Here is a 57671-nt window from a genome sequence, read left to right as displayed (position 1 = left end):
CAAAACGGACGGCACTAAGTAAAGAACGCTCGCTGTAAGGATAATGATCATGATGGCGCGAGGGATCGTTTTCTGTGCATTCACCGTTTCTTCGGACATGGTTGTGACGGTGTCAAAGCCTAAAAAGGAGAAGCAAATAATGGAGGCGCCCGCCAGGATTGTAGAGAACGGCACGTCCGTTTGAAGGAATAATCCCATCGGATGAACGTCCCCTGTTAAATTACGGATAAGGAAGAAACAGAACACGCCAATAAACAAAATTTGAATCCAAACGAATAATTTACTAATATTTGCTGAGAATTTAATGCCGATGATATTGACGATACCAAGGATGATATTCAGTCCGATAATCCAGACATAAGCCGGGATGGACGGGAATTGTGCATGCAGATAAATGCCGAAAGTGAGACAAGCGATGATAGGGGAGAAGAAATAGTCCAGCAGCAACGCCCAACCAACGAGGAAGCCCAGGTAAGGATGGATGCTCTTTTTCGTATACGTGTAGGCGGATCCTGATGTGGGGAACGACTTGGACATGACGCCATAGCTGTAAGCTGTGAAGAAAATCGCGATAAAAGCAAGCAGGTACGCCTGTGTGAGCATGCCATGAGCATTCTCATAAGCTATCCCATAGATGGAGAAATAAATCATAGGTGTCATCCAGGCAAGCCCCATGTAGACGACTTGATACAAGCTTAAGGATTTCCGTAGTTTGACTTCGTTGGCCATGATGGAACACTCCCTTATCGTTGGTGCTGTGGTCGCTGTCAGGGGCTGGTATGCAAAAAAGCCAAGGAGGATATCTAATAAACAGATATCTCCCGGGCTTTTGTCCCTCCGTGAACACAGGGTGAGCTGTGCGTTTTCTCTTGGACCAGACCGAAGCTTAAGCTATCGCGGAACCCTAGAAAACTTTATATGTCATAAATCATTACTTATAAATCGAAAAATAACCGTTGTGCCTCTTCAATGTTAATTATATGTCTTTTGTGTAAGTTAATATAACACATTGTATGGCGTATGAGAAGTATTTTGCATGAAAAAGGTAAAATCAATAGAAGTCATTGACACATTCCATGGTTGATGTTATGTTTAATAACACAAACGAATACGATTGTTTACTAGGGTTCCGCCGGCACACCACCGGGCTGGTCCGAGAGTAAACCGTTCCTAACGCAAGGAGCGACACGGAAGGATAAAAACCTGGGAGATATCACCAAGACGATTTACGTCTTGTGATGTCTCCCTTTTTGTTTAAGCAAAACTCAGGAGGAGATGGATACGATGGCAAACGTGTGGAACAAGACAATAGGCCCGGGAGGCAAGTGGTCAGGTGTGATTGGCAAAGGGAAATTGATTCGGTTTACGGCTCTGGAGGCGGGAGCGAATGTATCCATCCAATTGTTCCATGCACGGGATTTGACGGAGCGCTACAATATGCCGGATACGCTTAAGGCGCAGTATACCGCCCACCTGACGCGAGGGAATGTGCTGATGAGTGACAATGGAAGAGTGCTCGCAAGCATCGTGGAAGACAGCATAGGCTGGCATGATCCGCTAAGCGGATACACGAGCCGAACGGCGACGGATGCCAAATATGGCGCCACCAACTATCAAGAGCTGCGAAATGAGTGGCTGCGGAGCGGACAGGAGAACTTTGCTGTGGAACTTGTTCGCAACGGGTTAGGCATGAGGGATATGATGCCAGTCCTCAACTTATTCTCGAAAGTGTTCTGCGATGAACAGGGTGATATGCATTTCAGCCTGACACATTGCCCGGCGGGTGCTACAGTCACGCTGCGGACAGAGCTAGATACACTGCTCATTCTTTCCAACACACCTAACCCACTGGATCCAAGAACCACTTATCCATCGGTGCCTGTTCACATCGAGGTCCTGCAGGCTGATCCTGTAGGCATGGACGATTTTTGCGTCAATTATCGTTCGGAGAATCGCCGGGCTTTTGAAAATACATGGGAATATCACGCGCTGCTTACTTAATAAAACGGAGGAGGAACGGATATGGCGGTATTTAATCGTGTGGAAAGCCCTCGCAAAGCCGAGGAGGCGATATATAGCGAAATTATTCAAGCGGGGGACGGCTGGATGCATGTGCTGAAGCCGGGTCAAGTGCTGCGCATTGTCGATCTGGAGGGGAATCAGGCGGCGGATACATTGTTCTACGATGCTGAAAATCCAGAGGATCACTACAGCGCTGTGGCGACAATTGCCGGACAAGGCAACATTTATTTAAGCACAGGCTCGGTGCTGCGTGCCGAATCCGGCAAGGAGCTGCTCCGAATCGTAGCGGATACATGCGGACGTCATGATACTGTAGGCGGCTCCTGCTCCGCTCAAAGCAATACGGTGCGTTACTCGCACGATAAGCTGTCGATGCACAACTGCCGGGACACCTTTATGCTGCAGCTTGCGCAGCACGATGGGGCATATACGAAGCGGGATTTGGCGCCGAATATTAACTTTTTCATGAATGTGCCGGTTACAGCCGAGGGAGGATTGAAGTTCGATGATGGCGTTTCTGGGCCCGGCTGCTACGTGGAAGTTCAATCGCTGGGAAGCTCCATGGTGCTGATCAGCAATTGTCCGCAGCTTAACAATCCTTGCAATGCCTACAATCCAACGCCGATTCAGGTGCTAATTTGGGATAAATAGAAATTCAAAAGGGGTGTGGAGACGATGTTTACGAAAGTACTTATCGCTAATCGCGGTGCCATCGCTGTACGCATTGAGCGCACATTGCGCAAGCTCGGAGTGGCATCGGTTGCTGTTTATACGGGAGCAGACCAAGATAGCCTGCATGTGGATGGAGCGGATGAGGCTGTTCTGATCGGCGAGGGGCCGGCAAAGGAAAGCTATTTGAATACAGAGTTGATTCTGAAAACAGCGCTGGAAACCGGTGCCGAAGCGATTCATCCCGGGTATGGTTTTCTGAGTGAAAATGCGGATTTTGCCCGTGCATGCCGCGATCAGGGGATTGTGTTCATCGGACCTACACCGGAACAAATGGAGATGTTCGGGCTTAAACATTCGGCGCGCGAAATCGCGGAAAAAGCCGGTGTCCCGATGCTGCCGGGAACGCCGCTCATCACAGAGCTTGAAACTGCGCTTTCGGAAGCTGCGCGGATTGGTTATCCGGTTATTCTCAAAAGCACAGCAGGAGGTGGCGGCATCGGCATGCGCGTCTGTGCGGATGAGGCGGCACTGAAGTCCGCTTATGACGGCGTGCGCCATTTGGCCGAGACGAATTTCAAAAACGGCGGCATGTTCCTTGAAAAATATATCGCCAGAGCGCGCCATGTCGAGGTGCAAATTTTCGGCAATAACTTCGGAGAAGTCGTTACGCTTGGCGAGCGCGATTGTTCGATTCAACGCCGCAACCAGAAGGTCATTGAGGAGAGTCCGGCTCCGAATCTTTCGGATGATGTGCGTGAGGCGATGTTTGCTTCGGCTAAGCGTCTGGCGGCTGAAGTCGGCTACCGCAGCGCAGGTACGGTGGAATACTTGTACGACCCGGAAACGTGCGAGTTTTATTTCCTGGAAGTGAACACGCGACTTCAGGTTGAACACGGTGTGACGGAAGAAGTGCTGGGGGTCGATCTTGTCGAATGGATGGTGCGCGAAGCGGCCAATGAGCTGACCGACATCCAGTCGCTCATTCGTAAACCGGTCGGTCACAGCATGCAAGCGCGCATATACGCAGAGGACTGCTTGCAGCAGTTCCGTCCGAGTGCGGGGCAGTTGGATCAGGCCGTATTTTCGGTCGGGGCGCGGAATGAAACATGGGTGAGGGACGGCTTAACGGTCACCACCTTATATGATCCGATGTTGGCTAAAATCATTGTCCACGGTACGGATCGTACGGACGCTATCCGGAAGTTAATCGAGGCGCTATCTGAGACGCGTATGTATGGGATTACTACGAACCTGCAGTATTTGCAGGCGCTTTTGCAAGAACAAGATTGCGTAGACGGCAACGTCTTCACGCAGTTGTTAAATACCTTCGAGCCCGTCGAACGGGCGTTGGAAGTCATGGATGGCGGCATCCAAACTACGGTGCAGGACTTCCCTGGGCGCATCAGCCACTGGGATGTAGGCGTGCCGCCGTGTGGACCGATGGATCCGTTCTCGTTCCGGATCGGCAACAAGCTGCTCGGCAATGCGGATGACGCCCCCGGACTTGAGATGACGCTGCGCGGAGGTTCTTACAAGTTCCGCAGCGATTTGTGGTTCTGCGTCACCGGTGCGGATATGCAGGCGGAACTGGATGGGGAAGCCGTCGCGCTCTATAAGCCGGTATTCGCAGCTCGCGGGCAAGTGTTGAGCTTCGGCGAAGCCAAAGAAGGGATGCGGGCTTATCTATTGGTCAGCGGGGGCTTCGATATGCCGAAAATTCTCGGCAGCTCCTCGACCTTCACGCTTGGCGGCTTCGGCGGTCATGGCGGTCGCGCGCTGCGTACAGGCGATGTGCTTGGCGTGAACGCAGGCGGCAGTCCTGTTCAAGAAACGGTTGAACTTGCTGCACAGCACCGTCCGCAAATGACACGGGAATGGACGATTGGCGTCATTCCTGGGCCGCATTGTACGGGAGAATTCCTGCGGGCGGAATATTTGGAGCAGTTGACGGAAACAAGTTGGGAAGTGCATTTTAACTCTTCAAGAACGGGTGTTCGTTTAAAAGGGCCGGCTCCGCTTTGGACGCGGGAAGACGGAGGTGAAGCGGGACTGCATCCATCCAACATTCACGACAATGCCTATGCCATCGGCACGTTGGATTTAACGGGTGATATGCCAATTTTGCTTGGTCCGGACGGGCCGAGTCTCGGTGGGTTCGTTTGTCCGGTAACGACGGCTTCGGCGGAGTTTTGGAAGCTTGGGCAATTGCATCCGGGAGATTCGATCCGGTTCCACCTGCTGACGCTTCAAGAAGCAGAGGCATTGCGTGAGGGGCAGGAGGGGAATTTGCGAGCGATTGGCGAGGGGGATTTTGAACGGCTTACCCGTGTGTCATTGCCTGTTATTAATAAGGAGATTACGCCGGAGTATCCGCGGCTTTTCCATGAAACAGCGAATCGCAGATTCCCAATTACGATCCGCTGCTGTGGCGACCAAAACCTGCTTGTAGAGTACGGCGAGCTTGAGTTGGATTTGCTGCTGCGCTTCCAAGTGCAGGCTTTGATGCAAGCAATCGTGGAGAGCGGCTCGATTCCGGTGCTGGATCTGACGCCGGGAATTCGCTCCTTGCAAATTCATATTGACCCGACCCGAATCACCGTGAGTGAGGCATGTGCAAAAGTTGTAGAAATCGACGCTGCTCTGCCTCCGCTTGAAGAATTCCGTGTGCCGTCGCGCATTGTGCGCTTGCCGCTTTCATGGGACGATCCGGCGACACAGCTGGCCATTCAGCGCTACCAACAAGGCGTTCGGCCTGATGCTCCATGGTGTCCTAGCAACCTGGAATTCATCCAGCGCATTAATGGATTAGATTCGATTGATGATGTGAAAAAGATTGTTTTTGATGCCAATTATTTGGTACTTGGCTTAGGAGATGTCTACTTGGGTGCGCCTGTAGCCACACCGGTTGACCCGCGTCACCGCCTGGTAACGACGAAATATAATCCGGCACGCACGTGGACGCCTGAAAATGCCGTAGGCATTGGCGGAGCTTACATGTGTGTGTATGGAATGGAAGGCCCCGGCGGCTATCAATTCGTCGGACGTACGATTCAGATGTGGAATCGGCTGCGTTCAACGGAAAGCTTTAAGGCTGGTAAGCCGTGGCTGCTGAGATTTTTTGACCAAATTCAGTTTTATGAAGTGAGTGCCGAGGAGCTGCTTCAGCTCCGTGAAGATTTCCCGAGAGGTCGTTATGAAGCGGATATTCAGGAGACGACTTTTGATTTAGGTGAATATCTGCAATTCCTGAGTTCTATTGAAGAAAGTGCAGCAACGTTCCGGGAGCAGCAGCAAATCGCGTTCAACGAAGAGCGGGAGAGCTGGAAGGCGAAAGGTTTGGCGGAGTACGTCTCTGAGCAGGAAACCGCAAGTGAGCAACCCGAGGATGAACTGCCGGCAGGTACAGTCGCTGTGCGCGGAATTATGCCTGGGTCTGTGTGGAAAGTGCTTGTTTCACCAGGGGAGCAAGTGAAGAAAGGTGATCAATTAGCCATTCTGGAGAGTATGAAAATGGAATTCCCGCAGCACGCTCCTTGCGACGGTTATGTCTCGATGATTCAAGTGAAGCCAGGCGATCAAGTGCATGCCGGTCAGCTTATTCTTGGAATTGCCCAATCTGCTTAAGGAGAGGTGTTTGTAGATGACAAAGATTAGGGAGAATGGCGTTGATACGGAACTTCCTCTAGAACTTACGATTTCTTGGCTGAAGGATAAATATGCTAAAGAAGAATTGACACCGAAAGAGGTCATGGCGGCTATTGTGCAGCGCGCAGTGGACGACGCGGGCATGAAGTTTTGGATTACGCCGCCTTCTATGGCGCTCATTCAGCCGTTTTTGGACGGATTGGCTGAGTTGAATCCGGCGGATGCGCCGCTGTGGGGGGTTCCCTTTGCGATCAAGGATAACATTGATCTAGCGGGGGTGCCGACGACGGCAGGGTGCAAGGAGTATGCTTATACGCCCTCGGAGCACGCGGGCGTCGTGGAAAGATTAATTGCCGCAGGGGCCATTCCGGTCGGCAAAACGAATTTGGATCAGTTCGCGACAGGACTCGTAGGCGCGCGAAGTCCTTACGGCGACGCGCACAACGCGCTGCGTCCCGAACTGATCAGCGGCGGCTCCAGCTCAGGCTCCGCCGTTGCTGTGGCCCGTGGCCAAGCAGCTTTCTCGCTTGGCACGGACACCGCAGGCTCAGGCCGGGTGCCGGCTGCGCTGAACAGGCTGGTTGGCTACAAGCCGAGTCTCGGCGCTTGGCCAACCAAAGGGGTCGTGCCTGCTTGTGCGAGTTTAGACTGTGTAACCGTCTTTGCGCACGGTTTGGATGATGCACTCGCCGTAGACGGCGTAGCGCGTGGTCTTCACACGGAAGACCCGTGGTCGCGTTGCGTGAGTCGAGGTGCGTCTCAACTTCCGCAGACGCTGCTGCTTCCGGACGGTCCGCTTGGGTTCTACGGACCTTATGCTGCGGAGTATGAAGCGGCATGGGGAAGAACTGTGAAACAGTTGCAAGAGTTGAATCTCCCTATCGCCTATGTAGATGTTTCAATGTTTGCCCAAGCGGCGGCGATTTTATATGAAGGGCCGTGGGTGGCTGAGCGCTGGGCAGCTCTAGGCAGCTTTATTGAGGCGAATCCGGGGGTGGCTTATCCCGTTACGGAGAAGATCCTTCGCTCCGGCTCAGCTGCGGAGTATGACGCAGCTTCGGTGTTCCAAGCGATGCATAAGCTGCAGCGCTTCAAGCTCGAAGCACGCAAGCTGCTGCAGGGCGGGGTGCTTGTTATGCCGACCTGCGGGGGCACATGGACCCGCGAGCAGGTGCTCGCTGACCCGATTCAGACGAATCGGGAGATGGGCCGCTACACCAATCATTGCAACTTGCTGGATTGGTGTGCGGTTGCTGTGCCGGCGGGCGATGCGGCTCCGCTGACGCCTTTTGGCATTACCCTCTTCGGGATTGCCGAAGAGGAGGATTTGATCTGTGGCGCAGCCGAGCTGATCTTGGCTGGGGCGAGCGCGGCAAGCGAGGCTGCTAGCGCGAGCGAAGGCGCATCGGTGTGCGCCGATGCGGGAGCGAGTGCAGCGGTAGCGCAGGCGATGACGCTCGTCGCGGTCTGCGGCTTACACATGCGTGGCTACCCGCTGGAGAAGCAGATGCTAGGCTGTGGAGCCCGGTTCATCCGTGAGGATGAAACCGCCGCGAAGTACAGCCTCGTGAAGCTGCCGACCACGCCGGCGAAGCCGGGGCTCGTGAAGCGGGAACAGGGCGGCGCAGCGATCGCCCTGGAGGTTTGGGAAATGCCGCTGGAGGCATTCGGCGGCTTTGTGGCGGCGATCCCGGCTCCGCTGGGGATCGGTAAGGTTGAGCTCCGGGACGGTACGGAGGTCCCGGGCTTTGTTTGTGAGGCTTACGCGGCCGCGGGCGCGGAAGATGTGACGGCGCTTGGCGGGTGGCGCCAAGTGGTGCCGCTGCAAGGCTGATAACGATGTTTTACATCGTTGCAGCAACACGTCATTCCGTCATCTCAGTCCGATAGCACCTCGATTATCGCTGAAATGAGCAGAATAACGGCTGCTGGGTCCGTTACAGAACGGTGGCTACTTGGAATGTTGGTGGCTGAACGGCTATTGGTGGGTTTATGGACCTTTAACTAGTTAGCTACTGTAGGCGGAGTCCGTCCGTGTTACGGTGGGCGGATGGATTAACTTGCGATGAAAAACAAAGTTACAGCGACTAAAAGCCCCTTCATGCGAAGGGGTTTTTGTCGTAGTGGCAGCGCCTTGTCTACCTTAGCTGTGATCATTTCCTGAGTTTGGAGAGTCTACTCATTAGAACACATATTAATTAAGTTGACACTTAATTAAGTGTATGCTAAATTATTGATATGATCGATAAAGCCATTCAAGCGATAACGGAACCAAGGCGCCGAGATATTTTACATCTCGTCCGTGATGAGGAGCTGACCTCCAGCGCCATTGCTTCGCATTTTGACATTTCAGCACCGGCAATTTCACAGCATCTCAAGGTTCTTGAAGAGGCTGGACTCGTCGTTGTTCGACGGGCAGGCACCAAACGATTCTATGGCATTAGGAGGGAAGGATTCGCCGAGTTGATGCAATACATTGAGAGCTTCTGGGATGATAGTTTATTGCGCCTGAAAGAAGCTGCGGAAGAGGAGGAAAGAAGAAGACATGGAAACAACGAGCAGTAGTGAGATGATTAAAAAGGAAATTTTTATCGCATGCCGTCCGGAGACCTTGTTCTCGTTTTTTACGGATCCGGATAAACTAGTACGCTGGATGGGACGCAACGTTTTGCTTGATCCGAGCATTGGAGGCAAATTTCGAATCGATTTGAACGGCAGTGACATTGCATTGGGTGAGTACAAAGAGATTACTCCTAACGAAAAAGTCGTCATGACATGGGGATGGGAACGCTCCAAGGTAGTCCCTCCAGGTTCAAGCACTGTTGAATTTAAGTTAATACCTAAAGATAATGGCACTCTTTTAGAGTTCACGCACTACGATCTGCCTGCAACGGAAATTGCGGATCATGTGAAAGGTTGGTCGCATTTTCTGCCACGTATTCAGATGGTGGCTGAGGCCGGTGAAGCGGGGAGAGTTCCGTCATCTGAACAAGTTTAAAGTTAGGTGTAAGCGCGCATGACTATGCGCGCTTTTCATATTTAATGAGAGGAGATAGCCTAGCTCAGGAGACCCTCCCTCTTTTTCAATCTCAAATGACTTATTATTCTAGTAGTTATTTCTGCGCACCACCTGTGCTTATCCCGTACTGCCCTCGCTTTGCAATTCGCTAAGCAATTCACCAGCTTTTCGCTAAGCATCCCTCGTGCCATTCCTCCCGCGTCTTCGTCCAACATTCCTTCCGTCACTCCACCTACGCTCCGTCCAGCAATCCTTACGTCGCTTGTCCGGCTTCGTCCATCATTCCTCCCGCACATCCTCCCTCATTTAGCCCGCCCTTGGCCTCTCATCCCATCCCTCACGCTCCCTGTCCATACCGCCTTTCACCACGCGCCACACCCATCCGTTTTTTCCTCCGTGCTCAGCGCCAAGCATCGCCTGTCCTCCCTCTTTTTCGCGCGCTATTCACACCTTATACCCACTTATCCACAAAATTACCCACAGTATTAACATGTCCACAAATCATACTGTGCATAAGGCTTCGTGCATTCTGTGCACATATCCACAGGTTAAGTTATCCACATGGGAGTATGTACTCAGATCCTATATATATGATACTATTTGGTATGCGTAAGGGGCTGTCAGGTTACATTAATAACCAAATGTGAAGGGATAGGTGGGGCGTCAATGAAGAAGATTTTCAGCATCTATCGGACGGATCTAATCAACTTATGGAGGGTGCCTACAGGCCTGCTCCTCATGGTGGCGCTTGCCATATTGCCGTCTGTGTATGCTTGGATTAACCTAGAGGCGATGTGGGACCCTTATTCCAATACATCGGGGATCAAAATCGCAGTAACAAGCAACGATCAAGGAGCGAAAATTGAGGATAAAACCATTAACATCGGAAACGAGGTTGTGGATAATCTGAAAGAAAATCATACGCTGGGCTGGACCTTTGTGGATGAAGCGACGGCGCTGAACGGGGTGGAACGCGGGGATTATTACGCGAGCTTAATTATTCCTGAGGACTTCTCGCGGAAAATTACGAGTATTGTGGATGGCGAGATGCAGAAGCCTGAAATCGTCTATACCGTGAATGAGAAAATCAATGCGGTGGCGCCCAAAATTACAAGCAAAGGCGCCTCCAGTGTCTCTCAGCAGATCAGTGAGAACTTTATCAAAACGGTGAGCAACTCGATTCTGACCCGGATGAAGGAGATCGGCATCGATTTTGAGAAGGAGCTGCCGACGATTCGCAATATGGAAGCGAAAATTTTGGAGTTGGAAAATCGGCTGCCTGACATCGAGACGATGGGTGGAAAGGCGCTGGAGTTGGAGCAGAAGCTGCCTGAACTGAAAGAGAAAGGGCAGAAGATCGTCCAGCTCGAAGAGAAAATTCCGGATATTAATCGCGCGGCGGATACCGTTTTGAAGATCGAAGAGCGCTGGCCGAAGATTCAGGCCGTTGCGCAGGAAGTGTTGCTTATTCAGCAAAAGCTGCCCGAGATTCAGAAAGCCGCGAGCCGGGTGGCGGAGCTGGACCAGAATTTCGGCAAAGTGGAAGAGGTGCTGAATACCGCCATTGATAAATCCCGCAAAGCTGATGAGATCGTTAGCGCTGCGCTGGATACGCTGCCGAAAATCGACGCGATTGCGACGCAGGGAGCGGCTTTTGCTGATGCGCTCACGAATTTTTTGCAAAAAAATGAGGCGGCATTCCAGACTTTAATCCCGGTGGTAAAGCAAAATTTAACCCTGCTGCAACAAACGGCTGACGCTGTCACACAGCTTACGGGTGTGCTGCAGGATGTCAATATCGACCCGCAAAAATCGCTGGCGGCTATAGGCTTTTTGTCCGAACGGCTCACTACCGGTGCGGCTGTGCTGGATAACACGATAGATGTGTTCACGCGTTTGAACGCGAGTTTGCCGAATAACCCGTTTGCGGATACCATCTCACGTTTAACGGCTCTTCGAGCGAATATGGCTAATCAAATTCAAGCCCTGAATAAGCTGCAAACGGCCATCGGGCGCGGTGAAAAACCGGCAAAGGACATCGTGAATAACTTGAACACGTTGTCCAAAGAGGCAAGCAGCGCGCTGGGCAGCATTCTGGCAAGATATGATTCGGAGATCGTGCCGAATATGACGAAAGCTTTTGGGCAAATACTGAGCGTCGCCCAGAATGCGGGAAGCGCGCTTCAAACTTTGAAGGCGCAGCTGCCCAATATCAAAGGGATTTTGACGGATGCGCAAAATGGCATCCACTTTGCCCAGACGCAGCTGGATACCCTGCAGAAGGAGCTTCCGGACATCCGGGCGAAGGTGCACGAAGCGTCATCGACGCTTCAAAGCAAGCTGGATGCGTTCACGACAGGCATCAATGAGGCGGCTCCGTTCATTCGCAACGACCTGCCGCGAGTCGAGCAGAAGCTGCATACGGCGGCGGATTTTATACGCAACGACTTGCCTGCGGCGGAGGAAGAAATCCGCAAAGTGGCGGATTTGTACCAGACGAAGCTGCCTGAAGTGGAGGATGCCGTTCATCTGGCGGCTAATCTTGTGCGCAGCGATCTGCCGGCCTTCGAAGAGGCTGTCCACAAGGCAGCGGACCAGATCCGCAAAGTGCAAGGAAGCGGCAGCGTCGATGAGGTTCTCCGCTTGCTCCAGAATGACATTCAGAAGCAAAGTGATTTTCTCTCTAATCCGGTGCTGATCAAAGAGGATAAAAGATTTCCCATTCCGAACTATGGATCGGCGATGTCGCCTTTTTACACAACGCTTTCGTTGTGGGTAGGCGCTATGCTGCTTGTGTCTCTGATGAGAGTAGATGTGGATAACTTGGACGGTGTGTACAAGACGCATCATATTTATTTTGGACGGATGATGATCTTCTTGACCGTTGGATTGTTTCAAGCGTTAATCGTCACCCTTGGGGATATTTTTATATTGGGTACATATGTTGTGGATAAGATTTGGTTTGTCATTTTTGCGTTGTTAATAAGCGTTGTGTTTATTACCATCACATACACTTTGGTCTCTGTTTTTGGCAACATCGGCAAAGGCATCGCCATTATTTTTCTCGTGCTGCAATTTTCGAGCTCGGGAGGGACGTTTCCGGTGAGCACGGCTTCGCCTTTTTTCCAAAAGCTGAATCCGTTCGTGCCGTTTACTTATGCCGTTGGGGTGATGCGTGAGGCCGTCGGGGGGATGCTTTTGTGGGTGGTGCTGAAAGATGTCCTCTGTCTGTGTGTGTTTATCGTGGTTTGCTATGTAGTGGCATTAGCGCTGAAAAAACCGCTGAGCGGCTATACGAAGCGCGTAGCTGAAAAGGCGAAGATGACGAAGTTAATTTCTTGAAAATATTTCCTCATTGTGTGAAACAATGAACGTTTTTGATCCGTCTTTGATGATAGAGGACGGTGCTGATATGAAAATAAGAATGCTGATCATCATCTTGGTTGTTTGGGCCGCTTTCGTGCCTGCCCATGCTTTTGCGCTATCTTGCGCGATGCCACCTTCCATTGAAAAGAGTTATGAACTTTACGATGCAGTTATTGTAGCGAACGTGGACCAGGTCATCACAAAAAGGAATAGCAAAGAACTGAAGTTAACGGTATTGACAAGCTTTAAGGGGATGGAGGATCGAAACATTTCGGTGGCGGAGGATTTCACCTGGGGGACGAGTGAGCGTGGGAAATCGTATTTGTTCTTTTTAAAAAAGAAAGAAGGGGATTGGGAGAATCCGCTGTGCTCGCCAACGAAGCCGGCAGAAAATGCTGTGCAGGAACTTAGCTTTCTCCAATCGAAAGAGATTCCCCTCAAAGTCGCTGTGGCAAAGGAGACTGTACCGACGCATTGGGTGCTCCCTGTAACTTTAATGTGCTTGTTAAGTGCCATGATATATGGTGGAATACGCGGTTTATGAAGTGGAGAAACGGAAAGAATGGATAGCAAGAGACACGAGAACCTGAGGCGATGCCTTGGGTTTTTGTTATGCCAAAATGGAACGAGTATTGCGAAGGATGTCTTTCATAGGAACGGAATCAACGGGGAGGCTCCCGACAATTTTAATTTTATGCTTTTTTACATCTAAACTTTTTGGATGGGCTAGAGGATTACAGTCACATAGAACTTAGCCTTTAGTCTAGGTTTTATCAAGACTTTTGGCTAAAGAAAGACAGTACCTTAGAGCGTTTAGATAAAAAAGCTTCTCCTTTATCATTGAGATAACGTTAAGGAGAGCGAGGAATTGGAGTGAGATTAACATCGTGGTGGTCCTATTGTTTGGCCTGCAGCGTTTTGTTGCTGATCCCGTTGGTGGGTCTGATCTATGTTCAGCTGAATCAAGCTGGTGAAATGGCTTACAACCTGGTGACCGATTTGGATCGGCAAATCCCCTTCGTGAAAGGTTTTGTCGTACCTTATCTATCGTGGTATGGATTTCTGCTTGTCGGGTTTCTGTACTTGGCTTACAAAGATCGTCGTAATTATTATAGAACGCTAATTGAATTTGTGATTGGATTGCTGATTTGTTATGGCATATATGCCATTTATCAAACGACTGTACCTCGGCCGGAGTTAACGGGCACTGACCCTTTGCTGCAGCTAGTGGCGTGGGTGTACCGATCGGATCAACCTTTTAACTGCTTTCCAAGCACTCATGTGCTGACCTCTTATCTCATGATGAGAGCCTACCTGCGTACGACTCGAGTCGAGACACGCTACAAAATTATCGTAACCGCTATGTCGCTGCTCATCATCGTCTCCACACAGTTCGTGAAACAGCATGTCCTGCTCGATATTGTAGGAGCTGTCCTCGTGGCGGAGGGTGTTGTTTATGCCATGGATCGTGTGCGAAAAGGCTGGTTGACGGAGTCGCGCATCAAATTCAAAGTACGGACACAGCAAAGCAATCTCGAAGGAGGATTAAGGCAATGAAACGCAGAGAGAAACTATTGATTTTGACAGGCAGTTTAGGGGATGGACATAATAAAGCGGCTCAGGCGATCCTAGAGGCTACGAGATTGCATAGGCCTGATGTAGATGTGAAAGTAGTCGACTTTTTGGAGTGGACGCATCCTTACTTGCATGGGGTGGGCAAATACTGCTATATGCAGTGGGTGAAAAGCCTGCCGTCCGTCTATGGCTATCTGTACCGCAAGACGCGTGATGATAATACTTTTTCCCATATGTTTAAAAAGATGAAATCATTCAGCACGGACCGGATGCTGGCGCTGCTGGATGAGGAGGGGCCGACAGAGGTCGTATGCACGTTCCCTGGGGCCGCGGCGGCGATGTCGTACTTAAAATGCAACGGATTCACGACGGTGCCAACCGTTACGGTCATGACCGATTATACGGATCATAGCTATTGGATTCATCCGGGAACAGATCGTTACCTGGTCGGCGCTGACCACGTGAAGCAGGCGCTGCTTCGATACGGTGTTCCGGAAGAACATGTTGTCGTTACGGGGATTCCGATTCGGAAGCCATTTACACAGGCATATGATCGGGCGGAGCTGCGAGATCAGCATGGGTTGGATCGCGAGATGCCGACCGTGCTGGTCATGGGCGGCGGGCATGGCTTGATCGGCAAGCAGTTCAAGTCCGTGCTGCAGTCGGATGAGCTGGCGGAGCCGGTGCAGTTCGTTTTTGTCTGCGGGCGCAATGAGAAGCTCAAACAGCTCCTCGAAGAGGAGCTGGGCGGCGAGAAAACGCGGCATCGCGTGAAGGTGACAGGGTTCGTGGACCATGTCCATGAGTTGATGGCTTTATCGGACCTGATCATCACGAAGCCGGGCGGTCTTACCATCTCGGAAGCGATGGCGCTGGAGCTTCCTATGATGTTGTATAAGCCGATCCCCGGCCAAGAGCAGGAGAACGCCGCGTACTTGGTTAGCTTAGGGGCTGCGATCGAAGTGAAAAATGCACTGGAGCTGAAAAACCAGCTGCTGGAAGTGATCGCGAATCAATCGCTCTTATCGAAGCTGAAAGAGAACGTGAAGCAGAGTCAACAGCATCAGGATGCTCAGCATATGCTTCGCGCTATTTTTGAGACCCGCCATCATTTCATCCCTGTGGCTGACGACATGCGTTTGGCCTATGCCAATGGATAAAGTGGCGGGTTCCTCCCTCTTTTTACCCTTCAAAACCAGCAGTTTTTCGCTAAAAAGTGCATGATTTCATAACTTGTCAAGTTTGGTGTCAATAAGTACTTATTGTGTTTTAAAATCAGCTATTTGGTGATTTGTTTAGATGCTTTGCTTGACAATACATCTATTGTAAAGGTGTTTTAGTAGTAGTAGATCGCAGCTTTTATTTATCCTCATGCATGGTGACGATGATGTCCTGTGCGTAGTTGCCGAAGCTTTTGCCGAATAAGGTGATGCCTCCGCAGTTGGGTGAGCTCTCCAAGGATGCGATGCGGAACTGAATATCCTTGCCGAAGGCGACGGATAGATCTTGTATCGCGGTATCGGATATTTTGGTGCCGTCCAGGTAGGAGCCAGTGGGGCTGACCGTAATGACTTTGAGCAGGCCGTGCTGCGTATTGCTGCTGCTCCACCAATCCGGTGTCAAGACGCCGCGTTGGGAGCCGAAATCACCGGGGCTCGTCCAGATGCCGAGGGGAACATCGTTGATGTAGAACGAGATATCGGAAGGCCAGTTCTCGTTGAATCCCGGAGCTTCGGAACAAATTTCAAAGGAAATTTCCAATGTGCGCAGCTTCTGATTGCTGTGAAGGAAGTTGGGGATACGGTACTCCACATAGCCGCTGGCAAACCATAGAATCCCCGCATGGACATGACCTGGATCGGCAAAATAACGCGGATCATCCAACACGCCGATCAGCTGGGTCGGTGACGCAAGCCCGCAGGTTGGCTTGACCTCGAAGGAGGTGTATTGGCCGACTGGTATGGCAAGTGTATTCGTCGGAAGGTCGACCGGCTTCTTCGGTTTGAACTGCAGGACGGCTTGATCGATCTTCAAGTGGCATATTTTCTGCGTGCCGCGAACACCGGTTGTGTTCTCGGAGGTGATGATGCCGGCTAGCTCGAGCTTCTGAATGTGTTTGGTTACAATCGCGGAAGAAATATCAAGTTTCTGAGAGAGTTGTTTGATGTTGAGAGGCTCCTGCCCGAGCAGCTCGATCATTTTCACGCGCGTTTCGGAGGAGAAGCATTCGAGAAAAGCCATATTTTTGGTGGAAACTTCAATTTGCATAAAAGGAACCTCAATCTTTAATGTTTTTGTTTATTGTATAACTTGTAGGTTAATTTAACAATATGACATGAAATTATTTCGGGATGTTCGTTATGAACAGCGTGGCGAGGAAAGAGGGGAGCGGGAAGCGAAGAGCGGGTTGCTGAGCTACGCAATGCAGCTTTGTTGCACAATGTACAGTAAAGCGAAGCAACTGGCGTTGGGAGAAGCGAGAAGTAGTGAGTGCAAGATGAAGCTTCTCCTCAACTGTCGAGCTGCGCAATGCGGCCCTATATTGCACAATGTGCAGTATAGAGTGAGCATTTTGTGGAAAGAGCTGGGTTTCATTGTACGAAGTGCAATGAAGAAGCTGGAAATGTGCGGAAAAGTGGCATTTTGGGGGGGGATGGTTGCACTAAGTGCAACGAAGCTAGTCGTGGCAGCGAATATAGCGTGAAATGATTGCACTAAGTGCAACGAAGCTCGTCGTGGCAGCGAATGTAGCGTGAAATGATTGCACTAAGTGCAACGAAGCTAGCCGCGGCAGCGAATATAGCGTGAAATGAATGCACTAAGTGCAACATAGACAGCCGCGGCAGCGAATGCAGCATCAATGTACGCTATATTAAGCGAAGCAGCTGGCGTTGAAAGAAGCGAGAAGTAGTGAGTGCAAGATGAAGCTTCTCCTCAACTGTTGAGCTGCGCAATGCAGCCCTATATTGCACTATGTGCAGTATAGAGTGAGCGTTTTGCGGAAAGAGCTGGGTTTCGTTGTACGAAGTGCAATGAAGAGGCTGGAAATGTGCGGAAACGTGGCATTTTTGGGGAAATGATTGCACTAAGTGCAACGAAGCTAGTCGTGGCAGCGAATATAGCGTGAAATGCCTGCACAAAGTGCAACATAGACAGCCGCGGCAGCAAATGCAGCGTCAACGTAGGCTGTAATACTCGAAACAGCTGGCGTTGGGAGAAATGAGAAGTAGTGAGTGCAAGATGAAGTTTCTCCTCAACTGTCGAGCTGCGCAATGCAGCTCTATACTGCACAATGTGCAGTATAGAGTGAGCATTTTGTGGAAAGAGCAGGTTTTCATTGTACGAAGTGCAATGAAGAAGCTGGAAATGCGCGGAAAAGTGGCATTTTGGGGAAAATCGTTGCACAAAGTGCAACGAAGCTAGCCGCGGCAGCAGGTTTGCCTGAAATGGTTGCACTAAGTGCAACGTAGGCAGCTGCGGCAGCGAAAGCAGGCCGGAGTGCATGCACTGGAGGCTTTGCGGAAAATTCCCTAAAGCAAGTAACGCCAGGCATCCGGCTGCAGCTCGTACTGCCGAACGACAGTTCCGCCCCCGATTGGGCGGAGTATGTCCTTGGCAGCCAGGCTCTGGAGCCGCTTGCGCGCAGTACGGAAGTTGAGCCCACACTGTGTGATGAGATCCTTAGGTCGGATAGGTCTGCCTAAACGAATAGCAAGCTGAATGACCTCTTTTTCATCCGGAGAAAGAGAAGGGGGCGGGGCACTACGAAGCAGATGAGGACCCACCACCAACTGGAGCAGCATTCGGCAAACTTCCGGGCGATCCTTGACATCATCGAAAGAAAAATGGATCATTTTCCACCCCATGCCGGTCAAGAAAGTATCCCGATTAAGCGAATAGCTGAATCCCTCGCGGTCCATGTCTTTAACGTGAGTTTGAAAACCGTCGCACTCAATCCCAAAGCGCCCGTGCGGCGGGAGAAAAGCAAAGTCAAGGAACTGTGACTTACGATTCCAGTCGTAAACTTCGTATTCCGGATGCAGGTCGTCGAAGTTGCCGAATAAGGGCCACCATACGTTTAGGAGCAGCAGCTTCTCTGCGTATTTGTGCCCTCTAAGTAGACGTCCTTTTCGCTCGCCGATCCGTTGTGTAAGATGGTCATCCAAGAATTTCTGATGCGCTTGTTCAAATTCGAACATACTAACAGCCTCCTTCTACTTCCCTAAAAATAAAAAAAACGCCCCGGAGCCAGGCGGCTCAAGGACGTTCTTCGTCATTACATACTATAGCATCTTCAGCGAATATACGGTACTCCAACTCAGGCCAGCAAATTTCTAAACTCCTACTCTCACAGTGACACAAGAGTCCCGCTCAATCAACTCGCCGTAGATGGAAATCTTGGACGGAACGCCGCCTTTTGCGATCCTGCGGAGCAGCAAGTCAACGGCCTCAAAGGCAAGCTGTTCCCGCTGCACATGAATGGTTGTAAGGCGGGGGCGTACCATCTGCGCGGCTTCAATATCGCCAAAGCCGACAACGGACATCGCGTCCGGCACGTGAAAGCCTTTGGCAGTCAAATGCTGAATCAGCGAAATGGCGAGACGGTCGTTCGCGCAAAACCAAGCGGTTGGCCAAGCCGATTGGCCACTCATTGCTTCGAGGAACGAAGGTAATTCATCATCTGGAGCTGCGGCTTCATTAGGTCCGATGAGACAAAAGCTCCTATCGATCGCTAATCCTGCATCGGACATAGCATTGGTGAATCCGAACCAGCGCTCACGGAAGCTTTTGGACATACTTCCCGCCCCAATGAAACCGATTTGCCGGTGTCCTTTGCGGATCAGGTGGCTAACGATGCTGCAGGCGCCCTCCGCATTTGCTGTCACAACGGAATCCAGCTGTAGTCCGTCGTAGCAATGGTCCACGGTAACAAGCGGAGTCTCCAATTCCTTGATTTTAGCGACATATGTAGGGGTAAAGACGCCAATGATCAGGATGCCGGAAAACGCAATCTCATGATACAGATCGGGGAGGATCAACAGACGCTCCATATCTTTCGTTACCCCGCTAATGATGGGGGTATAGCCGTTTTCTTTGGCTCTTTTTTCAATGGACCAGAACACTTCGTAATAGAAATTTTTATCGTTCTGAACAGATTCAGGAAATAAGACAAGCAGGTGATTCTGCTTCTTCCTCGTCTTGGATTCCGTCCGGTACTTAAGCTGCTGAGCGGCTTCAAACACACGGGAACGCAGCTCTTCGCTGACGCCGGGTTTGTGATTAAGGGCTAAGGAAACAGCATTTTTGGAAATGCCCAGCAGATTGGCAATGTCTTGCATGGAGGTTTTGGCGTTCATTTAGCTCAATACTCCTTTAAGCAAAAGTGAATGATGTATAAATTGTAAAGCTTTATCAGCATCATTGTAAAGTTAAAAAAGTCATTATATTAACTTTACAAAAATAATATGTCAATTCACTCTGTCAATGAACTTTTCGAGCATTTCCAACTTCTCAGAAGTAAACGGTCCAGAATTGTCGAGATAGAGAATGGAGGCTGGATCAACCGGCCATCGAATCTCACTACGAGTTAGGGAGGGGCTGAATTGTTCCCAGTTATCCAATTTCCAAACGTCTAATGCCGAACCTCTGCCGCTAATGCGCGAGTGATAGGCTTCCTCAGATGGAAGGTAGACATACACGGCCTTAACCATGACATCATCCGTGCTGGCGTTAATCGTAGATAGTTCTTGGTTCAGCCACAACGGATCGTTGATTTCACGGGTAAAAGGCCCGATGACGATGGCATCCAAGCCTAAGGTCAGATTCTCCAGCGCGGCGTTCATCGTGATGCGATATCCGAGATCTCGGCAATGCTGTTTATAAAAAGGGGAGTCCCGATCTTCGGGATCTTTCTCGGCTAGTGTCATCAGCGCTACGGCAGCCGGCCGAAGCAATGTGTCCATGTCTAGAAAGGCGCCTCCGCGTTTACTGGCATATGCTTTGGCTAGCGTTGTTTTGCCAGCTCCGGCAGGACCTATGAAAAAAATGAGTTTACGCATGTTAACCTCCAATATGAAACCTGTGACAGGGAAATGGTTACGAATATTGTAACATAAGAGGGATATTCCTTTACTTTTTCATCCAATTTTCAGCTTTTATTAATGTTTTATTAAGGTTTACGTCATATTTGCTTCATAATTGAGTAGTAACCTATATAGAAAGAGAGAGGGTTAATACCATACTGGAAGGATAGATAGAGATGTCCGGAACCCAAGAAAAAACGTTACATTCGGGTAACAATACCATATCGCCATTCCAATCGAATGACAAAGAATCTACCGCGTATTGGCCAACTACAGGCTGGAGAACGAGCACGCCGGAAGCGCAAGGGATGTTCTCGGGTACGCTAGCTAAGACAGTTGAAATGTTCAGCACTCAACAGGTATGCAGCCTCGCAGTCGTTCGAAACGGCCATTTAGTTGCAGAAGCTTATAATAGTTGTACACAAGAGGATATACCTCAAGATGTGAAGTCCGTCACGAAAAGTGTAACATCAGCACTGGTTGGTATTGCTTTAGCTGAACGGAAACTGATCAGTTTGGATCAAAAGGTTCGCGATTTTTTCCCTGAACTCGCCAATGATCCTTTGAAATCCAAAATGACAATCAGACATTTGCTGAGCATGACGTCCGGCCTGAATTGGGATAATACGAATGAAATCTCCTCAACCGAGATGATGTATTCTGCTGATTGGGTGCAGTACATTCTGGATCGCCCTGGATATGCAGAGCCAGGTACCCTGTTTAATTATAGTAATGGTGATGCGCATTTGTTGTCGGCTATAATGCACAAAGTGACGGGGCAATCGTTGTTCGATTACGCCAAGTCCCGTTTATTCGATCCGCTTGGCATTACGAACGTGAGCTGGAATTCGGATGGAAAAGATCGCTCCATTGGCGCGTGGGCAATGGCTTTAACGCTGAGAGATATGGCTAAGTTTGGCTACTTGTATTTGAAACAAGGCGAATGGGAAGATCAAACGATTATCCCACCAAACTGGATTCGCGATTCACTGCAAAAGCGGGTAACGTTGAATTACAGCAATGGTACGCAAGGGGGCTACGGACTGTTATGGTGGTCCAAGACGCTGCCCAAAGGAATCGTCAAAGGAAGTAAAAAGCAATATGACATGTTCTATGCCTCAGGTTCAAGCGGAAGACGCATTTTTGTTGTCCCTGAGCTGCAGCTGATCGTGGCATTAACCGCTAACTCCCCTGATCCGAATATGCCCGAATATCTGCTTCTTCATGTGTTGCAAGCCATTCGTTCCGAGAAAGCTCTCCCAGATAATCAGGAGAATTTTGGCAAGCTGGAGCAAGCCGTGCAAGCTTTTAAAGAAGTAACTGAATAGAACAGGGAACAAGGATGAAGCTGCCGCTGCGGCTTCTTTTTGTTTATCCGGAGTTGACGTAGGGTTGGTTAAAATCCATCCGTGATGGCATCCGTTGCCGCTCCCGATGGTTTTTTTGGCAGGTTTATGAGATAGTTGGAGGAAAGTGAACTAAAGGGGAGTTATTTAGTGGCATTAAGAAGTTTTACAGATTATCAATTGAGTGAGGATATCGTCCGGGCGCTGCAGAGCTTGGGGTATGAGCAGCCGACAGACGTACAGCACGAAGTGATTCCCATCGCGCTTCAGGAGAAGGATCTCACGGTGAAGTCGCGTACGGGAAGCGGGAAGACGGCGGCTTTCGGGATCCCGATTTGTGAGCTCGTAGAATGGGAAGAGAATCGGCCGCAGGCGCTGATTCTGACACCGACGAGAGAACTCGCGGACCAGGTGAAGCAGGATATCACGAACATCGGGCGGTTCAAGCGGATTAAAGCGGTAGCGCTATATGGCAAACAGCCCTTTGCCAAACAGAAGCTGGAGCTTCACCAGAAGTGCCATGTCGTGGTAGGCACACCGGGACGTGTGCTGGATCATATTCAGAAGGGCACACTGGATTTGGAGAAGGTCAAGATGCTCGTCATCGATGAAGCGGATGAGATGCTGCGGATGGGCTTCATCGAGCAGGTGGGAGCGATCATTGATGAGGTACCGACGGACCGCATGACGATGCTATTCTCAGCGACACTCCCGCAGGACGTGGAGCAATTATGTCATCAATATATGAAGGAACCGATCGATATTGAAATTCAAACGCCGGAGGCGGCGAAGGTTCAGATTGAACACGCGCTGATTACTGTGAAAGAAACAGAGAAATTTAATGTGCTTAAGGATGTCTTCGTGACGGAGAATCCGGAGAATTGCATTATTTTCTGCAGGACGCAAGAACATGTGGATGATGTCTTCCGGGAGCTGGATCTTCTTGAATATCCGTGCGACAAAATTCATGGAGGCATGGTGCAGGATGATCGCTTCCTGGTTATGAACGCATTCAAAAGAGGCGAGTTCCGTTTCCTGGTGGCAACGGATGTCGCGGCGCGGGGGATTGATGTGGAGGATATTACTCACGTCATTAACTATGACCTGCCGATGGAGAAGGAAAATTATGTCCATCGGATCGGAAGAACCGGACGAGCAGGCAAGACGGGCAAAGCCATCACTTTCGTTACTCCGAATGAGATGAAATTTATCCCTGAGATCGAAGAATATCTTGGATTCGAGATCCCGCGCAGAGAAGCTCCCACGGAGGACGAAGTTGCCGAGGGTTTACCGACCTTTGAGCGAAAAATGCAAGCGACGCCGGTTATCAAGAGAGATAGAAGCGACCAATTGAACAAAGGGATCATGAAGCTCTATTTTAACGGTGGGAAAAAGAAAAAGATCAGAGCGGTGGACTTCGTGGGAACGTTAGCCAAAATTGAAGGCGTAAGCGCGGCGGATATCGGCATCATTACGATTCAAGACAACGTTTCGTATGTGGATATACTGAACGGCAAAGGGCCGATGGTGCTTAGAGTCATGAAGAACACAACGATCAAGGGGAAGCTTCTGAAAGTACATGAAGCAAATAAGTAAGGAGAGAATATCCGGTAGGCCATCATCACGGCTTATCGGTTTTTTTCGTCCATCAGAGGGAGCCCCAGTGTTCATGGAAGGTTAAAATTTTACTCAAACGAGTAAATTATTTGACTTACCCGACCTGTCCTTCACAGGGTAGACTATAGGAAACACAACACATGGGGTGAATAATCATATGGCCAACAATACACATACACATTCGAGCACCCTTTCCAATGCGAAAGTGAAACGGAGAAGTTCGATTGCACAAATACGTGAGGACCTGATCGGATATGCCTTCGTTGCACCGATGGTGCTCGGACTATTTGTTTTTACTTTATTTCCAATTATTGCGTCCTTCTTCCTCAGCTTCACGGATTGGAACTTTGTTGCCGGTTTTTCCAAAGTGAAATTTCTCGGCTTAGATAACTTTATCAAGCTTGTGCACGATTCCGTCTTCCTCTTATCCCTGAAAAACAACATGATATTAATGATTGTCGTTCCTTTAACACTCATCATTTCGCTGCTTCTAGCGGTCGTTATCGATAAAAAAATCTATTTGAAGGATTTCTTCAAAGTTATTTATTTTATCCCTTATATTTCTAGCGTAGTTGCGGTAGCGATCGTGTTTCAGGTGTTATTTCACCCGACGTACGGTCCACTTAACCAAATTTTGATGGATCTGGGCGTTGCGAATCCGCCAAAATGGTTGGCTGACCCGGATGTTGCCTTGTATTGCGTAATGGGACTTATGATTTGGATCTCTATCGGATATAACATGATTATTTTCATGGCTGGCTTGCAGTCCATTCCCAAAGATCTTTATGAGGCAGCGGATATCGATGGTGCTTCCAAGTTCAGACAGCTTATGAGCATCACGGTGCCTCTTTTATCGCCAACAACCTTCTTCCTGCTAGTAACGGGGATTATCGGTACCTTTAAAGCGTTTGATGTTATTTCCGTCCTCACAGGCGGCGGACCTGCGAACTCCACGACTGTAGTCGTTTATCGTCTATACGAAACAGCCTTTGTTAACCTGCAATCCGGTTACGCCTCCGCTATGGCAATTGTACTTCTGTTCCTTGTGCTTCTGATTACACTTGTACAATGGCTCGGACAACGTAGATGGGTGAACTACTAAGAGAAGGAGGAATACCTCGATGGACAAGAATCAGAAGTTTAAAAAAATAGTTCTTACATTACTAATGCTTGTCATTGGCATACTATTCATGTCGCCGTTCCTCTGGATGATCTCCGCTTCCATGAAGCCGGAAGCCGACGTGTTTGCTTATCCGATTCAGTGGATCCCTAAACATTGGAATGTCATTGAAAATTATAAAACAGTATGGGAAACTAAGTTTTCGTTATACTATTGGAATTCCATTAAGGTTTCGGTATTAACAACGGCATTATCTGTCTTACTTTCTTCTATGGCTGCCTATGCCTTCTCGAAGATCAAATTCCGCGGTCGTAACGCGCTCTTCGTGCTTATCCTGGCGATCTATATGATCCCGAGCCAAGCTATTCTCGTTCCGCAGTTCTTGCTTTTCCGTTGGATCGGGTTGTTCGACAGCCACTTTGGTTTGATTCTATTAGGTTCATTCTCTGTTCTTGGAACATTCATGCTTCGTCAGTTCTATCTTGGTATCCACGATGAATATATGGAGTCAGCCCGGATTGACGGTGCGGGACACATTAGAATTTTCTGGTCGATTTGTACACCGCTTGTACGCCCGGCTATTGCTACGTATGCGATTCTGCGTTTCATCTGGACTTGGAACGATTACCAGAACCCGTTGATTTTCCTAAGAACAAAAGACTTATTCACGCTGCCGCTAGGTATCCGGTCTTTCGCCGACTTGAACGGTGAGTTCTACTCGCTAATCATGGCTGCATCGGTATCCGCCATCGTCCCACTTCTAATCATTTTCATCATCGGACAAAAGCAGGTTATCGAAGGTATTTCGATGGGTGGCGTGAAGGGTTAATCCAAAAAGTCAAAATAAGAGTGCATGAGGTTAAAATAGTGCCTCGTGCGCTCCACGGAAGTTTGTTACGATCGGTCATGTAAAGGTTTTCACACAAATCAAAGCTCACTTGGAGGGGTTCCTATGAAAAAGAGTTTACTAGTATTAAGCGGTGTGCTTGCTATCAGTGCTGCACTTGCAGGCTGCGGTAATAAAGCCGAAACACCTGCTGCAGATAGCGGTACTGCGGGCGGAAAAGGTCCTGTTACAATTAAAGTACAAGGTTGGTACACCGAAGCGCAAGGGAACTGGAATGCAACGGTTGATGCTTATAACAAGACACACCCGAACGTAAAAGTTGTCTATGAAAGCATGTCCGAGAAAGGCGATTCCCAAGAAGGCATGAAAAAACTTGACCTTCTGGCTGCTTCCGGCGAGCAAATGGACGTTGTGATGTATTCCAGCGCATCCGACTTCGCTCAACGCGTAGGCGCAGGCATCTTGGAGCCGCTTGATGATTACCTGAAAAAAGATAACATTGTTGTCAAAGACGAGTACAAGCTTGATCCAATTGTAAATGGTAAATACTATGCGTTGCCAGGTAAAATGATTGAATGGTTCGTCCTCCTGAACAAGGACAAGCTTGATGAAGCTAAGCTTCCTGTTCCAACAGAATGGACATGGGATCAATATGCAGAATACGCTAAGAAGTTGACCAAAGGTGAAGGTGCTTCGAAAGCTTACGGTTCCTACTTCCATAACTGGAAAGACTACGCACTGCTTGGTTTGAACAATGACATGGAGAACCCGTACCTGGTGAAATCCGATGGCACGCAGAACATCGACAATCCGAAAGTTCGTTACTCCCTTGATCTTAGAAACAAAATGGAAAACGTAGATAAAACATCCGTTCCTTACTTTGAAGTTGTATCGCAAAAAATGGCTTACCGTGATGTGTTCTACGGCGGTAAAACAGCAATGCTAGCTACAGGTAACTGGATGGTTGGCGAGCTTTCCCTGAACGCGAAATTCAAAACGGTGTTTGCTCCATATCCAAAGTTTGACGCTAAAGATCCAAATGGTCTGACAGAAGTAGGCGCTGACTTCATGGGTGTTGCTGCGAACTCCAAAAACAAACAAGCAGCTTATGACTTCGTAAAATGGTACACAACAGAAGGTATTCAAACACAAGGTCTCTTCTTCTCCGCATGGAAAAAAGCCGATGTTGAGAAAAACGTTGATGCGATTTTGAAAAGCGGTAAACCAGAACAAGTTGCTATGATCGATAAAGCGTCCTTGCTTGCTACTTTGAAAGTGAACAAAGCTACCAAATTGGTTGTTCCTCCAACTTACGCGCTGCAACAAGAAAAAGAATACTTAACGCAAGTTGAGTTGTTCTTGACAGGCAAACAAGATTTGGAGAAAACGATCCAAACAGCGAAAACGAAAATTGAAGACATCCGTAAGAGCAACGCGAAGTAAGAAGTAACGGAACGCGCAAGATTATTGCTATAATGAAAAGAGGAGGCCCTAGGCTCCTCTTTTTCCCATTTCCAAAGGTGCATTCGAAAGGCAGGAGAACGTTGTGCCGGGTTGGCTTCGCAGGTTATCTTTACGCAATAAATTGGTGCTGACGATTCTGGTTTGTCTCGTTCTGCCATCGGTTGTTTCCATGAATGTCTCCTCCCTGTTTACAAGAGATGCGGTAAGAACGCAGGTGACAGACTCTTCGCGCGAATCGATGCGGATCGTGAGTCAAATTGTGAATGGCCAGATCAAAAATATGATTTATGTGATGAACTTCATTCAATTTGATGAGGAATTGCAGCCGTCTATCCGGGAATTAGGCAGAGCGAATGAGACAACGGATAAGGGAGATGTGCTGCAATACAAGCAGACGATAGCGAAAAGAATGTCAACGGTGATCGATTCCTTCGGAAATCTGAGCGTGACGGTTTTGCTGCCCAATAAGGAGTACGTCGCCTCCTATACGACTTTTGCTTTTAATCCGACGGATTTTATGAGAAAAAGCTGGTTTAGCGCCGTTGAACAAGTTTCCGGCTACAATGTATTGTGGATCGGCGCTGAGCCCAATTACAGCGAATCCACGAATCAGCCGTATTTGCTGTCGGCAGCCAAACCGCTTCGCAAGAACGATATCACCTACGGTTATGTGATTGTTGGTCTGGAGCTTCGCTTGCTGCAAGACCTTTTCAACCAATATCAAAATAATGAATCGATGGTGATCATTGATGAACAGGGACGCATTCTGGTCGATAAAGATTCCACGACGATCGGTACGAAATTCCCTTATTATGATCAGCTACCCAGGGAGGATGGCTCATCTTTCGTGAAGGTGGCGGGAGAAGATTATATTCTGCTCAGCAGTCATGTAACGCCGGAGTGGAAGCTTGTGAATATGAGTTCCTATAAAACAGCCGCACAGAAGATTGAGTCATTTCGGAAAACAGATTTTCTCATTCAACTATTTTTTCTGGTCTTATTTGCCGTTACTCTACTGTATATGGTGCGCACACTCACCAAACCGATTGCGCGGCTTGTCCAAACGGTTGTCCGGATTGAATCCGGTCAACTCGGCGAACGTTCGAACATTAACGGTGTGGATGAAGTGGGCCGGCTGGGGTACGTCTTCGACCGCATGATTGATCGTATTGAGCTAATGATTGAGGAAAATCGCCGTGAGCAAGAACTCAAGCGCATGGCGGAGCTGGCGATGCTGCAGGCCCAAATTAATCCGCATTTTCTGTTTAATGTGCTGAATTCCATCCGTTTGAAAATCATGATGAAGGGGGATTCCGAGAACGCGGAATTGATCTCTTCCCTATCGTCGCTCCTGCGGATGACCATTAATCGAAATAACGAATATATTCCGCTGCATGAGGAAATTGAGATCATCGAACATTACGTTCGACTGTTGAATTCCAGGCATGGAGATCGAGTGAATCTTCGTATCTCGGCGGCTTCCGATACGCTGCTTATAGAGATCCCTCGGTTTCTGCTGCAGCCGCTCATCGAGAATGCCTATCTTCACGGGCTAAAAAGCAAACCTGGAGAAATCACGATTGCCTCCAGAATCTGTGAGGATGGACGGCTTCAGCTTGAAGTCAGAGACTCGGGCGTCGGCATGACAACGGAACGTTTGGAAGAGCTTCGCACACATCTTGTGACGCGGCCGACGAAGCATCACCATGCTTCGCGAAGCCCATCTTTATCTGGTATTGGTTTACAAAATGTATTAGAGCGCCTTCGAATCATCTACGGCCATCGTTTCGATTATGAGATCGCAAGCGGGCCAGATCAGGGAACGCAGATTGTTCTGCGCTTTCCGCAGCAGACAGGAAAGGAGGGCTAAGCATGTATACAGTCATGATTGTGGATGATGATTTACCTGTGCTTGAATTTTTGAGTTCAGCGATCAAATGGGAGGAACTGGGGTTTCGTTTAACAGGGGCCTTTGAAAATCCTCTGGAAGCCTTGGAAGCCGGACGGCGGGCCAAAACCGATGTACTGATCAGCGATATCGGCATGCCGGAAATGAATGGGCTGGATTTAATCCGCTCTCTCCGTGAGGGAGATCCTCATGTGAAGGCGGTCATTCTTTCCTGCCATGATGATTTCCACTATGCGCAAAAAGCGATGAAGCTTTCGGTGAGCGAATATATCCTGAAAGAAACGATGAATATCAGCAACATTTCGGAGGTGCTTGGCAGGCTGAAGGAGCAGCTGGATGCCGAGGATCACGTACTGTCGAAAAGCCGCAAGCTCGAAAAGGAGGCCGCGCTGCATCGCAGCTCGTCCAAGCGCCATTTTATCCGAAGTACGGTCAATGAGCCGTTGTTTGATTCGGAGGAATGGAGCCAGCAAGCGGAAGGGTTCGGACTGCGTCTTGGGCAGCATGGCGTACTGCCGGTTTTCGGGTACGCCAACCGGGTGAAGGAGGCGAATCAGCGCTTCCAATCCAAGGATTTATTCGATTACACGATCCAAAATATCATAGAAGAGCTGCTCGTCGATCAGAAGGAAGTTACGTTGTTTACGTACGATACGGGCGAGATTGTATTGCTGTTCCCGCAATATGGCAGCATGCATGTCAACAACGGCCAGAAGGTCGAGCAGACGCTGCGACATTTGCAAAGCTGTTTGCAGCAATACGCGAAAGTGGCGTTCTCGTTCATAACGGGAAGTCCGGCCAAGGATGTGCGCTCGTTGAAGGAGCAGCTGAAGCGGATGGTAGAAGGGCGAAGCTCGCGATTCTACCTGCCGGAAAGCTCCGTCATGAAGCTGGAGCATGTTCGGGAAGGCTTCGGAGACGGGGGATTGCTGCTGGCTGAGTACGCCCAGACGCTGGATGAGTTCCGAAGCGTGGTGTTTGATGAGCGTTCCGATCTGATCGATCTGTACGTCTCGAAGTGGATCGATTTCATCGGGTACCACCGGTTTCACCCTATGGAAGTGAAGGAATGGCTGCTGAAGATGATTCTCGATGTGCGCATGCGGCTCAAATCGCTGCAGCATTACCAGTCGACGTTTTCATCCGAGCTCTTGCATCATGATGTGCATGAACTGTCGTCGGTGCGAGAGCTGGAATTATGGCTGAAGGATTATTTGCAGCAGGCGATTCAGTGGGCGGGGCAGGTGTACCGCGAGTCGCACAACCGCGAGATTCTCGAGTGCCAGCGGTTCGTCTACAATCATTTGCATATGAAAATATCGCTCGAAGACGCGGCGGCGCATCTGCACCTTCATCCGAGTTATTTGAGCCGGCTTTTCAAGAAGGAAACCGGTGAGAATTTCGTGGAGTACGTGACGCGGATGAAGATGGAGAAAGCGAAGGAGCTTTTGGAAATCACGGATAAAACCGTGGAACAAATTGCCGACATGCTCGGCTATGAGAATAAAAATTATTTCGGGAAGCTGTTCAAAGCGCACACGGGGACTGTACCGAATGCGTTTCGTGGGCAGACGAAGGGAGCTCAGCCGACGTCATAAAGTAGATGGCGCGAGTAGGCGCGTCTGACTTATATAAAACCTGACGGATTAACCCCGTCAGGTTTTTGTTTTAGCTACTTAGCTCACCAACTCGGCATATAGCCAACATTCACCTCATCAGCTCATCATGTTACCAACGCCCACCTCACTGTGTCATCATATAGCCAATACCCCATTTCACCAGCCTGATCAGCTAAAACAAGTTGAATAAACTAGCGAGAGTTTCGCTAAGGTTTCATGGAGGGAACTGGAGTCCCTTATTAAAGAGAAAACTAGTAGTTTCCTTTCTGAAAGGAACTGTGGGGTCTTATCTGGCCTCCATGGCACGTTTTCTGGTTGAAATCGCCAAAATAGAGGACCGTAGTTCCCCCAGCAGGCAGAATACGTGCCTTTTCGGTAGAATAGCGCCCTGTAGTTCGCATAAAAACGCTAGAACTATTGTGAACTTACACAAATTTCCTTAACTTTACAAAAAAAATGCACTATCCCTTTTTGAACCATGGTAAAATTAGGGGCGGTACTAGGCTTGTCACATTGATGATAAGGGAGGAATTTGTAATGGGTACGAGAGCGGGATGGAAAGCAAAAGCGGTAAAAGCAGCGCTGGCTTTAACAGTAGCGCTACCTCTACAAGTGCTGGCTACAAGCAGCTGGCAGGCAGTTATGGCGGAAGGGCCAAGTGATCCGGCTCCATTCATTGAAGCGAAAGTAGTCAACGAAAATGCAGGGAAAAAGGTGCTGTTCGACAACACGCATGAACAAACCGCTGGGGCTGCGGATTGGGTTATCGACGGGGCTTTTTCAGATTTTGGAAACGCGTTAGCAAATAACGGCTACTATGTCAAAGAACTGCGTAAAACAACACCCATCACACTTAGCGATTTGAGCGGTTATGACGTTTTTGTCGTAGCTGAGTCTAATGTACCTTATAAGACGAGCGAACAAGCGGCTTTGGCACAATATGTACAAGGCGGTGGAAGTATCTTTTTCATCGGCGATCACTACAATGCAGATCGCAACAAAAACCGTTGGGACGGTTCGGAGGTGTTCAACGGCTACCGTCGTGGGGCGTGGACGAACCCTGCCAGCGGCATGAGCGCTGAAGAAAGCGCCTCATCAGCGATGCAGGATGTAGCTAGCTCGGACTGGTTAGCGACGCAATTCGGTTTGCGTTTCCGCTACAACGCATTAGGCGATATTAATGCGAACCAAATCGTGTCGCCGCAGCAGTCGTTCGGTATCACCACAGGTGTATCCAGCGTAGCGATGCATGCGGGTTCAACGCTGGCGATCATCGATCCGACAAGGGCCAAAGGAATCGTGTACTTGCCGCAAACCAATGAGGCTTGGGCCAACGCAGTCGATCAAGGTGTTTATAACGGTGGCGGCGTGGCGGAAGGCCCTTTTGTTGCCATAGCCAAGTCAGGTGCGGGCAAAGCCGGATTCATCGGCGATTCCTCGCCGGTGGAGGATGCGACACCGAAGTATTTGCGTGAGGATACAGGCGCGAAGAAGACGACGTATGACGGTTTCAAAGAAGTGGACGACGGCGTCCTGCTTGTGAATATGGTGAATTGGCTGGCGAAAAAAGAAAGCTACACGAGCTTGTCGGAAGTAAGCGGCCTGCAGTTGGATCAGCCGACGGCGCTGCTGCCTTTTGAGACGCCGGCTAATTCTACAGAGCCGCAGCCGGAGCCTTGGGCGGCGCCTAATGCCGGCTACAAATGGTATGACCGCAGCACGTTCAAAGCGGGCTCCTATGGCGGTCCTGCTGCGACAGCTAGCGCAGCATACAGCTTCGTGCATCAAGCAACGCTGCCGAATGCCGTGGACTTCCCTCTGCGAGTTGTCGTAGACAACCTGCCTCCGTCTACAACGGTTACGGGGTTCAACGTTGGCATTTATTTGGTTAGCGGCGGCACACAAATTGCGATGGTTCAAAATGCGGACGGCACATGGCCTACCGCATACGGATATAGTACGCAGTTCAGCGTGACCTCGGATATCAACGGCCATGCAACGAAGGATTTGATGGTTCGGATTAAGCCGGGAACGACGGCTGCGGCGAATTTACGCCTGCGTCAAGCGTCTACGAACCTGAAAACCGAGAGCGTTACCCTGGGCAACGTACCTGCGGAGTCTTTGCCCGAAGAGGAAAACCCAATCCCGGCGAAGATCAATATCTCCGATGCTCGGAGCAAAGCAGCCGGCACCTTGGTAACGGTGGAGGGTGTTGTAACGACGGAGCCTGGGGCTTTTGGCGGTCAGGCATTCTACTTGCAGGATGAAACAGGCGGAATTTACGTGTTCCAAAGCCTGAGCGGTTTTCATCAGGGAGATAAAGTGAAGGTTACAGCATCTACGGCTGTATTCAATACGGAGCTGGAGTTAGCAGATCCAGTTGCTATCGAAAAAACAGGCGCAGCGGCATTACCAACACCAATATCTGCAGCAGCAGTAACTAATGACAATCAAGGACAATTGCTAGAGCTTAGTGATGTTACCGTGAGCAATATCATCAGCGCTACGCCGGCAGGTTCTTTTGAATTTGATGCTGTAAAAGGTTCAGTGAGCAATCACATCCGTGTAGATGTAAGAACTGGCTTAACCCTGAGCTCGTTCCCTTACCAAGCGGGACAAACGGTAAACATCAAAGGTGTTGCTGCTATTTTTAAAGGTGTATTCCAATTAAAACCAAGAGGCTTAAGCGACTTTACGGTTGCAGCCGATACAGCAGCACCTGTTACGACTGCCTCCTTATCAAGCGCAGCGAATAGTGAAGGCTGGTATAAGGAAGATGTGACCGTAACGTTGTCGGCGGTAGATGATACGGCTGGTGCTTTAACAACGAAGATCAGCTTGAACGGCGGTGCTGCGGTTCCTTATGAGGCGCCAGTCGTGATTCAAACGGAAGGTACGAATACAGTGGCTTACTCCTCGACAGATGCGGCAGGGAATGAGGAAGCTGTAAAATCCTTGCAAGTAAAGCTGGATAAAACGGCTCCAACGGTCGTGTTAACGCAGTCGGGTCAAGCAGTTGGAAACGTTACGGATGCTGAAACATTAACATTTGTGTTAGCTGGTACAGATACACTTTCAGGTATCGCCGAGATGACGTTGACGTTGGATGGCGCTGCCATCAGCAGCGGTCAATCCATTGCAGCAGGCAGTTTGACGCAAGGTGCACACACAGTGGCCTACCGCGTTGTCGATGCAGCGGGTAATGTAACGCAAGCGACTATACCATTTAATGTGAGCGCGAAAGTAACGCTTAGCCAAGCGACGCTTTCGGCGAATACGACTTCGCTCAAGCCGGGCGAAACAACAGCTACGCAAGTAGCGGGTGTGTTAAGCAACGGAGCAGCGGCTGATCTTAGCGGTGCTGCGATTGTATATAACACAAGCAATGGTGCTGTAGCGACTATTGATGCACAAGGTAAAGTGAGCGCGGTGGCAGAAGGTACTGCACAGTTAACAGCAGCAGTTACTTTAAATGGAATAACGGTGCATACAGGCGCTGTAACTATCACGGTTGTGAAGCCATTGTCCTTAGGGGCGCCAGGAATGCCTGTGTTGTCGGACAATAGCGGCCAAGCAACCGGCTTGAAAGACGGTAACTACACGGTGACCATGAACATGTGGTGGGGCAATAACGGATCTGTGTTCAAATTGTACGAAAATGGCGTGCTCATTAAGACGCAATCGCTGACGGATGCATCTCCGGCTGCCCAAACGGCCAAAGTCGAAGTAAAAGGCAAAGCCAATGGCACTTATACGTATACAAGTGAGCTTATAAATTCTTTTGGAACAACAACAAGCGCTCCGTTGGTTGTGAAAATTACGGATGCAGCACCTGGCAAGCCTGTCCTTTCTCAAGACAATTGGGATGGAGACGGCAACTACAAGGTATCGATGAACATGTGGTGGGGGACGAATGCCACGGAGTACCGTTTGTATGAAAATGGTGTTTTGATCGAAACGAAGGCGTTAAACGCAGCTTCGCCCAGCGCTCAAAGCGCGGTGAGCACGATCGCGGGTCGCGCTGTCGGCGTGTACGAATACCGCTGCGAGTTGGTTAACGCGGGTGGCGTTACTTCCAGCGATAAGCTGATTGTGAACGTGACGAAGTAAGGAGTCAGTGTGATAGAGCCCCTAACATCCCCAAGGGTGTTGGGGGCTCTTTGCGTTCACAAGGGGTGTTTACCCCTTATTTATTGTTACGCGCCGAATGTGCGTGTCACGCTAAGAAATCATGGTTCGGCGTTTAACCGCCTTGCCGCTAAGTAATTCAATTTGCTCTGTATGACCGTCTTGCGCAATGTAGCCATACCGCGCTGTATCAACGCATCCCGTCACGGCCCCTCGCCCTCATGCCTACGTTGCACTTTGTACAGCATAGAACAGCTTCAAGCCCCATCACTCCGCTCTTCATTGCACAAATTACAATGAATTCAATCAAAATAGCGTGAAAACCGCTATACTCGGCCTTTTACGTTGTACTTTGCACAACGTAGACGGCAGCAGTGGCCGAATTGAGTCCTCTATATTGCATTAAGTGCACTCTAGAGAAGGCATTGGCGTTGTTTCGTCCTATCTGGCAAACGCGTTCACCCTGAAGGAGCGACAAGTCGTTTATCATAAAAAACGCCCCTGATCCATCTTAAAGATGAATAGGGACTTTCTTCGCCGCATTAGCTCTTAGTATAGCGGGTGGGCAGTGCTCTGGTTATTGCTTTTCACACTAGACAAAATCTAAACGCAATGTTAGCTTAATTGAACTACTAAATGAAAGTTGTGATCAAAATGTCCAACCAACTGGCTTCCCAAGCCGGCATGACAACAGGCCGCTACAGCCGATTATGGATCGTGCTCGTGCTCGGATCACTAGCGTCCTTCGGGCCGCTCTCGCTGGATATGTACCTGCCGGCACTGCCGAATCTGGCCGGCGATCTCCATACCAGCACCTCACTCGCACAAATGAGCCTCACCGCCTGCATGCTGGGACTGTCCATCGGCCAGCTCATCGCAGGATCTGTCAGCGATGTGCGCGGTAGACGCGCGCCGCTGCTGATCGGATTGATCCTCTACGCGATCTCTTCAATTCTGTGCATGTTTGCGCCGTCCATCGGCGTTTTCCTGGGCTTGCGATTCGTGCAAGGCTTGGCGGGAGCCGCCGGGATCGTCATTTCCCGCGCGATCGTGCGCGACATGTACGAAGGCGTGGAGCTGACGAAGTTTATCGCGCTGCTGATGCTGGTGAACGGGGCTGCGCCCATCCTTGCGCCGATTGCAGGCGGGCAGATTCTGCAGTTCACAACATGGCGCGGCGTGTTCCTTGTTCTAGGTGCCATTGGCGTGCTGATGCTGCTAGCTGCAACGTGGGGCTTGAAGGAAACGCATCCGCCGGATCGCCGTTCCAAGGGCGGCCTCGCCAACACGCTGCGAACGTTCCGCGGACTCCTCACAAACCGCATGTTCATGGGCTACGCGCTGACACAAGGGCTCGTCTTTGCCGGCATGTTCGCTTATATTTCCGGCTCGCCGTTCGTGCTGCAGGAGATTTACGGCGTTTCCCCGCAAATATTCAGCGTTTGCTTCGCCGTTAACGGGCTTGGCGTCATCCTTGCCGGTCAAGTGACGGGCAAGCTCGCTGGCAAAGTAAGCGACCATCGCTTGCTGGCAGGAGGGCTGGCCATGGCCGCTTTTGGCGGCCTGCTGCTGCTCGTCGCCGTTCTGATCGGGGCAGGGCTTCCGGCCATCCTAGTTGCCTTTTTCTTCATCGTTTCCAGCGTAGGCCCTGTCTCCGTGGCCACTTCCTCACTTGCTCTGCAGAGTCAAGGGAAAACGGCGGGGAGTGCTGCGGCGCTGCTGGGACTGCTATCTTTTATCATCGGGGGCCTGATTGCTCCACTTGTTGGTCTTGGCGGCAGCCAGACTGCAGTACCGCTAGGCATCATCATTGCTTGTATGGAGATAGGGGCCATTCTCTGTTTCGTAGGCATGACAAAGGGCAGAAAGACAGCGTAAACTTTTTGACGGAATGAGCTGTGACTTCAAATTTTTTTCACAATTGTCCGATATACTGAAGAAACTTAGACCAATTCATGAAAAAGGTGGAGTTACAGGATGAAGCTTATTCACAAGAAAGTGCTGGTCAGTACGCTCGCAGCAGGACTACTTATTGGCGGTGGCCTTGCGCTTCAGCATAACCAGGTATTCGCAGATGAGACGAGTACGGTAACGCCTGCACCTCAGAAGGACAAATTCAAGGATAACCATCATAAAGATTTTCGCGGAGGTTTCAATAACCAAGGTCACGGGCCGGCCAAAGGCGGATTTGAATTCGGCAAAGGAGGCGCCATCGATTTCGCTGCCGTTCTTGGGATTGATCAGGCTGTGTTGAAAGATGAGATCAAACAAGGTAAAACACTGGTACAAATCGCTCAAGAGAAAGCGAATCTGACGGAAGATGCACTTCTGGCCAAATTAACGGAAGCTGAGACTAAGAAGATCGATGATGCAGTTACAGCCGGGAAATTGAAGCAGGAGCAGGCCGACAAAATGAAATCTGGCTTAGCGGATCGCTTGAAAAAAATGGTCGAGTCCAAACCGCGCACCATGGACTTCAAAGGCGCGCAACCGCATGGAGGCATGATGCCGGGCGGAATGTTCGGCAATTCCGCTGAAATCGCGACGATTCTGGGGATCACGGAAGATGAGCTTGCTGCACAGCGCAAAGCAGGGAAGTCTCTGGCTGAAATCGCCCAAGATAAAGGCATTACTGAGGATCAACTGATCACAAAGCTGAAAGATCATTTAACGGATGAGCTGAAAAGCTTCGTTGAACGCAAAGGCGGAGTACCTCCGATGAAACCAGGTTCGGGTCATGAAGGTTTTAAATTCAAAGGAAAACCAGGTCATCCGAAAGCACCAGAGTCAACAGCAACGCCAGAACCGTCAGCAACACCACAATAAATCAAAGAAAGGTTGCCTCTATCGATCTCTGTGACCGATGGGGCAACCTTTTTATACGTTCAAATCCCCGTCTTTAAACGGTTTCGCCATTTAACTAGCAGGATCCCCGCCAGCACAGCGCACGCGCCAATCATCGCATAGATCAAAAATTTCTCCACCCACATGAAAATCGCCTGCCACTGTTCGCCGAACAGGTAGCCAATGCCGAAAAAAGCGACGACCCATAAGGCAGAACCTGTGAAAGCATACATCGCAAAAACCCGGAATGGAATGCGAATGATGCCTACAAAGTAGAAAATAAACTGCCTGATCCCAGGTATAAAGAAGCTGAACAGAAGCACTTTATTGCCAAACTTTTCGTAATAGCTCCGTGTCTTGTCCAAATGACTGGGTTTCAGGAACAGCAGTTTGCCAAAACGCTCGATAATCGGCATCCCCAGCTTATACCCAATCCAATAGGTGATCGACATACCGATGGTCGAACCGACCCAGGCGGATAACATCGCCGGCGCCCATCTCAGCACCCCTTTATAGGATAAATACCCTGTATAGGTCATGGTTGTATTGCCAGGAGGGATCGGAAGCGCGATAACGTCAAGCGGCAGCCCGAGCAGCAGGACCAAGTAACCGTATTGGGCAAATAGTTGTTCCACTAATCCTAGAAATTTCACTGTGAGTTCGCTCCTTCTTTCTCATGCTCTAGTAGAGGACACGCCATAGATAAAAAGTAGCATAAGCCTCCCAGCCTTTCCAGTTTTCAGCAAGTTGGCGAATATGGGGGAGAGTCGGCTTCTCGTCCAAGCCAAGCACATGCTTCAGCGCGTTATGCAAACCGACATCCGCAATCGGGAAAGCGGCGGCGTTGCGCAGACACCGCATAAGGACGTAATTGGCCGTCCAGGGGCCGATGCCCCGAATGCTCAGCAATTCTTTCTCCATAGCCGCAAAATCTTTCATCTCCAGCAGCTGTTCCTTGTCCAGCCGGCCCTCCGCCATCATCCGGGCAACGCCGATTAAGTACTCGGCCTTTTTACCCGTGAATTGCAGAGCTGTCAAAGCTTCCGGTGCAAGCTCGGCAATCCGCTCAGGCGCAGGGAACGCCCAATACGTTCGTCCTTGCCAGTCCAGCCGGGTACCGAAGGTTTCCACGAGTCGTCTTTTGAGTGTATAGGCAAAAGCGAGGTTGATTTGCTGTCCCATAATCCCCCAGCTCATCGCTTCGAACAGATCCGGAATCCCCAGCAGGCGAAGCCCGTAAAAGTCCCGAGTGACTCGGTCGAGCAGAGGATCGTGTTCAGCCAGCGCATAGAACGGAGCAAGATCTGTACGGAGATCAAACCATTCCCACACATATCGTGCGACATGTTCAAGAAGAGCTGGAGTCACAGGGGTATCGGTGCTGGATAGCACACGAATGCGCAGCTGCAAGTTATCCTCACTGTTGACAGCGATCAGCACGCGGTTATCCCGGGCTAGGAGCAGCTTATAAATATCTGAGTTATCCACATGGAATAGACATTCATTTGTGGAGCGGGTCAAATAGCCAAGATTTTGCTCATATCGAAAAGGTTCAGGCAGTGGCAGGGTGAAAGAGCTTGTCTGCTCGCTCCAGGTAAGAAGTGAAGGGTCAAAAGAAGGCATAAGTCATTTCTCCTATAATCGGTTAGTTGGACTACCTTTATTATCGCTGAAGGCGGCTTTCGTAATCTTGCTTTCTCATCTCGCATCCCTTACAAGTGAAGACCCGTTTGGGTATACTGAGCTAGTAAGAGGGAAGGCACGGAGAGGAGCGAAGCCATGCAAGAAAGATATTGGCAAGCTATTATTGGAAATGATGCGAGTTATGATGGCACATTTTATTATGCGGTCACGACAACAGGGATCTTCTGCAGGCCATCCTGCAAATCGAGGGTGCCGAAGCGGGAAAATGTCCGGGTATTTCCTGATCGCCAAGCAGCGGTTGCGGAACACTTTCGCCCTTGTAAAAGATGCAGGCCTGATGGCTTACGGCTGCCGGATGAAGAGTGGATCGAGCTGATAGCCGACTATATTAAGGAAAGTTATGCCGCACCGATTACGCTCTCGGTATTGGCCGAGCAATTTTATGCCAGCGTCTATCATTTGCAAAGGACATTCAAACGCGTGAAGGGCGTTACGCCTCTCACTTATCTTCAACATCAACGAATTGAAGCAGCTAAGCAGCTTTTAATAGAAACAGATAAGCCTGTGAATGTCATCGGTGCGTCGGTGGGTATTGCGAATGCCGCTCATTTTACCACTGTATTTCAGAAAAAAACGGGTGTGACGCCATCGGAATTTCGTCAATCTTGTACCACCATCTAACCATAACCGAGGAGGGTTCTTGGATGCAAACAAATGAAGCGAGGACAGCGGCTAAATCCATATATTGGCGTGTAGTTCGTTTATTGGATAGTCACTTTTTGATCGCGGCAACAGACGATGGGTTGATCTATTTGCAGTATCAAGCGGAAGATGCTGAGCGGGGAGGCGTTGATGCAGAAGCGTGGTCCGAATTAACCAAATGGGCTAAGCATCGTTTCCCTGAATATAGCTGGATGGAAAATAAGGCCGCATTAGAGCCTTATGTGCAGCAGCTGGAGGAGTATCTGCGAGGCTCGCGCAAAACGTTCACATTGCCGCTGGATCTGCGCGGGACAGAATTTCAACAATCCGTGTGGCGCGCTTTAAAAGAAATACCGCATGGTGAAACGGTAAGTTATTCACAGATGGCTCAGAAGCTGGATAAAGCCAGCGCAGTAAGGGCCGTCGGTACAGCCATTGGCGCCAATCCGGTTCTTATTGTAGTGCCGTGCCATCGCGTGGTCGGAAAAGACGGTGCGTTAACCGGCTATCGCGGCGGATTGGTGAATAAAGAGAAACTGTTGGTTCTGGAAAAGGTCGGGTTGTAAGCAGCAAAAAGGGAGGAGGAGTACGTATGCAGACTGAGGTGAACCACAAGTCAGCGAAAACGCTGCTCACGAAAGCCAGCGGCTTTCTCGAGGGATATTCGCATACGCTGAACCCGTATACCGGCTGCGCCTTTGCGTGCTCCTACTGCTACGTGAGACAGATGCCGGTGGCTCTGTTTCGCATGGAGTCCTGGGGCACCTGGGTCGATGTGAAGGCCAATGCCGCGGAACTACTGGAGAACGAGCTGGCCAAAGCGAAGCGCAAAGGCCCGGTCACGATCTTCATGTCCTCGGCGACGGACCCGTATCAGCCGAGCGAGTATAAGGAGCGGATCACCCGCTCGCTCCTGGAGGTGATGTCCGTGCAGCCGCCGGACTTCTTGTTCGTTCAGACCCGCAGCCCGCTGGTGAAGCGGGACGCGGATTTGTTAGAGCTGCTCGGGGACCGTGTCCGAGTCAGCATGACGGTCGAGACGGACCGCGAGGAGGTCCGCCGAGCGTTCACCCCGTCCGCGCCGCCGATACCGGCGCGGCTCACAGCACTTCGCGAGCTCGCCGCTCGCGGCATTCCCGTGCAGGCCACGATAGCGCCGGCGCTGCCGAGCTCGGAGCAGTTCGCCGAGCGGCTGGCGGGCATCGTGGAGCGGGTGTGCATCGACGATTACTTCATGGGCGATGGCAGTGGGGGCCGGCGCACGGCACGCATCGGCGTGCGCGCGATCTATGACGCGCTGGGGCTTTCGGACTGGTACAGTCCGGATGCGTACAAGCGCGTGCACGAACAGCTCCTGCGGCATTTTCCGCAGGAGCGTGTGTTGGTCAGCCAGCAGGGTTTCCTGCCTGGCTGACGTTAATCCGCTTGCGCCAGCAGGGGGGCGGGGGTGACCCCCGTTTGGCTGCGCATGCGTTGTTTGAATTCTTTGGGCGAGCATTGATTATGCCGCTTGAACAGCTTGTAGAACTGCGCCATATTGAGGATGCCAACCTCGAAACTGACTTCCATCATGCTGAGGTCTCCTGTTAGCAGGAGGCGCTCGGCTTTTTTGATGCGCTTGTAATTCACGTAATCCACGAAGGATATCCCCATCACTTTTTTGAAATACTTAATAAAGTAATGATAGCTTAAATTGAGCAAGGAGCAGACTTCTTCGACTGTAATTCGCTCGCCAAGATGATTGTCGATATAGTCGAGCGCAGGGCGCAAGCGAGCGATGCCTGAATCCTCCGCAAGTGCGGACAGATCACGGTTGTCATTGCGCAACATAAGCAGCAGCAGGTTCTTGATCGCTGCGCTGATAGCCAGCTCGTAGCCAATTTTGCGGGACTGCGACTCTTCGAAAATCTGAAGAATAAGCTCATAAGCGGCTTGCTTCACGGCGGGATTGCTCCGGAAAAGCCCGTTGAACTGCTCAAGCGGATGCGTCAGCTCCGAGAAGCAATGCAGGTAAGGCATCGTACTCAGGTCAAAATGCTGCTTGAGATCAATCTGGAATACGATCTGCCGCAAGGGGCCGGCGGCGTATTTGTACGTCCGATGGGGCTGGGAGGAACCCAACACGATCACATCTCCTGCGGATAACACGGCTAGTTCATGTTTGGTTTGAATAGCCAGGAGGCCTTCCATGACGACCAGAAACTCAACCTGCTTATGCGAATGCCAAAGCCAAGGCGTTGGGACACCGAAGTGAGCGGAGTCGGAGCCAAGCTCCCATATTTTTAGGAAAAGCAGCGGATTCTGATAAATGACTTCTTCATTGACAATTTCGGAGAAAGCACTATGTGCGGATTCCATGATTTCGTATACCTCGCTATAGGGTAGGACATTTTTGAATATGTAAAACGACGTTACAGGTAAGGTTTATCAAGAGAAAGTATAACACTGTTTACATGCCGAGGACACTATTGAATAATAAATAGGCACAATCTTGCCTTTCATTCCGGGAAGGTACGGACTATACTCACATTATGAATGAATACGCTATCTTGGAGGGAATAAGAAGATGAGTCAAAAACTTAAAGTAACGGTTTGGAACGAGTACCGTCATGAAAAAGAAAGTGAAATTGTACGCGCCGCCTACCCGGACGGCATTCATACAGCAATTGGCGAAGGCATTAGCGGGAATGTAGAAGTCACTTATGCGACTCTGGACGATGCCGAGCACGGTTTGACCGAAGAGGTTTTGAATAACACCGATGTGCTTATCTGGTGGGGACATAAAGCGCACGACCAAGTGCAAGACGAAATCGTAGAGCGCGTTCAAAAGCGCGTATGGCAAGGCATGGGGCTAATCGTGCTGCACTCCGGACACTTCTCCAAAGTGTTCAAGAAGCTGATGGGCACTTCCTGTGACCTCAAATGGCGTGAAGCGGACGAAAAAGAGCGCATTTGGGTTGTTGCGCCAGGTCATCCAATCGTGGAAGGCATTGGGGAGTACATCGATCTTGAAGCTGAGGAAATGTACGGAGAACACTTCGATATCCCGCAGCCGGATGAGTTAATCATGGTTTCCTGGTTCGAAGGCGGAGAAGTATTCCGCAGTGGTTGCACGTTTAACCGCGGAAACGGGAAGATTTTCTACTTCCGTCCAGGTCATGAGACATACCGCACGTACTACAATGAGCAAATCCGCCGCGTAATCTCCAATGCGGTTCAATGGGCTGCTCCGTCCACACGTGAGTATCCGAAATACGGCAATCATAAGCCGCTTGAAGAAATTAAAGCAAAAGTTAAAGCTTAATATGAATAGGGGTGCCCAGTTGGTCTTTTGCAGACTCGCGGGGCACCCCTTTTTTGTTTATTCCTGTTTCCAGATTGGGATATGAAAATAAATGATCAAGAATGTGATGGTCGCAACAGAAAGAAGCAGCCCGGCAGCTCGATGGCTATGAAGCAGTCTGATGGCCAAGAACATGAAGAAGTAAAAAGCAATCGACCATACAAAGTGCCACCCATGATGATAAGTGATCCGGCCGTAAGCATACCACAGATATTCAAGCGCCGAATAACCGGTTACCCACAGGAAATAGTAAATTACTTGGTTGCGTTTGGCCGCAGGAAAGAAAGTTAGATACAGCAGTGTTGTACTTGGGAGCAGCAGGAACGTGTTAACAAGGTCGGCCGTTTTGTGGTTTAACAATAAATCAGGGTAAAACGACCAAATTATGTAATCGTGACACAGGAAATTGTAAAGCAAATTGCAAAAAGAGACAAAAAGCATGACGTCGTAGTATTTATTCCACTGCTTATAGGCTCGTGAAACAATTGCTGCTATAACGAAAAGTAGATTCGTAATTAAAATCACGTTAAAAAGCCCCTAGATATGAGTCGTAAATGTAGGGTTAGTTTCTGCAAAAGTGTAAAATTTTACACGTGCTGGGGAAGGGGAACTATGGGGCACTATTTTGGCTATAGCTATCCTTTTCCCTGTTTTGATGGAACAGCAGGGTCTTATTTCTCATCACCAAGCTGAATTAGTGCCATTATTAGCAAAATAGAGGATCGTAGTTCCTTTAGATATACCAAATAGCAGTTTCTGGAACAAATAGCGGCCCGTAGTTCCTCTGCGTTCTAGATTTTCGTGCTAACCTCACGCTAACACTCGCTATCCCTCGCATAACGCCCCGCAATAGCGATAAGCCGTCTGACGCCATCTCGTAAATGCTCCTCATTCACGAAGGAATAGCTTAAACGGATCCAGGAGCACATCTCTCTGAGCGGATCGCAGATCACGCCAGGCACGAAAGAGACAGATTGCCGGAGGCACTCCTCCAGCAGCTGCTGGACCGGGATATGATCCGGGAGCTGGAGCCATAGGTTGAAACCACCCTCAGGGCTTACCCAGCGCCATCCGGTAGAGGCTAACTCTTGCTCTACAATTTCTTTTCGGATCTGCAGGGCAATGCGCAGTTTCTCCAAATGCTGCTGCATTCTGGGAGATTCGAAATAATGCAGGAACATTTTCTGATTAACGAGCGGTGTGCCGTTGTCCGCTAATGATTTGGCTGTGATGAGCGATTGGATGACATGGGTGCCTCCCATGACGGCGCAAATTCGCAGCCCAGGCGCGATATATTTGCTAAAACTGCGGAGATACACGACCCAGCCTTCCGTGTCATAAGTCAGCATAGGCGAAGGAGGAGGTTGGTCCAAGTACATCTCGTGAATGGCGTCATCTTCGATCAAGAGACAGCGATAGCGTTCAGCCAGATCAACGAGCTGCTTGCGCTGTGCGGCCGGAACCGTGTACCCGGTAGGATTATGAAAGGTAGGATTCATATAAAACAGCCGTGGTTTATGCTTCTCCATAAGCTTCTCGAGTTTTGCAAGATCATAGCCGTCCGGGCTGATCTCGACAGGAATAAACCGCGCTCCCTGCTGGCGGAAAATATCAAGCGCAGCACTATACGTCGGCCGCTCAACCAAGATCGGATCCATGGGGCGGATGTAGATCCGCGAGATGAGGTCTATGGCTTGCTGGCCGCCTGTGGTAATCAAAAGATCGCTTGCAGCGAGCTGGAGGTTATGATGCCGAACCATGTATCGGCAGAGATACTCGCGAAGCTCCTCATCCCCTTGTGCGCTGGAGTAGGTGCCCATGAGCTTTGGATAAATGTCGAAAACTTTTTTCACATGTTCGGACAGAAAAAGATTCGGCAGCAAGTTGGGATCGATCAAAGCCTGTGAGAATTGGTACGTGACAGGGATTTGCTGAATTTCGGACAGGGAGTTTTTTAGAGCGTTGGACACGGTGAACGAACGACCTTTTTCCGCATGTTCTGTATGGGATTGCTCCTCTGTCTTGCAGGGACTTACGTAATAACCGGATTTCTCTTTGACGTAAACCTTCTCATGCTGTTTTAGCATCTGATAAGCACGAAAAACAGTCAGCCTGTGTACCTGCAGCTCTTCGGCAAGACGCCGGATGGAGGGGAGCTTGTCATGGGCTTGCCACTCGCCGCGATCCATGCGGGTAACCATATACTCATAAGTTTGCCTGAAAAGCAGATTAGCTTCTTTTCCAGATGTTCCTGGCGTCTTCATCCGATTTTCCCCCTTTGTTTACTCTATGATACAACAATCATTGGAAAACTGTTCTAGTGTCATGCATCTGTTCTGTTGCTTACCTAGTATGATACATACCAAGAGGGGGAGAACAGTCATGATTATTTTTAATTATTTACTTATCTGTCTAATTTTTGGCACGACATTTCTGGCGATTAAGGTTGGGGTGGATGCGTCAGCACCGCCATTTTTCTCAGCAGGCTTGAGGTTTTTTATTGCAGGGATGTTATTGTTCTGTTGGTTAGTGTGGCGGAAAAAAGCGGCCTTAGCTCTTTTGTTTCGCAAAGAGATGCTGCTTACGGGCATCGGTCTCACATTCGGCACCTTCTCAACCTTGTACTGGGCGGAGCAATATGTGTCTTCCGGGATTGCAGCCGTCTTATCGGCTACTGGACCAATAATGATTCTAGTGCTTCAAACCTTCGTATTGCGTCTGAAGACGACAAGGCTCTCTGTATTTGGCTGCATACTTGGCTTTGCAGGTATTATCATCCTTTTGCTGCCACAACTTGCGGTATCCGCCAACATCATTTGGCTGATCGGGTGCGTGGCGATTCTGGTCGGTGAACTGTTCTATTGTATGGGAACGCTATACTCCAAAAAGGTTATTCAGCAATTTCCCGAGGCGTCGCCGATTGCGCTGAACGCGGCACAGATGATATGCGGAGGATTGCTGCTGCTGATTCTTTCATTTTTTACAGAACCTGTGAACGTTCACGGCTTATTTTCTCCAAAAGCAGCCGGCTCTCTGCTGTATTTAATCGTGATTGGCTCCATGGTGGGGCATAGTTTGTTCTATTGGTTAGTAGCTAAAACGAATCCCGTTTTTCCAGCGACATGGCTGTACATTTCTCCGTTGATTGCCTTGGCGGTGGGGGTCGTGTTTTATGAAGAGAGCATCACTTGGGTCACAGCTGTAGGCGTGGTTACCGTCATTGCCGGGACAATTTGTGCGAATCTGGATAGTTTGAAAGCATTGATGCAACGACGAAAAACGGCGTGAGTGCGAAAAATGGTAAGTAAATTGCGTTCTGTTTCATACGAAACAACCTTTATAGAAATAATAACCACAGGACCGCAGGGTTGAATGGAGGCAGCACGAGTTTGATGGAATGGAGCTAAGTGATGGGTCACATAACAGCATTGATTGTTTCATATTTACCTGTAATCATGGCCTTGTTATGCTTGATTGCAGCTTGGTTTTTCGGGGATTGGAGAAATTGGAAGACCTACTATCCAACTATTCTTTTTGCCATCTGCGTGGATTTTCTCATTAGCCTTCTAAGCTATAATTATTCACTATGGGTTTTTCATAAATCCGCGGTAACGCCTAATCATACAATTGCCGATTTTATGATTGCTTTTAGTAATCTTCCCTGCATAGTGATGGTGTACTTGCACAAATATCCCCTTAAGTCGCGTCCACTGAGACAAATCATCTATATCGCTATTTGGTCGGCTGTATTCACCTGCATTGAAGGACTATTTCTGTTAATAAAAATGCTTACCTATCATAACAACTGGAATTTTTGGTGGTCAATCGCGGTCTGGGTTTTCATGTTCATTGGGCTGCGGTTGCATTTTACGAGGCCGCTATGGGCGTGGTTGCTGTGTGTGGCAGGTGTGGTTTTCTTGATTCTATATTTCCATATTCCGATTGCTAAAATGAAGTAAAGCCAGCGTGCATGATGTCACGATTATACAGCATCAGCAGAAAAAAAGAAGGAGGATTTTTCATTCTCCTTCTCTCAAGTGGAAAATTAGACGCGAATGTCTAGATTTCCACCCAAATTTGGCTGTACGCTTTGTTGCATCATTTGTACCATTTGTTGAGCTTGCTGCGTGGATTGATCTTTAGCCATGCTAAGAACCCGTATTTGTACAGCTTGAGCTAAGCTGCCCTGAGCTGCGGACATGGAAAGTGCAGGAACGTCCATGAGTTTCCTCCTTTATGATTAATGGGCTAACATGTTATATATCGGAAAATGAACGGCAATTGCTTAGCTTAAAGCAAGGAATCGCGGATGAAAAATCCTTGCTTTTTTTATTTTATGGTGCTAATATTCAGGAATAAATATCACTTATGTTTTGTAAGTGACCACAAATTGAATAATTGAATCTTCGGGGCAGGGTGCAATTCCCTACCGGCGGTGAGGATACGTGTAGATGTATCTCAAGCCCGCGACTCCCGGCCTGTTAGGCTGGGACTGACTTGGTGAGAATCCAGGGCCGACGGTTATAGTCCGGATGGGAGAAGGTGAAAAACAGCTTGTCAAAAACTTAGGTATTTGACAGGTCTGTTTGTCAATGCCCCCGCTGATCATGAAGCGGGGGCATTGTCTCTTTTCAGAGGGTTCAATTCAAAAAATCCTTAGGAGGTTTTTGAATTGGAAAATGTAGTTAAGTTAGGAACAAAGCACGCGAATGTGGTTTCAGCGCGCTCAGGGGGCATCAGCGGAGTTTGGTATGTGGCGTTAGGAGCTACGCTTTGGGGGCTCGACCCGCTCTTTCGGATCTTGCTGTTAAAAAGTTTTTCATCAGCGCAAATCGTATTTATTGAGCACCTGCTCCTTGCCTGCTATGCGGTGCCAATACTCGTGAAGTACCGGAAAACCTTGATCGGTAAGCTGTCGCTGGGCGTCATCGGCGCGCTGCTGTTCATCTCCTGGGGCGGATCGGCGATAGCAACGATCTTGTTTACTGCTGCGTTCTCGCATGGTAATGCGAACGCGATATTGCTTTTACAGAAATTACAGCCCTTATTCGCTATTATTTTAGCTCGCGTAATGCTCAAAGAGACGTTGCCTTCCAAATTTTTTGCTTATATTGCGGTGGCGCTGCTAAGCACGTATTTGCTGACATTCGGCTTTTCGTCGCCAGAGATGGGCCTCAAAGATCTAGGAACGATAAGCTGCTTATTCTCTATTCTTGCAGCAGGCTTATGGGGCGGCTCGACGGTCATGGGTAAGTACTTGCTGCAGAAAAAGCTCGACTTCCCCATTGTTACTTCGCTGCGCTTCCTGCTTGCTATCCCGTTGCTGACGGTCGTACTTGTGGCTAGCGGCGATGCTTGGCATGTAACCGGAACTAGCGGCGGCTTAATACTTATTGCCGTTAACCTTTTGTTCCAAGCGTTTTTCCCGGGCTTGCTCTCCATGCTCCTCTATTATAAAGGGCTGACCTCGACCAAGGCGTTTTTCGCAACGTTGGCGGAGCTTGCGTTCCCAGCGGTTGGCGTCTGCGTGAACTGGCTTGTTTTCGGGCAAAAGCTGACCGTAGGACAGCTCGCCGGCTTCATCGTGATTTGGCTCACCTTGTGGGTCATGAGCCGCAATCAGAGCAAAGCTGCGGCATAAAAAAAGAAAGAGGCTTTCCCTCGGTCACATGACGACCTTGACCGTGGGAAGCCTCTTTTGTCTGCCAGCCTCTCAAACACAAGCACCCTCAAGAAACCTTCGGAACCTTGAGTTTACGATCCACTTGCGCTGTTTCCCCAGGCTCAAGGTAGAAGGAAACCCCGCCTCGCTCGTTCGCGGCGCGCACCGTCATTCCGTGATGGTCCATGATCTGCTTCACGATGGCAAGACCAAGCCCGAACTGGCCGTCCCCGCCAGAGCGGAAGGGCTCAAAGAGGCTGTCCGCGATCGCTTGATCGAGCGGCGGACCATCGTTGCTGATCTGCAGCCGCGAGAATCCGGCTGCAGCTTCCTTGCCATCGCCATTAGAAGGCGGCGAGAGGAGAATTCGGATGCCGCTTTTGGCATAGCGGAGCTGATTGTCGAGCATGTTCTCCAAGGCGATTTTCCATTGATCGGGATCGCCATGCAAGGTAGCAGGGGGGAGCTCTATCTCCCACTCGATTTCAGGGCGGCGATAGCGCAGCCGTTCAACCACATCTTCGATGACCTCATGCAGCTCGAAAGGGCGGAACGGCTTCTCGCGAGCGGTGACATAGTTCAGCTTGTTGAGCAGCAGCAGGTCGCGAATTCGCTTCTCGAGGCGCTCGCCTTCCTTCAGAATGACGCCCAAGCTTTCGCCTAAGGTCCCTTTCGGAAAAACGCCGTCGAGAATAGACTGGGCATAGCTGCGGATCACCATGACCGGGGTTTTCAGCTCATGAGAAGTGTGCTGGAGGAAAAACTGCTGCGCCTTGTCCTGGCGCACGAGGCGCTGCCGCATCGCTTCAATCGCTTTGGCCAGACGTCCCACTTCATCTTTGCGCCCGGTTTCAATCGGGTCATGCCAATCTCGTTCAGCCATACGTCCAACGTGCTGCTCCATCTGAACGAGCGGACGAGTGAAGTAGCGGGCGATGATCAGACAAGGCAGCCATGAAATCACGATGAGACCGACCATCATCAGCATAAGTCTGCCGAACATGGTCATGACCAGATCGTTGCGATAATTGCCCCAGGCATAAGAAACGATAAAGCTGGGTTGGCCTTGAACTAGTTCTTTGCGAATCACGTAAAAGATACTTTTCTTATCAATAATGGTCGTATACTTGGCAACGGGCTGTTTTTGGGCAAAAGCATCCTGTTCCATCGCTTGCATGAACGGCTCGCCGCTCGTGAACGCCTTGCTAAGGGCCAGTGACTCTTGGGTGCCGCTAATTGTAAAATGCCGGATCGCAGGGGCGCTCAAAGTTGCTGTAAAGGGAGACATCACCTTCGTTGCAATAGAGGCTTCCAATGGAATAATAGGCATAGCGTTGCCCATTTGTATGCTATTCGCCTCCGGCATTGTTTCCGATTGTAAGGCATCAGCATCAGGAACAGCTTGATTGATTGGTGTCAACGTTTTTACATTCGTTATGATATCCGTCATTTGCGCGGTTGTACCCTTTGTAGCCAGGGTTAGGGTCGGTGCCGTCAACGTCGTTGCTTCCATACGAAGCCCGCTTTGTGTATCCAGTAAAATATCATACAGCTGCTCTGTAAAAAATCCCTTCAACGTCCAAGGCAGCAGAACAGCAAGCAGTGTAAAAATGAGCAGCGTTAAAGCCGCGAATGCTCCCCAAAGCTTCATGGCCAGCGGCCATTGTCCTAATCGGAACGTCATGCTTTCACCATCCTGTATCCGTATCCGTATACGGTTTCTAAACGCAGCTCCGGCAGCTTGCGGCGAAGCCTGCGTACCAAATCATCCACGACCCGGTCTGTTCCGAAGTAGTCGATTCCCCAAACAGCTTGGAGCACTTGTTCACGCTCCAGCACTTGCCCATGATGGCTTACCAAATAGAGCAGCAGCTCAAATTCCTTGGAGGTCAGCTCCAGCTTGCTGCCATCCTCAGCAGTTACGGTGCGCGCTTGCTCATCGATCAGATAAGGAGCCACATTCAGCTTCGAGCGGCGTTCCAGCTGCGCAGGCATCAGGCCGGCAGGGTGTCCGCCGTACACGCGCTCCAGCAGCTTACGAGTGCGAATGACGAGCTCGCGAGGTAAAAAAGGCTTGGCCAAGTAGTCATCGCTACCCATCTCCAGGCCAACGATCCGATCAATATCCGCGTCTCGCGCCGATATGAAAATTACGGGCTGTGCCGGCTGATCCGCTTTAATCTCGCGCATGAGTTGATAGCCGTCTACGCCGGGGAGCATGATATCGAGGACCCACAAGTCCGGCCGCTCGGATATGGCGGATCTTGCCGAGGTCCCGTCAGCGAACGAACGCACTTGCCACCCCTCTTTCTCCAAATAGGCGGCCAGAACGCCCCTGAGATGCTCTTCGTCTTCTACTAAATGAATGCGATACATGCAGTTTCTCCTTCTTTCTAATCAGCGATGGGGAAAAGGTGGAGCCGTTCGCATCATTTTGCGTTCGGTCCACCGGAAAGGTCAACTTTTTTATCTATGTGAAAAATTAGTTAGATTCTTCAGCTTTCTCTGTTGATTTCTCATCGGCTTTGGCAGCTTGTTCTTTCAATGTTTTTGCAAGGCTGCGCAGCGATTCCGTTTCTTTTTTGTAATCCGTGAGAAGCTCAGGCAGCAGGCTTTGAATAGTTGCTGCATCATCAGCTTCGACAGCTTCCGCTAGCTTTTGCTGGCGCTTGAACGCTTCGGATGGTTCGGCTTTAATTATATCACCAGAGATAGCTGTTCCCTCAAGTGGAAGTGCTTGGATGGCTGCGGTAGTGTCCGCGCCGTCTTTTTTGATAATGGTGAACGTCTTAACGTCTTTACCTGGGACTAGTTGAGCCGCTTCGCCGTCAGGTAAAGTTGGAACCGTCTGAGCAGGATCGAGTTTGAACATTTTAGTTTCCAATGTACCTTGAGAAGCCGGCTGAATCGTAGCGGCGCTTTTGATTACCATTGTTTTGGCAAAAGCAGGTTTCGGCATCTCGCTTTCCGCTTGTTTCCGATCCTCTAACGCTTGTTTCCAGTCGGCCAAGCTCTCTGGAGCATAGTTGCTGACTAGCAGCTTCAAATAGTTGCGCTCATGAGCTGGTTGCAGCAATAGGCCGCTTGAGCTTGTGCGCAGTTGAACCGCGCTGGTTGCCATTACCGGTGTTGCTGATGTGATTGCGGTGCTTGCTTTGTTATCTGTTGCAGCAGTGTCAGCCGCTGATGCGCTGCCTACTGCTCCGAAAGCCATTGTTACCATAAAAGCTAGCAGACTAGCTTGACTTGCGCGACGTTTCCATTGTGTTTTCATTGTAGAAAACTCCTCTCAATATTGGGGTATGTAGGTGAGTGCCTCTCCCTTACAACCTAAATGTACCGTAAGATTATGGACATCCTATCGTAACATTGTGGGAAATTATGTGTTGGCATTATGGGTGCTGAAGCTTTGATATGGAGCGTGCAGGGGTTACATTGGACGTAATCCAATGTAATAGGTGTTTGGAGATTTGTATTGGTTATCTCATTGGATAGATTCCAACGAGGTGGGATTGAAAGGGGCAAAATCAAGTAGGATTAAGTGGTTCCATTGGAATTCATCCAATGAAAAGTAGAATTTTGCGATTTAATCGACCGGTTCGTTGGGTTTCATCCAATAAGGTGTTAAATGTATTGTCGAAAATGTAGTAAACTGTATGCTGGAACAGAATGAACAGAGGGGTGTCTACATGAAAGAAGTGCTGCTAGGGCCTGTAGAGAGTTTCACCAAGCTGCCCGCAGAAGTTGTGTTCGATAAGAACTTGTATTGGTTAATTCAAGCTGAGGATCAAGCGACGTACCGGCTCGTATCCAGTCGATGCCCGCATGCCGGCGCTATTGTGGAGGCTGAAAAGGGGGAGTTCGTTTGTTCGATGCATGGCTGGACATTCGATCTACACTCAGGCGCATGCCTGAATGTTCCGACCAAAAGCCTTACGGCTTATGACGTTACCGTCAAAGAAGGCCAGCTTATTGCGCATGTGTAAAAACAAAAGGACCTGCCTTAACCGTCGAACGGTTAGGCGGGTCCTGATTTTTTTATAAATTCAAATGCAGCTTACGTGTGTTCAGCATCCCGTCCAAACCGGTAGGGTCTTGGCTGACTTTATATTGTACAAAAGCTTCCGCTGCCTCAGAAGTGCGAATGCGCAGCGGTTTCGGCTCCATGTCCATCAGCTTCACCATGACTTCGGCGACCGATTCCGACGTTTGGGGCACCGAGTTCCGTTTGGAGAAGGCGTCCAAATATTGCGTGATGATCGGTTTATATTCATCTTCCAGAATACCCCCGGTTTCTTGAACATGCCCAAGGACCGTCTGGTTGAAATTAGTGGCAATAGCACCCGGCTCAAGCAGCGTAACATCAATGTTGAAGGTAGGCTTGTAGTAGGTGGCTAAGCTTTCTAATAAGCCTTCAACGGCAAATTTAGCCGAGCAGTAGATTTCATTGAAAGGTTGTCCCACCAGCCCGCCAACGCTTGTTGTTGCTACCAAATGGCCGGCATCGGATTTACGCAAAAGCGGAAGCCCAGCGCGGATCGTATGCATAACTCCATATACATTTGTATCATAAACCCGATGAATATCTTCCATCGTCGCTTGTCCTAATGCCCTTAAAAAACCAAAACCGGCATTGCAGAACAGGACGTCCAAGTAACCGTGATTACTGTCGATCTCAGCAAAAGCTTTCTCCAGCGACTCAGGGCTTGTTACTTCCATTTCTATAAAATGAAGATTGGCAAGGTGCCCATGCTGTTCCCGGTCACGGTCCACATGGCGTGTTCCGGCATATACCGTCCAGCCTAACTTTGCAAATTTCTGGGCAGTCGCTAATCCGATGCCAGAGGAGGCGCCGGTAATCGCGATAACTTTGCTTTTGCTCATCATTTATCACTCCAAATGTTAATGTATTAAACTGTTTAATAACTATACAGTATGTCAATTCAACAGATTAGTCAAGACATTAAAAAAATCCCAACGCGTGAATGTCGGGATTTTCGTGCTATAACGGCAGCTTCTCCAATAGCTTTTTGAGCTGCGCAAGCTCATCTTCGTTATAAGGCGTGAAGAGCTGTTCAATTTTGTTATTATACGCTTCCAAGATATCGTTTATAAGCTTGTTTCCTTTGTCCGTTACTTGCAGCAACAGGCTTCTGCGGCTAGTAGGATGAGGCTTGCGAATCACCAGTTCCTGCTCTTCTAGTTTATCCAGCAGTTGCGTAATCGCTCCCCGAGTCAGGCCAAATTCATTCGCGATATCAACGGCGATGCAGTCCGGATGCTTGCGAAGAAACTCTAACGCATACATCATGATCGGTGAAATGTGAAAATGGGGAAGCACCTGCGTCAAATAGGAGGAGAGGGCATTTTTAATTTCGCGAAATTTGTACGTGATGAGGAGATCTTGGTCCATGGTTTAGCCGCCCTTTTTGTTTAGTATCTATACATTATAGCAAGGTCATACACGGGTTCCAAGCTGCTGGAAAGAAAAAAGAGACCCACAGCAACGGGCTGCAGGTCTTAAGTATATATATTTTAAAGGGGGGTTGAGACTTATTATAGGCCCAGTTCATTAAAAGCAGATGAAAAACACATTTCATTTTCATTACATTTTTTCTAATGATAAAATAGAGGGATCAAGGAAGGGCGGGGGAACGCTTATGAAGCATTATTCCATGCGATCACATTTGACGGTAACGTTCGCTATCATGGCAATGATTCCGGTTCTGATTCTTGGCACCTTTCAGGTTTATCAAATTACGCATATTACGCAGGAGTCCAATAGGAACCAGGAGCTGACGACCTATCGTCTCGGGGACGCTGTGCAGGATTATATGTACTATCACCGCAATGCGGTTGAAACGCTGGCGGCCACGATTTCAGCCTCGGATGCGGCCTTTCGGACGCGCGAGAGCTTGACGTTGAAGCTGCAATCGCTGCAGATGAACTTGGCGGGATTTTCAGGCATTTATGTGGTGGATCAAAATGGCTTTATCAAGGCTACGCATACCACAGCCAATGATTCGCTGATCGGCACAGATGTGAAAGATCGGGACTACACCAAGCGGGTGCAGACCGCTCAAAACACCATCATCTCGTCGCTTTTCCTCGGACCGGAGGGGCTGAATCAGCCGGCTGTCGCCATTGCAGTGCCCATCTATAAAAGCAATAAACAGCCCGATGGCTTTGTGCTCGCTGTGCTGGAGCTTACGCCGATCAAGGAGCTTGTAACGAAGTATGATTACGGCAAAGAAGCGTATCCGGTTGTACTGGATCATGCGGGCAAGCCCATCTATCATCCGAATGAGACATTGACTGCAACGTTGGCGGATTTATCGCAGGAGCCAGTCGTTGCAGATGCACGGAGTCGGAAGCAAGGCGAAGGAACGTATGAACTAAGCAATGCCAAGCAAAAAGAACTGATCACTTACAAAGCCATTCCCGATATTGATTGGATCGTTTGGGTGAGCAAATCCAAAGCGGCGGTTAATGCCGCTTTTACAGAGTCTCTAAGCATTACGATTTTCCTGTTGTTGGTTACGCTTATTTTGACGGTGCTGCTGGGCAGTCTTTTGGCGAAAAGGTTGAATGGCACCATCCATGCTTTGGTTGGATACACGCAGCGCCTGGCAGGAGGAACCTTCGTAGAGCCGGACAGCAAGGTCGTTCCGCAAGGTGCGCCCCTGGAACTGCAATTGCTGGCGGACGATTTCTTCCAGATGGCTGAGCAGATCAAAGAGAATCAAGGCGCGCTGCTGCAGCTCAACAGTGAGCTGGAAGACCGTGTCGAGGAGAGGACCCAGCGGCTGCAGGATGAGCATGCGACATTGAATGCGGTGCTGGAGAGCATGTCCGATGCCGTCGTATTGATCGATATGGCGCATCAAGTGGTGTATGCCAATCATCGGATGGCTGAAATTTTCGCTATTCCGATGCCGGAACTGGCCATTATGCAGGAATCGTCGTTGTTCGACCGCATTGCGCTGCTGCTGCCTGAACGTCAGGATGAACTGGAGAAGTTGACGGCGGGGCCGAGGGTGCAGGGGACTTTTACGGTAAAAAGCGGTCAGGGCAAAGAACGGTTTATGATGGTATCGGCTTTTCAGGTGGCTAGAGAAGGGCGGGTTTTTGGCCGAGGTTATGTGTGGCGCGATATGACGAAGGAGCATGAAATCGATGCTTTGAAAAATGATCTGATCTCACTCGCCTCCCATGAGTTCAAAACGCCCATCACCAGCATACGCGGCAGTGTAGAAACGCTGCTTCGAGTCGATGCGAAGTGGGAAGAAAGCTTTAAACAGGAGCTGCTAGAAGGCATTCACGAAGATATTGGGCGCATTCAGGATCTGATTGACGACTGGCTGGATATCTCCAAAATCGATTCCGGAGCCATGCGAATCAATCCGCTGCCGCTTCGTGTGGAGGCCGTTGTCGAAAGCGCGATGCGCAGACTTCCGCAGCAGGCGAACGACATGCATACCCAATTTGAGGTGAACGTGGCGGAGGATACGCCGTTAATCTATGCGGATAAACTGCGGATGGAGCAGGTGCTCGTGAACTTGTTCACGAATGCCGTTCGGTATAATACGCAGCATCCGATTATCCGAATTACGGCTCATGCGGATGAGCATTTTGTGTATGTAGACGTGCAGGACAATGGCATTGGCATCGCTGCGGAGCACGTGGACAAGCTATTTGACCGGTTCTACCGGGTGGATGTTTCTTCGAGGAGCCAATCCGGAGGGACTGGACTTGGGCTGGCGATCTGCAAGGGCATTATGGATGCGCACGGCGGAGAAGTTCATGTAATAAGCAAGCTTGGTGTGGGAAGCACATTTACTCTCTCCATACCGAGGTTTCAAGGGGAGGAGAACGGACATGAACAAGAAGAAAATCATGGTCGTCGATGATGAACCGAAAATTGTGCGTTTTATCGCGGCGAATCTCAAATCGTTGGATTTTGAAACCTTAACCTGCCAAAGCGGGGCAGAAGCGCTGGAGAAAGCCGAAGAGTTCGATCCGGATTTAATTTTGCTCGATCTGATGATGCCGGGTATGGACGGATTCGACGTGTTAAAAAGGCTGCGCTCCTACTCCAGCGTCCCGGTCATCATGCTGACAGCACGCAGCAATGGAGCGGACAAAGTGCAGGGGCTTAACCTCGGGGCGGATGACTATTTGACCAAGCCATTTTCCTTAGACGAGCTTTTCGCGCGAGTGAATGCCGTGCTGCGGCGCATGGATGGCCGCATGGCGCCGCCGGTCACCACGAGCGAGATCACGCTCGGCCCTGTGATCGCGAACCTCGCCCAGCGCCGTATTTGGCTGGGCGACACCGAGGTGAAGTTCACGGAGACCGAGTACAACCTGTTTGCGCTGCTTTTGCAGCATGCGGGGAAAGTCATGACCCATGAGCAGCTGCTCAGCGAGGTTTGGGGAAGCGAGTACCGCGATGAGGTCGAGTACCTGCGGGTCACCATCGCCCGCATCCGCCAGAAGATCAAAAGCGCAGCGGAAGGCGCTGCTGCGGAGCTCATTGTAACCTACCCGGGGGTAGGTTACATGGCGAAGCAGGAGTGAACGCGGAAGCCCCTCGTCTGAGAGCGCAAAGTCGCCCCGTTGCCGAGGAGTCAGGGGAACTAGGGTCCTCTATTTTGGCGATTATGGAGGGTTTGGAGCCGGGAAGGGAACTACGGGGCCTTAATTGCACGGGATTGGTGGGTTTCCCACCAGAAGCGTACAAATAGCGGACCGTAGTTTCCTCTCAGCTCGAAACTGGGTGCTTTTGGAAGAAATAGTGCCCTGTAGTTCCCATCCGGGAGGCCGTCTCGGTGGAAGAAAGTGTGGAAGTGGCAGCAAAAAGTTGGCTGAGAGTGCACAAAAGGCTGTCTTACCACGAGAAAAGTAGCTAGATGTGATCGAGACAGCCGTTTAGGCCGTCTCGGTGGAAGAAAGTGTGGAAGTGGCAGCAAAATTTGGCTGAGAGCGCACAAAAGGCTGTCTGACCACGAGAAAAGTAGCTAGATATGATCGAGGCAGCTGAT

At 49.8% G+C, this 57671-nt stretch carries 47 protein-coding genes and 3 riboswitches (1 of these 50 running past the window's edge); of the genes, 31 read left to right on the top strand and 16 right to left on the bottom strand.

Annotated features, from left to right (window positions below):
- Positions 1-729, bottom strand: the 5' portion of a protein-coding gene (locus tag PCH02S_RS25295; RefSeq protein ID WP_246069249.1) for an APC family permease. Its footprint begins 630 nt before the window's first position; 729 of the gene's 1359 nt are visible here — the first part of the coding sequence; it begins with the start codon at positions 727-729; its stop codon lies beyond the left edge, outside the window.
- Between the two features lie 87 nt (positions 730-816).
- Positions 817-919, bottom strand: a riboswitch (guanidine-I (ykkC/yxkD leader).
- Between the two features lie 191 nt (positions 920-1110).
- A riboswitch (guanidine-I (ykkC/yxkD leader) is annotated at positions 1111-1212 on the top strand.
- A gap of 72 nt (positions 1213-1284) precedes the next feature.
- Here PCH02S_RS25295 and PCH02S_RS25290 point away from each other — a divergent pair.
- The 10 genes from PCH02S_RS25290 (at position 1285) to PCH02S_RS25245 (ending at position 15459) form a co-directional block, all read left to right on the top strand.
- A complete protein-coding gene (locus tag PCH02S_RS25290; RefSeq protein ID WP_127456887.1) occupies positions 1285-2001 on the top strand; it encodes an urea amidolyase associated protein UAAP1 in 717 nt (238 codons plus the stop codon).
- A gap of 21 nt (positions 2002-2022) precedes the next feature.
- Positions 2023-2673 (top strand): urea amidolyase associated protein UAAP2, encoded by a 651-nt coding sequence (locus PCH02S_RS25285; RefSeq protein ID WP_127456886.1) that lies wholly within the window; start codon positions 2023-2025, stop codon positions 2671-2673.
- 24 nt (positions 2674-2697) lie between these two features.
- Complete coding sequence (gene uca, locus PCH02S_RS25280; protein WP_127456885.1) at positions 2698-6318, top strand: urea carboxylase; 3621 nt, start codon at positions 2698-2700, stop codon at positions 6316-6318.
- 16 nt (positions 6319-6334) lie between these two features.
- Positions 6335-8173: an allophanate hydrolase gene (gene atzF, locus PCH02S_RS25275; protein WP_127456884.1), complete on the top strand. Its 1839-nt coding sequence runs from the start codon at positions 6335-6337 to the stop codon at positions 8171-8173.
- Between the two features lie 404 nt (positions 8174-8577).
- A complete protein-coding gene (locus tag PCH02S_RS25270; RefSeq protein ID WP_127456883.1) occupies positions 8578-8904 on the top strand; it encodes an ArsR/SmtB family transcription factor in 327 nt (108 codons plus the stop codon).
- Complete coding sequence (locus PCH02S_RS25265; RefSeq protein ID WP_127456882.1) at positions 8885-9337, top strand: SRPBCC domain-containing protein; 453 nt, start codon at positions 8885-8887, stop codon at positions 9335-9337. The genes PCH02S_RS25270 and PCH02S_RS25265 overlap by 20 nt, the downstream gene beginning before the upstream one ends.
- A gap of 687 nt (positions 9338-10024) precedes the next feature.
- Entirely contained in the window at positions 10025-12700 is a 2676-nt protein-coding gene (locus PCH02S_RS25260; RefSeq protein ID WP_127456881.1) for a YhgE/Pip domain-containing protein, read from the top strand.
- A 70-nt stretch (positions 12701-12770) separates the two neighbouring features.
- Positions 12771-13268, top strand: a complete 498-nt coding sequence (locus PCH02S_RS25255; RefSeq protein ID WP_127456880.1) for a hypothetical protein — start codon at positions 12771-12773, stop codon at positions 13266-13268.
- A 329-nt stretch (positions 13269-13597) separates the two neighbouring features.
- Positions 13598-14281: a phosphatase PAP2 family protein gene (locus tag PCH02S_RS25250; RefSeq protein WP_127456879.1), complete on the top strand. Its 684-nt coding sequence runs from the start codon at positions 13598-13600 to the stop codon at positions 14279-14281.
- Entirely contained in the window at positions 14278-15459 is a 1182-nt protein-coding gene (locus PCH02S_RS25245; protein ID WP_127456878.1) for an MGDG synthase family glycosyltransferase, read from the top strand. Before PCH02S_RS25250 ends, PCH02S_RS25245 begins: the two co-directional genes overlap by 4 nt.
- Positions 15460-15658: 199 nt before the next feature.
- Here the strand turns inward: PCH02S_RS25245 and PCH02S_RS25240 are convergent, their stop codons facing one another.
- Positions 15659-16567 carry an ArsR/SmtB family transcription factor gene (locus tag PCH02S_RS25240; protein WP_127456877.1) on the bottom strand — a complete coding sequence of 303 codons (909 nt, stop codon included), beginning with the start codon at positions 16565-16567 and terminating at the stop codon, positions 15659-15661.
- 1049 nt (positions 16568-17616) lie between these two features.
- On the opposite strand from PCH02S_RS25240, the gene PCH02S_RS35890 reads away from it, so the two are divergent.
- Positions 17617-17769, top strand: a complete 153-nt coding sequence (locus PCH02S_RS35890) for a hypothetical protein (RefSeq protein ID WP_164819730.1) — start codon at positions 17617-17619, stop codon at positions 17767-17769.
- A 60-nt stretch (positions 17770-17829) separates the two neighbouring features.
- Here PCH02S_RS35890 and PCH02S_RS25235 read toward each other — a convergent pair whose 3' ends face one another.
- The 3 genes from PCH02S_RS25235 to PCH02S_RS25225 form a co-directional block, all read right to left on the bottom strand.
- Positions 17830-18498 (bottom strand): PDDEXK family nuclease, encoded by a 669-nt coding sequence (locus PCH02S_RS25235; protein ID WP_127456876.1) that lies wholly within the window; start codon positions 18496-18498, stop codon positions 17830-17832.
- 135 nt (positions 18499-18633) lie between these two features.
- Positions 18634-19656 (bottom strand): LacI family DNA-binding transcriptional regulator, encoded by a 1023-nt coding sequence (locus PCH02S_RS25230; protein WP_127456875.1) that lies wholly within the window; start codon positions 19654-19656, stop codon positions 18634-18636.
- Between the two features lie 111 nt (positions 19657-19767).
- On the bottom strand, positions 19768-20358 hold the full coding sequence (locus tag PCH02S_RS25225) for an AAA family ATPase (RefSeq protein WP_127456874.1): 591 nt from the start codon (positions 20356-20358) through the stop codon (positions 19768-19770).
- 200 nt (positions 20359-20558) lie between these two features.
- Here PCH02S_RS25225 and PCH02S_RS25220 point away from each other — a divergent pair, with 200 nt between their 5' ends.
- The 10 genes from PCH02S_RS25220 (at position 20559) to PCH02S_RS25175 (ending at position 37258) form a co-directional block, all read left to right on the top strand.
- Positions 20559-21710 (top strand): serine hydrolase domain-containing protein, encoded by a 1152-nt coding sequence (locus PCH02S_RS25220; RefSeq protein ID WP_127456873.1) that lies wholly within the window; start codon positions 20559-20561, stop codon positions 21708-21710.
- Positions 21711-21878: 168 nt separating this feature from the next.
- Complete coding sequence (locus PCH02S_RS25215) at positions 21879-23324, top strand: DEAD/DEAH box helicase (RefSeq protein WP_127456872.1); 1446 nt, start codon at positions 21879-21881, stop codon at positions 23322-23324.
- 178 nt (positions 23325-23502) lie between these two features.
- A complete protein-coding gene (locus PCH02S_RS25210; protein ID WP_127456871.1) occupies positions 23503-24447 on the top strand; it encodes a carbohydrate ABC transporter permease in 945 nt (314 codons plus the stop codon).
- A 19-nt stretch (positions 24448-24466) separates the two neighbouring features.
- Positions 24467-25294 carry a carbohydrate ABC transporter permease gene (locus PCH02S_RS25205; RefSeq protein ID WP_127456870.1) on the top strand — a complete coding sequence of 276 codons (828 nt, stop codon included), beginning with the start codon at positions 24467-24469 and terminating at the stop codon, positions 25292-25294.
- Positions 25295-25417: 123 nt separating this feature from the next.
- Positions 25418-26755 (top strand): ABC transporter substrate-binding protein, encoded by a 1338-nt coding sequence (locus PCH02S_RS25200; protein ID WP_127456869.1) that lies wholly within the window; start codon positions 25418-25420, stop codon positions 26753-26755.
- A 103-nt stretch (positions 26756-26858) separates the two neighbouring features.
- A complete protein-coding gene (locus tag PCH02S_RS25195) occupies positions 26859-28646 on the top strand; it encodes a cache domain-containing sensor histidine kinase (protein WP_127456868.1) in 1788 nt (595 codons plus the stop codon).
- Positions 28647-28648: 2 nt separating this feature from the next.
- Positions 28649-30283, top strand: a complete 1635-nt coding sequence (locus PCH02S_RS25190) for a response regulator transcription factor (RefSeq protein ID WP_127456867.1) — start codon at positions 28649-28651, stop codon at positions 30281-30283.
- A gap of 558 nt (positions 30284-30841) precedes the next feature.
- The gene (locus tag PCH02S_RS25185) at positions 30842-34414 is read left to right on the top strand and encodes an OmpL47-type beta-barrel domain-containing protein (protein WP_127456866.1); all 3573 of its coding nucleotides are present in this window, start codon (positions 30842-30844) and stop codon (positions 34412-34414) included.
- A 672-nt stretch (positions 34415-35086) separates the two neighbouring features.
- Positions 35087-36310: a multidrug effflux MFS transporter gene (locus tag PCH02S_RS25180; protein ID WP_127456865.1), complete on the top strand. Its 1224-nt coding sequence runs from the start codon at positions 35087-35089 to the stop codon at positions 36308-36310.
- Between the two features lie 99 nt (positions 36311-36409).
- Positions 36410-37258, top strand: coding sequence for a hypothetical protein (locus PCH02S_RS25175; RefSeq protein ID WP_127456864.1), 849 nt, complete (start codon positions 36410-36412; stop codon positions 37256-37258).
- Between the two features lie 59 nt (positions 37259-37317).
- Here PCH02S_RS25175 and PCH02S_RS25170 read toward each other — a convergent pair whose 3' ends face one another.
- Together PCH02S_RS25170 and PCH02S_RS25165 are read right to left on the bottom strand one after the other, a co-directional pair.
- A complete protein-coding gene (locus PCH02S_RS25170; RefSeq protein WP_127456863.1) occupies positions 37318-37929 on the bottom strand; it encodes a DedA family protein in 612 nt (203 codons plus the stop codon).
- A 28-nt stretch (positions 37930-37957) separates the two neighbouring features.
- Positions 37958-38899, bottom strand: a complete 942-nt coding sequence (locus tag PCH02S_RS25165; RefSeq protein ID WP_127456862.1) for a DNA-3-methyladenine glycosylase family protein — start codon at positions 38897-38899, stop codon at positions 37958-37960.
- Positions 38900-39055: 156 nt separating this feature from the next.
- Here PCH02S_RS25165 and PCH02S_RS25160 point away from each other — a divergent pair, with 156 nt between their 5' ends.
- Genes PCH02S_RS25160 through PCH02S_RS25150 form a run of 3 tightly spaced genes read left to right on the top strand, consistent with a single transcriptional unit; the run spans position 39056 to position 41036 of the window.
- Positions 39056-39601, top strand: coding sequence for a bifunctional transcriptional activator/DNA repair enzyme AdaA (locus tag PCH02S_RS25160; protein WP_127456861.1), 546 nt, complete (start codon positions 39056-39058; stop codon positions 39599-39601).
- Positions 39602-39624: 23 nt separating this feature from the next.
- Positions 39625-40188: a methylated-DNA--[protein]-cysteine S-methyltransferase gene (locus tag PCH02S_RS25155; protein WP_127456860.1), complete on the top strand. Its 564-nt coding sequence runs from the start codon at positions 39625-39627 to the stop codon at positions 40186-40188.
- Positions 40189-40214: 26 nt separating this feature from the next.
- Positions 40215-41036: an SPL family radical SAM protein gene (locus PCH02S_RS25150; RefSeq protein ID WP_127456859.1), complete on the top strand. Its 822-nt coding sequence runs from the start codon at positions 40215-40217 to the stop codon at positions 41034-41036.
- Positions 41037-41038: 2 nt separating this feature from the next.
- Here the strand turns inward: PCH02S_RS25150 and PCH02S_RS25145 are convergent, their stop codons facing one another.
- Positions 41039-41983, bottom strand: coding sequence for a helix-turn-helix domain-containing protein (locus PCH02S_RS25145; protein ID WP_407670129.1), 945 nt, complete (start codon positions 41981-41983; stop codon positions 41039-41041).
- 205 nt (positions 41984-42188) lie between these two features.
- On the opposite strand from PCH02S_RS25145, the gene PCH02S_RS25140 reads away from it, so the two are divergent.
- Positions 42189-42926 carry a ThuA domain-containing protein gene (locus PCH02S_RS25140; protein ID WP_127456857.1) on the top strand — a complete coding sequence of 246 codons (738 nt, stop codon included), beginning with the start codon at positions 42189-42191 and terminating at the stop codon, positions 42924-42926.
- 57 nt (positions 42927-42983) lie between these two features.
- On the opposite strand, the gene PCH02S_RS25135 is transcribed toward PCH02S_RS25140, so the two are convergent.
- Together PCH02S_RS25135 and PCH02S_RS25130 are read right to left on the bottom strand one after the other, a co-directional pair.
- Positions 42984-43490 carry a CBO0543 family protein gene (locus PCH02S_RS25135; RefSeq protein ID WP_127456856.1) on the bottom strand — a complete coding sequence of 169 codons (507 nt, stop codon included), beginning with the start codon at positions 43488-43490 and terminating at the stop codon, positions 42984-42986.
- 290 nt (positions 43491-43780) lie between these two features.
- Complete coding sequence (locus PCH02S_RS25130; RefSeq protein ID WP_127456855.1) at positions 43781-45229, bottom strand: aminotransferase-like domain-containing protein; 1449 nt, start codon at positions 45227-45229, stop codon at positions 43781-43783.
- 118 nt (positions 45230-45347) lie between these two features.
- Between PCH02S_RS25130 and PCH02S_RS25125 the strand changes: the two genes are divergently transcribed.
- Both PCH02S_RS25125 and PCH02S_RS25120 read left to right on the top strand, forming a co-directional pair.
- The gene (locus PCH02S_RS25125) at positions 45348-46253 is read left to right on the top strand and encodes a DMT family transporter (protein WP_127456854.1); all 906 of its coding nucleotides are present in this window, start codon (positions 45348-45350) and stop codon (positions 46251-46253) included.
- A gap of 122 nt (positions 46254-46375) precedes the next feature.
- Positions 46376-46924: a CBO0543 family protein gene (locus PCH02S_RS25120; RefSeq protein ID WP_127456853.1), complete on the top strand. Its 549-nt coding sequence runs from the start codon at positions 46376-46378 to the stop codon at positions 46922-46924.
- Between the two features lie 86 nt (positions 46925-47010).
- Here the strand turns inward: PCH02S_RS25120 and PCH02S_RS25115 are convergent, their stop codons facing one another.
- Positions 47011-47187, bottom strand: a complete 177-nt coding sequence (locus PCH02S_RS25115; protein ID WP_127456852.1) for a YjfB family protein — start codon at positions 47185-47187, stop codon at positions 47011-47013.
- A 176-nt stretch (positions 47188-47363) separates the two neighbouring features.
- Positions 47364-47513, top strand: a riboswitch (FMN riboswitch).
- Positions 47514-47676: 163 nt separating this feature from the next.
- Between PCH02S_RS25115 and PCH02S_RS25110 the strand changes: the two genes are divergently transcribed.
- Entirely contained in the window at positions 47677-48606 is a 930-nt protein-coding gene (locus PCH02S_RS25110) for a DMT family transporter (protein WP_246069250.1), read from the top strand.
- Positions 48607-48694: 88 nt separating this feature from the next.
- Here PCH02S_RS25110 and PCH02S_RS25105 read toward each other — a convergent pair whose 3' ends face one another.
- The 3 genes from PCH02S_RS25105 to PCH02S_RS25095 all read right to left on the bottom strand — a co-directional run bounded on the left by PCH02S_RS25105 (position 48695) and on the right by PCH02S_RS25095 (position 51901).
- On the bottom strand, positions 48695-50311 hold the full coding sequence (locus tag PCH02S_RS25105) for a HAMP domain-containing sensor histidine kinase (RefSeq protein ID WP_127456850.1): 1617 nt from the start codon (positions 50309-50311) through the stop codon (positions 48695-48697).
- On the bottom strand, positions 50308-51003 hold the full coding sequence (locus PCH02S_RS25100) for a response regulator transcription factor (protein ID WP_127456849.1): 696 nt from the start codon (positions 51001-51003) through the stop codon (positions 50308-50310). Before PCH02S_RS25100 ends, PCH02S_RS25105 begins: the two co-directional genes overlap by 4 nt.
- A gap of 106 nt (positions 51004-51109) precedes the next feature.
- Positions 51110-51901: a hypothetical protein gene (locus tag PCH02S_RS25095; RefSeq protein WP_127456848.1), complete on the bottom strand. Its 792-nt coding sequence runs from the start codon at positions 51899-51901 to the stop codon at positions 51110-51112.
- A 415-nt stretch (positions 51902-52316) separates the two neighbouring features.
- Between PCH02S_RS25095 and PCH02S_RS25090 the strand changes: the two genes are divergently transcribed.
- Positions 52317-52613 (top strand): Rieske (2Fe-2S) protein, encoded by a 297-nt coding sequence (locus PCH02S_RS25090; protein ID WP_127456847.1) that lies wholly within the window; start codon positions 52317-52319, stop codon positions 52611-52613.
- 52 nt (positions 52614-52665) lie between these two features.
- Here PCH02S_RS25090 and PCH02S_RS25085 read toward each other — a convergent pair whose 3' ends face one another.
- Both PCH02S_RS25085 and PCH02S_RS25080 read right to left on the bottom strand, forming a co-directional pair.
- The gene (locus PCH02S_RS25085; RefSeq protein ID WP_127456846.1) at positions 52666-53511 is read right to left on the bottom strand and encodes an SDR family oxidoreductase; all 846 of its coding nucleotides are present in this window, start codon (positions 53509-53511) and stop codon (positions 52666-52668) included.
- A gap of 118 nt (positions 53512-53629) precedes the next feature.
- Positions 53630-54040, bottom strand: a complete 411-nt coding sequence (locus PCH02S_RS25080) for a MarR family winged helix-turn-helix transcriptional regulator (protein ID WP_127456845.1) — start codon at positions 54038-54040, stop codon at positions 53630-53632.
- A gap of 247 nt (positions 54041-54287) precedes the next feature.
- Here PCH02S_RS25080 and PCH02S_RS25075 point away from each other — a divergent pair, with 247 nt between their 5' ends.
- On the top strand, positions 54288-56537 hold the full coding sequence (locus PCH02S_RS25075) for a sensor histidine kinase (protein WP_164819729.1): 2250 nt from the start codon (positions 54288-54290) through the stop codon (positions 56535-56537).
- Positions 56506-57207 (top strand): response regulator transcription factor, encoded by a 702-nt coding sequence (locus PCH02S_RS25070; protein ID WP_127456843.1) that lies wholly within the window; start codon positions 56506-56508, stop codon positions 57205-57207. The genes PCH02S_RS25075 and PCH02S_RS25070 overlap by 32 nt, the downstream gene beginning before the upstream one ends.
- Positions 57208-57671 lie beyond the last annotated feature (464 nt).

The sequence above is a fragment of the Paenibacillus chondroitinus NBRC 15376 genome (assembly GCF_004000765.1).
Lineage (GTDB): Bacteria > Bacillota > Bacilli > Paenibacillales > NBRC-103111 > Paenibacillus_E > Paenibacillus_E chondroitinus.
Note: the sequence above shows the minus strand (reverse complement) of the source record. Positions and strands in the feature narration are given on the sequence as shown.

Bases quoted from the DNA above. Each gene is read 5' to 3' on its own strand.
- PCH02S_RS25290 (WP_127456887.1), top strand. From the start codon at position 1,285: ATGGCAAACGTGTGGAACAAGACAATAGGCCCGGGAGGCAAGTGGTCA.
- PCH02S_RS25285 (WP_127456886.1), top strand. From the start codon at position 2,023: ATGGCGGTATTTAATCGTGTGGAAAGCCCTCGCAAAGCCGAGGAGGCG.
- uca (WP_127456885.1), top strand. From the start codon at position 2,698: ATGTTTACGAAAGTACTTATCGCTAATCGCGGTGCCATCGCTGTACGC.
- atzF (WP_127456884.1), top strand. From the start codon at position 6,335: ATGACAAAGATTAGGGAGAATGGCGTTGATACGGAACTTCCTCTAGAA.
- PCH02S_RS25270 (WP_127456883.1), top strand. From the start codon at position 8,578: ATGATCGATAAAGCCATTCAAGCGATAACGGAACCAAGGCGCCGAGAT.
- PCH02S_RS25265 (WP_127456882.1), top strand. From the start codon at position 8,885: ATGGAAACAACGAGCAGTAGTGAGATGATTAAAAAGGAAATTTTTATC.
- PCH02S_RS25260 (WP_127456881.1), top strand. From the start codon at position 10,025: ATGAAGAAGATTTTCAGCATCTATCGGACGGATCTAATCAACTTATGG.
- PCH02S_RS25255 (WP_127456880.1), top strand. From the start codon at position 12,771: ATGAAAATAAGAATGCTGATCATCATCTTGGTTGTTTGGGCCGCTTTC.
- PCH02S_RS25245 (WP_127456878.1), top strand. From the start codon at position 14,278: ATGAAACGCAGAGAGAAACTATTGATTTTGACAGGCAGTTTAGGGGAT.
- PCH02S_RS25240 (WP_127456877.1), bottom strand. From the start codon at position 16,567: ATGCAAATTGAAGTTTCCACCAAAAATATGGCTTTTCTCGAATGCTTC.
- PCH02S_RS25235 (WP_127456876.1), bottom strand. From the start codon at position 18,498: ATGTTCGAATTTGAACAAGCGCATCAGAAATTCTTGGATGACCATCTT.
- PCH02S_RS25230 (WP_127456875.1), bottom strand. From the start codon at position 19,656: ATGAACGCCAAAACCTCCATGCAAGACATTGCCAATCTGCTGGGCATT.
- PCH02S_RS25225 (WP_127456874.1), bottom strand. From the start codon at position 20,358: ATGCGTAAACTCATTTTTTTCATAGGTCCTGCCGGAGCTGGCAAAACA.
- PCH02S_RS25220 (WP_127456873.1), top strand. From the start codon at position 20,559: ATGTCCGGAACCCAAGAAAAAACGTTACATTCGGGTAACAATACCATA.
- PCH02S_RS25210 (WP_127456871.1), top strand. From the start codon at position 23,503: ATGGCCAACAATACACATACACATTCGAGCACCCTTTCCAATGCGAAA.
- PCH02S_RS25205 (WP_127456870.1), top strand. From the start codon at position 24,467: ATGGACAAGAATCAGAAGTTTAAAAAAATAGTTCTTACATTACTAATG.
- PCH02S_RS25200 (WP_127456869.1), top strand. From the start codon at position 25,418: ATGAAAAAGAGTTTACTAGTATTAAGCGGTGTGCTTGCTATCAGTGCT.
- PCH02S_RS25190 (WP_127456867.1), top strand. From the start codon at position 28,649: ATGTATACAGTCATGATTGTGGATGATGATTTACCTGTGCTTGAATTT.
- PCH02S_RS25185 (WP_127456866.1), top strand. From the start codon at position 30,842: ATGGGTACGAGAGCGGGATGGAAAGCAAAAGCGGTAAAAGCAGCGCTG.
- PCH02S_RS25180 (WP_127456865.1), top strand. From the start codon at position 35,087: ATGTCCAACCAACTGGCTTCCCAAGCCGGCATGACAACAGGCCGCTAC.
- PCH02S_RS25175 (WP_127456864.1), top strand. From the start codon at position 36,410: ATGAAGCTTATTCACAAGAAAGTGCTGGTCAGTACGCTCGCAGCAGGA.
- PCH02S_RS25165 (WP_127456862.1), bottom strand. From the start codon at position 38,899: ATGCCTTCTTTTGACCCTTCACTTCTTACCTGGAGCGAGCAGACAAGC.
- PCH02S_RS25160 (WP_127456861.1), top strand. From the start codon at position 39,056: ATGCAAGAAAGATATTGGCAAGCTATTATTGGAAATGATGCGAGTTAT.
- PCH02S_RS25155 (WP_127456860.1), top strand. From the start codon at position 39,625: ATGCAAACAAATGAAGCGAGGACAGCGGCTAAATCCATATATTGGCGT.
- PCH02S_RS25150 (WP_127456859.1), top strand. From the start codon at position 40,215: ATGCAGACTGAGGTGAACCACAAGTCAGCGAAAACGCTGCTCACGAAA.
- PCH02S_RS25140 (WP_127456857.1), top strand. From the start codon at position 42,189: ATGAGTCAAAAACTTAAAGTAACGGTTTGGAACGAGTACCGTCATGAA.
- PCH02S_RS25130 (WP_127456855.1), bottom strand. From the start codon at position 45,229: ATGAAGACGCCAGGAACATCTGGAAAAGAAGCTAATCTGCTTTTCAGG.
- PCH02S_RS25125 (WP_127456854.1), top strand. From the start codon at position 45,348: ATGATTATTTTTAATTATTTACTTATCTGTCTAATTTTTGGCACGACA.
- PCH02S_RS25120 (WP_127456853.1), top strand. From the start codon at position 46,376: ATGGGTCACATAACAGCATTGATTGTTTCATATTTACCTGTAATCATG.
- PCH02S_RS25115 (WP_127456852.1), bottom strand. From the start codon at position 47,187: ATGGACGTTCCTGCACTTTCCATGTCCGCAGCTCAGGGCAGCTTAGCT.
- PCH02S_RS25105 (WP_127456850.1), bottom strand. From the start codon at position 50,311: ATGACGTTCCGATTAGGACAATGGCCGCTGGCCATGAAGCTTTGGGGA.
- PCH02S_RS25100 (WP_127456849.1), bottom strand. From the start codon at position 51,003: ATGTATCGCATTCATTTAGTAGAAGACGAAGAGCATCTCAGGGGCGTT.
- PCH02S_RS25095 (WP_127456848.1), bottom strand. From the start codon at position 51,901: ATGAAAACACAATGGAAACGTCGCGCAAGTCAAGCTAGTCTGCTAGCT.
- PCH02S_RS25090 (WP_127456847.1), top strand. From the start codon at position 52,317: ATGAAAGAAGTGCTGCTAGGGCCTGTAGAGAGTTTCACCAAGCTGCCC.
- PCH02S_RS25085 (WP_127456846.1), bottom strand. From the start codon at position 53,511: ATGAGCAAAAGCAAAGTTATCGCGATTACCGGCGCCTCCTCTGGCATC.
- PCH02S_RS25080 (WP_127456845.1), bottom strand. From the start codon at position 54,040: ATGGACCAAGATCTCCTCATCACGTACAAATTTCGCGAAATTAAAAAT.
- PCH02S_RS25075 (WP_164819729.1), top strand. From the start codon at position 54,288: ATGAAGCATTATTCCATGCGATCACATTTGACGGTAACGTTCGCTATC.
- PCH02S_RS25070 (WP_127456843.1), top strand. From the start codon at position 56,506: ATGAACAAGAAGAAAATCATGGTCGTCGATGATGAACCGAAAATTGTG.